The organism is Arthrobacter sp. 05N425 (genome assembly GCF_056397125.1).
In genome coordinates, this window is record NZ_JBFTMU010000002.1 from 391,359 (window position 1) to 448,160 (window position 56,802).

The window sequence follows — 56,802 nt, forward strand, 5'->3', positions numbered from 1 at the left end:
GCGCACCAGTCGGTCGCGCCGTCGCTCGCGCACAAGGCCGTCGGCTATGGCATGGCCGGCGAACGCGTGGACGGCAACGACATTGTTGCGCTCCTGGCCGTACTCGGCCGGGCCGTGAAACTGGCCCGCGACGGTTCCGGCCCGCTCCTGGTGGAAGCGCACACCTACCGGATGCAGGCCCACACCAACGCCGACGACGCCACCCGTTACCGTCAGGACAGCGAAGTGGCCGAATGGGTCGCCAAGGATCCGCTGAGCCGGATGAAAACCTACCTGACGGAGCGCGGACTGCTCGACGACGACGGCGCCGCCCGGATCGCGGAAAAGGCCGAAACCGTAGCCGCGCAGCTGCGCGAGGGCCTGGGCGAGGATGTCCCCGTAGATCCCCAGGACCTCTTCAAGTACGTCTTCTCCGCCCCGACCCCGCAGCTGAAGGAACAGTCCGCCATGCTCGCCGACGAACTGGCACGCGACGCCGCCTCCGCCACGACTTCCGAGGAGTCCGCACAATGAGCCCCACCGTCACCACCTCCTCCGAGGCGAACAACAACGTCAGTTCCGCCACGGCCCGGGCCGCAGCCAAGGCCGCCGTAGAAGCCGAAAAGACCGGCCCGCAGACCATCACCCTGGCCAAGGCGCTGAACACCGCCATGGCCGACGCCATGCACGCCGATGCCTCGGTCCTGGTCTTCGGCGAGGACGTCGGCATGCTCGGCGGCGTCTTCCGCATCACCGACGGGCTCACCAAGACCTTCGGGCAGAGCCGCTGCTTCGACACCCCGCTGGCCGAATCCGGCATTGTCGGCATGGCCGTGGGCATGGCCATGAACGGCATGCGCCCGGTCATCGAGATGCAGTTCGACGCCTTCGCCTACCCGGCGTTCGAACAGATCGTCAGCCACGTCGCCAAGATGCACAACCGCACCAAAGGCACCGTGAAGCTGCCGATCGTCATCCGCGTCCCGTACGCCGGCGGCATCGGGGGAGTGGAGCACCACTGCGACTCCTCCGAGGCCTACTACGCCCACACCGCTGGCCTCAAGGTCTTCACCCCGGCCACCGTGGCCGACGGCTACCGGATGCTCCGCGAAGCCATCGACTCGGACGACCCGGTGATGTTCATGGAGCCCAAGAAGCTGTATTGGTCCAAGGACCAGGTGGACCTGGACGCGCTGCGGGCCGAGCACGCCGCGAACGCCGAACGCGGGACCTCCTCCGAGGGCCGCGCCGCCGTCGCCCGTCCCGGCACCGACGCCACACTGATCGCCTACGGCCCGTCCGTCCCGACGGCGCTCGCCGCCGCGGCCGCCGCCGCCGAGGAGGGCCGCTCACTTGAGGTGATCGACGTCCGCTCGATCGTGCCGTTCGACGACGAGACCGTCTGCGCCTCGGTCCGCAAAACCGGCCGCGCCGTTGTCATCGCCGAAGCCCACGGCTTCGCCTCCGTGGCTTCCGAGATCGTGGCCCGGGTCCAGGAACGCTGCTTCCACCACCTGGCCGCGCCGATCCGCCGCGTCACCGGCTTCGACGTGCCGTACCCGGCGCCGAAACTCGAGCACTACTACCTGCCCGGCGTGGACCGCATCCTCGACGCCGTTGACGACCTCCAGTGGGAAGACTGACCATGACCGAACCGAAAGTATTCCTCCTGCCGGACCTCGGCGAAGGCCTCACCGAAGCCGAGCTCGTCAGCTGGCTCGTAGCCGTGGGTGACGAGATCCGCGTCGACCAGCCGATCGCCGAGGTGGAGACGGCCAAGTCCATGGTCGAGGTCCCCTCGCCGTACGCCGGCACCGTCGCCGTGCTGCACGGCGAGCCCGGCCAGACGCTCGACGTCGGCAAGCCGCTGATTTCTGTGACTCCTGTTGGTGTCTCCGTGTCCGGCGGTGGGGCCCCCGGTACGGGTGCCCGGGAGGCCGGCGCGGATGATGCCGCCAGTGGCGCCGCCACAGGCAATGCCGCCCCCGCCCCTTCGCTACCGCGAGGAGGAGAAAGCCGGGTCCGGGAATGTGCTGATTGGGTATGGGACTCCGGGCGGGCACGGGGTTGCTCGGCGGACGCGGGCACCTAAGCGGGCCGTATTGGCCGAGCCTGTGGCTCAGGTGTCTGCGGCGGAGAAGGCTGCGGACGATCTCTTGCTGATGCGGACGCGGGTTCCGGGGAAGCTGGGGGCCGTCATTTCTCCGCTGGTCCGGCGGATGGCGCGGGACCATGGGGTTGATTTAGGGGAGCTGCAGGGTTCCGGGACGAGCGGGCTGATCATGCGCCGCGACGTCGAGGCCCTGATCAAGCCGGCTCCGGCAGCTGGGCGACCCGCGGCGCAGCCGGCGGAAACGGCGCTGCCCGCCGCCGGTGGCACCGATGCGCGGACCGGGCTGGGCATTTCCGGGCGCACCCCGGTCCGGGGCGTGCGCAAGGCCGTGGCCGCGAACATGAGCCGCAGCCGTTCCGAGATTCCCGAAGCCACCGTGTGGGTGGACGTGGACGCCACGGCGCTCGTGGAGCTTCGTGCCGCGTTGAAGAAGACGGATCCGCACCACGCCCCGGGGCTGCTGGCGTTCATTGCCCGGTTCGTCACCGCCGGGCTCAAGAAGTTCCCGGAGCTGAACACCCGGATCGTCACCACCGAGGACACCACGGGCGGGGCCAGCCAGGAAATCGTGGCCTTCGACGGCGTCAACCTGGGGTTTGCGGCGCAGACGGACCGGGGTCTGATGGTCCCCTCCGTGCGGAACGCGGACAAACTCAGCGCCCGGGAACTGGATGCGGAGATCCGGCGGCTCACCGCCGTCGTCCGCGACGGTAAAGCCACGCCGGCGGAGCTGGGCAGCGGCACTTTCACGCTGAACAACTACGGCGTCTTCGGCGTGGACGGTTCCGCGGCAATCATCAACCACCCCGAGGTGGGCATCCTCGGCGTCGGACGCATCATCGACAAGCCGTGGGTGGTCAACGGGGAGCTTGCCGTCCGCAAGGTCACCGAGCTGACGCTCACCTTCGACCACCGCGTGTGCGACGGCGGAACCGCCGGCGGTTTCCTGCGCTACGTCGCCGATGCGATCGAGAACCCGGGGGCCGTGCTGGCCGATCTCTGAGACTGCCGGCTAGTGCACGGTGCCGCGGCCCGGGACCTGGCCCGGCGGCACTTTGGACAGCAACGTCCGCGCTGCCATCTGGGCCATCTTCCGGGTCGCCGGCGACAAGTAGGCGCCCTCCCGCTGGATGAGGGCGATCGTGTCGAACAAGGGCTCGGCGAAAGGGACGGCATGGACGTTTTTCGGAAAACCGGGTCCTCTGACAATCGCCTGGGGGACAAAAGAGTCAGCCGCCCCTGCGGCGACCAGGCCCAGGGCGGTGTCGACATGTTCCACCTCGATGGCCGGATCGATTTTCAGCCCCTTGAGATGGGCGCGTTCCAGAATCTGCCGGCGGGTGGGGTCACGCCAGCCGGCGAAGGCGTCATAGAGGACCAGTTTCGACTCAGCGAGCTCCTCAATGGTGACCGGGCCGCGTGAAGGATGCCGGGTGGCCGACACGAAGAAGACTTCGTCCCGGAAGAGCGGCCGAACCTGAAGGCCCGTTTCCGCCACCGGCAGCACGATCAGCCCGGCCTCTATTTCTCCCGACGCCACGGACTCGGCCACGGTCACCGAGTTCAACCCGACGAGGCGCACCCTGACCTTGGGGTACCGGCGGTGGAAGCGCTGCACCAGGTCGGCGAGGTCGTAGTGGGCTCCGTACCGCAGCACTCCAAAAGTGCAGACGCCTCCCTCCAGCGCCGACATGGACCTCAGCGCCTCGACTCCGTTGTCGAACGAGGTGACCGATTGCAGTGCGTGGACCCGCAGTTCCACAGCCGCTGTGGTAGGAATGAGCCGCCGGCCGCCGCGGGTGAACAGGCTGTGCTGCAGCTCATGTTCGAGCCGGCTGATGAGTTCGGAGACGGAGGCCTGGCTTGTTTCCAGCTTTCGTGCCGCAGCGGTGAAGGAACCGAGTTCGTAGGCCGCTAAGAAGGCCCGGAGTTGCGCGAGTGTCATGGCTAACCCTGGCTCTCAGTAAGACATTCGGCAGGTTTGCGGACAATGGTGCGGGGTGGACCGCTCGGGTGGCGCGGGCAAAATCAGCTGGCTTAAGCATAGGGCCACCCTGTATGAGGCACATGTTTGGGTCCCGTTGTGCGATGGCACACGCGTCAGTAGCTTTAGGCCATGCACATCACCCAGCGTGACAAGGCTCACATTCCGGGAAACTTCACCACCCTCAAGGCGCCCGCCATCGAGGACGTGCCAGCGCAAAGGCTTCCCGAAGTGGTGGCAACGGTATCCGCGATGCTCGGCGAGATCGAGGCCCGCGGAATGGACGCGGTCACCGAGTACGCCCGGGACCTGGACGGGTGGCAGGGCACGAACCTGGAGATCAGCCAAAACGAGCTGGCAAAGACCGGTGAGTCGCTCTCCCCGGAGCTTCGGGAGGCCCTGCTGGCCAGCGCCGAACGGACCAGGCTGTTCGCGGTAGAGCAACGCGAACACCTCACCGATTTTGAAGTCGAGCTCATCCCGGGAGTCTTTACCGGACAAAAGTACGTGCCGGTGGCGCGCGTCGGCGCCTACCTCCCGGCAGGACGGTTTCCGATCCTTGCCAGCGCCTTCATGACGGTGGGGGTCGCCAAGGCCGCCGGCGTTCCCAACGTCCTGGCCTGCACGCCGCCAACCGCCCAGGGCGGGGGCAACCCCGCAGTGCTGTACGCCGCGTACCTGGCCGGCGTGGACAGGGCGTTTGCCCTCGGCGGGGTGCAGGCCCTGGCCGCCATGGCCTTTGGGCTCCTGGGGGAGCAACCGGTCGACATTCTGGTCGGCGCCGGCAACGCGTACGTGACCGAGGCCAAGCGGCAGCTGTTCGGACGTGTCGGCATCGACCTGCTGGCGGGTCCGTCCGAGGTCGCCGTGATCGCCGACGAATCTGCCGATGCGGAGCTCGTGGCCGCTGATCTCCTCGGCCAGGCCGAACACGGCCCGCAGTCGCCGGCTTCCCTCGTAACCACCTCCCACGAGCTGGGAGAAGAGGTCATCAGGCACATCAGCAAGCAGCTGCGGACGCTGGCCACACGGGACATTGCAGGGCCGGCCTGGCGGGACTACGGCACCGTGTATGTGGCCGAGGACCGGGAAACGGCAGTGCGGATCATGGACCTGCTGGCACCGGAACATCTGGAAATCCAGACCTCGGACGACGTCTACTACCACCAGAACCTGCAGAACTACGGCTCCATCTTCCTGGGCCCGTGGTCCACGGTGGCCTACTCGGACAAGGGCTCCTCCGGCACGAACCATGTGCTTCCGACCGGAGGCGGCGCCCGGTCCTCCGCCGGGCTCTCCGTGTCCCGGTTCCTCAAACCCCTTACCTTCCAGCGGGTCGAAAAAAGTGCAACCCCGCGGCTGGCCAACTACGTCACCACGATCTCCGACACCGAGGGAATGGCAGCCCATAAGGCCACTGCCACTCTGCGGCTCGACCGCTTCAACCGGTAGAAATCCATCACTAGCAAAAGGCGCCTCATGATGAATACAAAAATCCTCCGCAAGCGTTTCGCTGCATTGGTGCCCATGGGCGTTGCTGTGGCCCTCGCCATGACCGCCTGTGGCTCCGGAGGCGGCGGGGGCGGGGCCAGCGGCGGCGGTGAGCAGAAGACCATCACCATCGCCACGTCCAACGACGCCCCCTTCTCCTTCACAGACCAAGCCTCCGGCGAGCTCAAGGGCATTGACGGGGAAATGATCAACGCCATCGCCCAGGCCAAGGGCTGGAAGATCAAAGTCTTCACCTCCGAATACGCGACCCTGATCGCCGCACTCAACGCCAAAAAAGCCGACGTGATCGTGGACGCCATGTATATCACCGACGACCGCAAGAAGCAGATCAACTTCACCGACCCCTGGTACACAGAAGGTGAAGCGATGGTGGTCCCGGCAGACTCAACGCTGGCCTCACGCGACGACGTGAAGGGCAAGGTTCTTGGCGCCCAGACGGGCACCGTGTTCAAGGACCTCGTTGACAGCCTTGGCGGCAGCCAGGTCAAGCTGTTCGACTCGCAGGCTTCACTGCTTGCGGCCGTGGAAAATAAGCAGGTTGATGCGGTCTTCACCGACAGCGCCGTGATCGGCTACAGCCTGGTCCAGAAGCCGAACCCCAAGCTGAAGCTCGTCTCACCCTATAAGCCGTTCTACCCGGGCATCATCGGGGCCGGCGTCCGCAAAGAGGATTCGCAGCTGCTGCAGGACCTGAACTCCGGGMTGGCTGACCTCAAGAAGACCCCCAAGTACCTGGAGATCCTCAAGAAATACGGGCTGACCGAAGCCAACGCCGTCAAATAAGTTCCAGCTTCATGCGGGGCCGGCGGGCGTGCGATCCGCAACCGCGGAGCACGCCGGCCCCGCCCGACCCTAACCTAGGGATTTTCAGTGGACTTTATTACCAACACCATGGCCGTGTTCCCGGCACTCCTGCAGGCCGTTCCCGTCGTCGTGCAACTGGCGCTTGGCGCCATGGCGCTGGCCCTCGTGCTGGGCCTCCTGATTGCCCTGGCCCGGATCTCCTCGATCAAAATCCTCCGCGGCATCGCCACGGTGTACCTGGAAGTGATCCGGGGGACTCCGCTGCTGGTGCAGCTTGTCTACATCTTCTTCGTCCTTCCCAGCATCGGCGTGAGCATCGAACCTGTCCCGGCCGGCATCCTGGGCCTGGGCCTCAACTACGCGGCCTACCTGTCCGAGGTCTTCCGCTCCGCGATCCTCTCCGTGGAGCATGGCCAGACCGAAGCCGCGCTGTCCCTGGGCTACACGCCCTCCAAGACGCTGTGGAAGGTGGTTATTCCGCAGTCCTTCGTGGTCTCCATGGGGCCGATTGGCAACTACTTCATAGCGATGATCAAGGACACCGCACTGACGTCGGTGATCGCCGTGACGGAGATCCTGAAGACCGCCAACATCCTCAACAGCCAGACATTCCAGACCACGGCCATCTATACCGCCGCGGCCCTTCTTTATCTGATCATCAGCCTCCCACTCTCACGCGTCGTGGTGGTGCTTGAACGAAAGGCACGGGCCAATGGCTGACGAGACCATCATCGACGTCCGCGACGTCCACAAGACGTTCGTTTCCGAGACGAAACCGACCTTGTGGAGAAGGCTTTCCGGCAAACCGCACGTGCAGAAACGGGTGGAAGTCCTCAAAGGCGTGGACCTCGTGGTGCACCGCGGCGAAACCATCGCCATATTGGGCTCCAGCGGATCCGGCAAAAGCACCCTGCTGCGCTGCATCAACAAGCTTGAAACCATCGACGCGGGACGCATCTACGTCAACGGCCACCTGATCGGCTACGAGGAGCGCGGTGGCGAACTCATCGCCGAGAAGGCGTCCATCACCGCGCAGAAGCGAACGGACATCGGCTTCGTATTCCAGCACTTCAACCTGTTCCTGAACAAGACGGCGCTGGGGAATGTCATGGCGCCGTTACGCGACGTCAAGAAGCTTTCAGCGGCGGAAGCGAGGAAAGTGGCTGTCCCCAACCTCGAAATGGTGGGCCTGGGCGACAAGATGGACAACTACCCCAGCAAGCTCTCCGGAGGCCAGAAGCAGCGGGTGGCCATTGCCCGGGCCCTGGCCATGGAGCCGAGCGTCATGCTGTTCGACGAGCCGACCTCCGCCCTGGATCCGGAGCTGGTGGGCGAGGTTCTGTCCGTGATCAAGAAAATCGCCCAGCAGGGCACAACCATGGTGATCGTCACCCACGAGATGCAGTTCGCCCGGGACATAGCAGACCGGATCGTTGTCATGGATCAGGGAGTCATCGTGGAAGAGGGGCCGCCCAGCCGGATTTTTACCGCGCCGCAGCATCCGAAAACACGGGCGCTCCTCAGCCGCTCGGGCATCCTGCCGGCCTAGACAGCTGGATCCCAGGGGGCAAGTTGCCGGACGCGGACGGGTGCCGCTTCCGGGCTTTCCGTTTGCCCCGCGGGTAGAATCGAGGCCAGAACATCGCACCAACCATGCCGGCGCACCGCCGGAATACGGAGATTTCATGTCACGATGGCTCGAGGTCGGTCAGGACAACTACGTACTGACCACCCAAGGATCCCTGCTCAACACCGGCCTGGTTGTGGGCACCGAACGAGCCATGGTGATCGACACCGGCGGCGGGCCCCGGCAGGGCCGGGAGATCCTCGATGCCGTGCGCGAAAAGACGCAGCTGCCGCTGGTGGTCGTCAACACGCATGCCCACTACGACCACTTCTTCGGCAACGCCATTTTCGCTGACGACGGCGTGACCGAGTTCTGGGGGCACGAAAACTGCGCGGCGGACATCGAAGAGAACGGCGACGCCCAGCGGCACTTCGTCGCGGCGGCGGAACCGGAAATGGCTGCCGGCGAGGGCAGCTCGGTGGAGCTGGTGGTGCCGAACGCGATCGTCAAGGACCAGCCCGTCCTGGTGGACTTGGGCGGCCAGACGGCAACACTGTTCTACCTGGGACGCGGGCACACCGACGGCGACCTGCTCGTGGGGACGGGCACCACGCTGTTCGCCGGTGACCTGGTGGAACAGGGCGCACACCCGTCCTTCGAGGATTCCTTCCCGGAGGAGTGGGCCGATGCCCTGCGGCACCTGTCCGCGTTGCGGCACCGCTACGAATTCCTGATCCCGGGCCACGGCGAACCGTGCAGCGACCAGTTCGTCAAAACCATGGCCAACACCATGAGCACCGCCGTGCGGCAGGCCACCCAGGCCACCCGCGAGACGCCGAACGACGCCACCAAAGCCGTACCGATCCTTCCGTACGGACCGGAGCAGTCCCGGTGGTTCATCCGGCGTCTGCAGGAGACCCGCGCCCACCACTGAGGCGGGCCCCAAGACGGGCCACGGATCCGGCCGAAGCTAAGCGTGCTGGCGACTGCGCCTAGACTGGCTCTTTGAAAGAAGTCACAACAAGCGCCGCAGCGTGCTCCGCTGTGAGTCCTGGGGGAGAAACCAAAAGATGCCCGAATCGGTGGAAGACAACTCAGCTGCCACTGCTGAAAACTCAGGACAGCCTGAACTTCGCCGTCGCCGCGACCTGCGTCGTGCCGATGGTGAGAATCCAGCTGTCCGGACAGGAACCATGCCGGTCGTCAACCCCCGCAGCATCCCCGCGGAGCCCTCGGAAGCCCCTGCCCGTCCGGCCCCGCCGCGCAGCAGCTCCTGGGCCCAGGCCGCCGAGGCCGCCGATGAACGCTTTGGAAACCCTGCTACCGGAGCCACTCCGGTGATCAGCCAGGTCCCGGCGGCGCCGCGGCCGCCCGTCGCCCCGCCGACGTCGGCGGCGCCGGCAGTGCCGCAGGAGCCGGAAGAGTTGGCCGTCCCCGTCCCCGACGCCGCAGCCGCCTCCGTGCCGCCGCAGCCCACCCGCGCCACCCGCTCGGCCAGCCGTGCCGCCGCCCTGGCCGACGCGCCGATGCCGGACTTCATCAGCTCGCCAGGCCTCTTTGTCCGCGAACAGAAGCCCCGTCCGGTCGGCGGCTTCCGCGGCGCCCTCTACAACCTCACGGGCGGCAGCCTGAACCTCGGACCGAGTGCCCGGCAACGCGAGGAGGACGAGCTCGCGCGCCGGATTTCCCGCCAGCTCCAGGGCAGCTACAACACCGCCGTGCTGAGCCTCAAGGGCGGTATCGGCAAGACCTCCACCACGGTGGGCGTCGGACTGACCCTGGCCGAATACCGCGGCGATCCGCCCTGCGCGATCGACGCCAACCCGGACTCGGGCGACCTCGTGGAGCGCGCCCTCGGCGAGGGGATCTACCAGCAGCAGGCCCCGCGGACCATCAGCGACCTGCTCCGCAACGTCGAATCCATCGACTCGCTGACGGCCCTGGCCCGCTACATGCACCATGCCGGCCGCCTGCACCTGATCGCCGGGGAACAGGATCCGGAGGTGTCCGATTCGCTCACCGCGGAGGAGTACCTGCGGATCCGCAAGCTCATCTCCGGCTACTACTCCGTGGCCCTGACCGACTGCGGCACCGGCGTCACGCACAACGCGATGAGCGGGATCCTGCAGTCCGCGGACAACCTGATCATCGCCGCTGGCTACGCCGTCAGCGGCGCCAAGCGCGCACGTAGCACCCTGCACTGGCTCGCCAGCCACGGCTACGAGGACCTTGCACGGAACGCCGTCGTGGTCATCACGGACAAGGACGAAGTCTCCTCGCGCGTGGACAAGGACGCCATCGAGGACCACCTCTCCGGCATCTGCCGCCAGCTGATCGCCGTCCCGCACGACCGCGGCGTGGCCGACGGCGACCTCGTCACGCTCGATTCCCTCCGGCCCGAGACCCGCCGGGCATACCGGGAGATTGCCGCCGCGATCGTCGACGGCTACGTTTAGCCGCTACATTTAGGCCATGAGCAAGTACGCCGGGAACGACGCCGCCATCCAGCTGCAGGACCTCATTGTGGGCACCGAGAACGTCGAGGACTTCCTCGACCGCCTCGCGGAATTTTCCGCGTCCACCCTGAGCCACTCGGTCGGGGCGGACATCGAATGCGGCGTGACGCTGCAGCGGCGGAAGAAAACCATGACCGTGGCCGGCAGCAGCAGCAACGCCGTCATGCTCGACCGGATCGAGCAAAGCCTGGGCGACGGCCCCTGCATCGAGGCGCTGCGGACCCGGGGCATCGTGCTCCTGGCCAATGTGGACACGGACCCGCGCTGGCCCGAATACCAGCAGCAGCTCGCCGCCCACGGCTGCCGCAGCACCCTCGGCGTACCCCTGGAAATCGGCGAGGACTCGGCGGCCGCGCTGAACTTCTTCGCGTCCTCGACCGGAGTCTTCACCGCGGCAATCGTGGCCGAGGCCTCGGGGTTCGCGGACCTCGCCGGCCGGGCGCTGCGCCTGGCCGTCCGGATCGGCACCGCCCAGGCCCGAGCCGAGGACCTGCAGGCAGCCATGGAACACCGCACCTCCATCGACCTGGCCTGCGGCGTCGTGATGGCGCAGAACCGCTGCTCGCAGGACGAGGCGATGGCCATCCTTACCCGGGTTTCCAGCAACCGGAACCAGAAGCTGCGCGACGTCGCGGCGGATGTGCTGAAGAACGTCACGGGCGGCGAAATCCACACCCACTTCGACAGCTGAACCTCCGTCCGGCTGAACCTCCGGCCGGCTGGGCACAGCCGGACCTAGGATGGAAGGGATGACCACGACACGCCCCGCCGACTTCAGCCTCCGCAGCATCGCCGTCCCCGCCTTCGGCCCGGCACTGCTGTTCAGCATCGGCGAAGGCGCGATCCTGCCCGTGGTGGCCTTGTCTGCCCGGGACCTGGGCGCCTCGGTCGCGGTCGCGGCCCTGGTCGTCACGCTCATTGGACTCGGTTCGTGGTTCTTTAACCTGCCGGCGTCACTGATCACCCTGAAGTTCGGCGAGCGCTGGGCGATCGTCGGGGCGGCAGCCGCGAGCGCCGTCGCCCTCGCCGCCGCCGCTGTTTCCCCGCTGGTGCCGGCCGGGATCTGGCTGCTGGCCGCGGCGATGGTGGTGGTCGGCATGGCCGCCAGCGTCTTCAGCCTGGCCCGGCAGAAATACCTGACCGAAGCCGTTCCGGTCATCCTCCGCGCCCGGGCCCTTTCGACCCTCGGCGGGGTCAACCGGATCGGCATCTTCATTGGCCCCTTCATCGGCGCCGCGGTGATGCAGTTCGGCGGCATCACCGCCGCCTACTGGGCCGGCGTCGTGGCAATGGCCGCCGCGGCATGCCTGTCCGTCACCATCCCGGACCTCGTTGTGGCGGCCGGGCCGACGGCCGGCACCCCGGCCCCGCAACCCACGCTGCGCAGCGTCGCGGCCTCCCACGCCGGTGTGTTCCTGAGCGTCGGCGTCGGGGTCCTGCTGCTCAGCGCGTTGCGCGCGTCCCGCCAAGTGGTCATCCCGCTGTGGGCCGAACACCTGGGCATGGACGCCACCCAGGCCTCGCTGATTTATGGCATCTCCGGGGCCATCGACATGCTGGTCTTCTACCCTGCCGGAAAGCTGATGGACCGCAAGGGCCGCCAATGGGTGGCGGTGCCCTCCACGCTCATCATGGGCACGGCCATGCTGCTGATCCCACTCAGCACCGGATTCGTGGGCCTGCTGCTCGCCGCACTCCTGATCGGTTTCGGCAACGGCATCAGCTCCGGGCTGAACATGACGCTCGGAGCCGACTTTTCGCCGGACAACGGCCGCGGGCAGTTCTTGGGTATCTGGCGGTTCATGGCCGACGCCGGCGCCACCGGCGGGCCGGTGCTGCTCTCCGGCGTCACGGCCGCGGCGTCGCTGGGCGCCGGCGTGGGCGCCACCGGCGTGCTCGGCTTCGCCGCGGCCGCCGTCTTCGCCATCACCATTCCGCGGCTCAAACACCGCCGCAACTACTGAGGTGTCAGGTACTCGCCGGGGACGCCGGCAGGGGGCCGGCGCCGCCTGCGCGCCGGAACGCGGCGGCAAAGAGCGGCAGGCTGCGCTCGATCATTTCCTCGCTCGCGGTGAGCGAGATCCGGAAGAACCCCGGCGTCTCGAACAGCGTGCCGGGCAGCACAAAAACCCCGTCCTCCGCGAGCGCGTCGGCGAATGCGTCGTCGTCGCCCCCGCCGGGGGTGCGCACGAAAAGGTAGAACGTGCCTTCGGGCGGCCGGAGCCGGTAGCCCATCGCGGTGAGCGCGTCCACAAACACGTCCCGCTTGCGCTGGAGCCGGCCGATGTCGATTGAAAACTGCTCAAGCCGCGGCAGGACGTACTGCATGACGGCGTTCGGAAAGACCCAGCCGCCGGCCATCTGCAAGGCCGCGATGGCCCCGCGCAACGCGGCGCTGTCCGGCATGGCGGGGGACACCGCGAGGTAGCCGATCCGCTGCCCCGGGGCCAGATGGGTCTTGCCGTAGGTGTAGGCCAGCAGGGTGTGGGGATAGTATTCGGCCGGGCTGTGGAAGCGGGCTCCGTCGAAGATGATGCGGTTGTAAGCCTCGTCCGACACGAGGTAGATGCGGTGCCCGATGCGGGACGACTCGGCCTCCAGCAGCTCAGCCAGCTGCGCCAGGAGGGACGGCGGATAGATCCGTCCGGTGGGGTTGTTCGGGGAGTTCACGATCACCGCGCGGGTGCGCTCCGTGACGGCCGAGCGGATGGCCGCCAGGTCCAGGTCCAGGCTGTCCGCGTCGATCGGGACCTTCACCGGCACCAGCCCGGCCTCCACGGCGAGGGGTTCGTAGAAGAACCACGGCGGCAGGCTGAAGATCACCTCGTCACCGGGATCGCCGACGGCTTTCAGGGCCACGCTGATGGCGGAGAACCCGCCGGTGGTAAGGAAGATGTCTTCCGTTCCGAAGTCCACCCCCACATGCGTCCGCAGCGAGTCGGCCGCGGCGGCCCGGGCCGCGGTTTCGTTGGTTTTGTAGGCAAACCACTTCTCATTGCGCGGGGTGATGACCTCCCGGAGCGCGTCCACGTAGCTTTCATCGGGCATCTCGTGGGGGTTGCCGAAGGTGAAGTCGCAGACCCCCGGGTCGTCCTGGCGCCGGGCGTACACGGAGCCTGTGAGGTAGGCGTTGATCCGCAGTTGGGAGGGTACAGAGGCCAGCCGTGTGGCCCGCCGGGATGCCGGTGATGCATCACTGTAGCTCATGGCGCGTCCCCTTGGTCTGGGCAGGATGAAGGCAAGCAAAACCGAAAGGAGTCAGGGCGCTGCTGAGCCCGTGGAGACTCCGGAGGTGATCATTCTGGGCCTGCCCCGGACGGTTGTAAAGGGAACGACGGCGGCAGCACCGGGCCTGCCGGCCGGTACGGCCCCCGGCGTGGGGCGGGCGCTCAGGCGCCGGAGGCCGCGCGTCGGCGTCGTGCGGCGTGGCCAAACAGCCACACACCGGCGACCGTGGCGAGGTAGCCGGTGATGACGATCAGCGAGGTGCCGGCCCAGAAGTAGTTCGTTGTGCTGCCCTCCTGCCCCGGTCCCGGGGCGATCTTCAGCAGCGAGTACGTGGCCACCGCTGCGGAGGTGAGCCCCGCCAGCACCGGGACGGCAACCCACAGCCGGGCGGAGGCCCAGTGACCGTTGTAGCCGTCCCACACGTTCCACCTGGGACCCTTGCGCATGATCAGCCAGCCAGCCGGCAGCATGAACACCCCGACCACCAGGAAAGCGGCCACCACGTCGGCGGGCCGGTGCCACTGGTTGATGAGCGTGGAGACCCCGGTGGCGACGGCGAAGCTGCCGCCCAGGAAGCCGGCCAGCGGCCGCCAGCGCGGCGAGACCATCAGGAACACCGCGGCCGCGGCTGAGGCGGCCAGGGTGGTGTGTCCGGACGGAAGGGAATTGAATTCCAGTGTTTCGATCCCGCGGAACGGCCGCACCGGGACCAGGTCCTTCAGGACCTGGGTGGCGACGTTGGCGCCCGCAGCGGCGGCGATGGCGATGCCCGCGGCCGCCCAGCGGCGGCGTGCCACGGTCACGAAGATGACCACCACGGACGCGATCAGCGCCGAAAGCGCGGGCAGCCAGTCCAGGAGTTTGTTGCTCGCCTTCCCGGCCGCGCCGTGGATTTCCACGGCCTCCACCAGCGCGGATTCGTCGATGAACTGGCCGGTGGTGGTGCGCACGAAGAAGTAGTAGGTGGCGGCGAGGGCAGCCACGCAGCCAAGGGTGCCCAGCAGGAAGAGGAATCCGGTGGCCCTGCCCGGTCCGCGGGGCGCCGGGCCGGGCGCGGGATTCACGTCCGGTGCACCCGCTGACATGGGTTGAATGCTGCGTGTCTGCCGAAAACTCACCCCTACAGGTTCCCACAGAACGCTGCGAGGCTTCTGAGGGGAAGCTGGCGGTGTCGGGGAGGATTGACCGGCGCCGCGAACGGTACGAGAGTCATGCCATGAACAACCAGGAGCGCCGCGGACCCACCGCCGCGGTGGTTGCGGCACGCCACCCGGACGCTGCTTTTCCCCGCTTCCATCCGCGGCCGGCGCAGGGCTGGGTCGGCGGTCCCGCCGGCCTGTGTTTCCTCGACGGCCGGTACCACGTGTTCTTCCAGTTCAACCCGGACTCGGCGCTGCCCCGCCTGGTCTGCTGGGGGCACCTGAGTTCCCCGGACCTGCTCCGCTGGGAGGAACACCCGGTCGCGCTCCGGCCCCGGCTCCCGGGAACGGACGACTGGCGGCAGGACGGGCAGAACGCGGCGCGGGTGCCGCCGGATCCCCACGTCACCGCGGTGCGCGGTCCGTCCTTCTTCACCTTCCAGGGCCGGCGCTTTGCCCTGCGGGGGGCGGGCCTGGCCTCGGGGCACGCGGCCGTGCTGCTCTACCGCCCCGACGAGCTGCACGACTGGCGGTATGAGGGCATCTGGTTCACCACCGAGGACACCCTGGCCGCCAAGCACCTGCCGGCCGAAATCTGGGAGTGCCCGCAGCTGGTCCGCGTGCCGGACTCCTCCGGAGCCGAGACCTGGCTCCTGATGGCTTCGCTCCGGCCCGCCCCGGACGAACGCCACCATGCCGGCGGCGTGGGCTACCTGCTGGGATCGCTCGCCGAGGACACCGCCAGCGGATTGCCGGTCTTCACCCCGGCGCGGGGCGGCAAGGCGGACCTGGGGCCGGACTTCTACGCCCCGCAGATTCTGGCCCTGCCGGACCGTGCCCTGCTGTGGGGCTGGTCCGACGAGGTGTCGGGCCCGGACGGCCGCACGGGCCGCGGCCAGCCGGCCGCGGACGCCGCGGGCTGGGCCGGCCTGCTGACCTTCCCCCGGCAACTGGCGGTGCACGGRGACGCACTCGCCGTCGAACCGGCACCGGAGCTGCGCGGCTACCGGGGCCGCCAGCGCGCCAAGGGTGCCGCGGGAACCCTGCGACTGCCCGGCCAGACGGAAACCGCGGTCACCGGCGGGGAGGGCCGGATCCGGCTGGTCCTGGCCTCGACCGAGCAGGTCCGGGCAGTCTTCGCGGACACCGTGGCCGGCGGGGACGAACTGCGGATCTTCGTGGACGGATCGATCGTAGAGGTCTACCGTCACGGCTCGGTTCCGGCGACGGTGCGCGCCTACCCGGCGCCGGGTGAGGAATGGCGCCTGGAACTGCCGCACGGGGCGGCTGCCGATGTCTGGGACCTCGAGCAGCCCGGAACCGTCCGGCGCGAGGGCGGCAGCTGGAGCCGCGGGTAGAGTACAGCCATGCCCATCACTGCCGACCGCCCCACCCCTTCCGGCCTGAATCCCGGCGGCGTGGAGGAGCTCCTGGACCTGGCCCGGGTGGTGACCCTGCCGATGCGGGTGAAATTCCGGGGCATCATGGAGCGCGAGGCCCTGCTGCTCCCGGGCCCGCTCGGCTGGGGGGAGTTCTGCCCGTTCCCCGAGTACGGCGACGCCGAGGCCTCCCGCTGGCTTTACGCCGCCGTCGAGGCCGGCTGGCAGGGCTTCCCGGAACCCCTGCGGGACAGCATCCCGGTCAACGCCACCGTTCCCGCGGTCGCTGCCGACCGGGTGCCGGACATCCTGGCCCGCTTCGGCCGGGTGGACGCCGTCAAGGTCAAGGTCGCCGAGACCGGCCAGACGCTCGACGAAGACGCCGCCCGGGTGGCCGCCGTCCGCGCCGCGCTGCCGGACGCCGCGATCCGGGTCGACGCGAACGGGGGCTGGGACGTCCCCGCGGCCGTCGAGGCACTGACCCGGCTGGCCGCCGTCGGACTGGAATATGCCGAGCAGCCGGTGCCGGACATCGCCGGCCTCGCGGAGGTGCGCCGCCGGCTCAGGGCCGCCGGCGTTCCGGTGCTGATCGCCGCGGACGAGAGCGTGCGCAAGGAGGAAGACCCGCTCAAGGTGGCCCGCGCCGGCGCCGCGGACCTGGTTGTGGTGAAGGTGGCACCCCTGGGGGGAGTGCGGCGTGCCCTCGACATCGTGGCACGGGCCGGCCTGCCCGCCGTCGTCAGCTCCGCCCTGGACACCTCCGTGGGGATCCGCGCCGGGCTGGCGCTCGCCGCCGCCCTGCCTGAACTGCCCTACGCCTGCGGGCTGGGGACCGTGTCGCTGCTCGCCGCCGATGTCACCCGTGACTCCCTGGTCCCCGACGACGGCGCCATCCGCCTCCGCGACGTCGCCGTCGACCCGGGCCTGCTGTCGGAATACGCCGCAGCGCCGGAGCGGAGGGACTGGTGGCTGGACCGGCTCCGGCGCGTCTACGCCCTCCTGGCAGCAACGACTGCTCCGTAACGGCCCTTATCGGCGCCGAAAAGGGCGTTTACGACGCAACCGGCGGGCTTCGCGGGAACCGAGAGCGTTCACCCGATTTTCACCTTGGGGACTGCTCCGCGTTGTCCGGCGCTGGCAGGGTGGGGGGACGCATCCCTCTGCCCTGGAAGGTCCCACCCATGTCTGTCTCCTCCGGACGCAAGTTCTCCCTGCTGCCCATGCTGGGCCACACCAAGGGCAAGCGCAGCCCCGTGACCTGTGCACTCAAGTGCGACAACGCCTGCTCCGGCGAGGTCTGCAACAGCAGCTCGAACGGCTACTTCCGCGACATTGCCTCCGCCACGATGTCCCGCCGCGCCGCCCTCGGCTTCGGCGCCGCCGGCGCGCTCGCCGTCGTCTTCGGCAACGCCGTGACCTCTGCGGAACCGGCCGCCGCCGGTGGCCCCGGCCTGGCCGCGGCCGCCAAGTCCGGCTTCGGCAAGTCCAAGCTGCAGTTCACCGCCATTGCCCCGGTGGACGCCGCCGTCGACGCGTTCACGGTGCCGGCAGGCTTCAGCTGGCAGCCGATCATCCGCTGGGGCGACCCGCTCTTTAACGACTCGCCCGCCTTCGACGTGGACCGCCAGAGCGCCGCCGCGCAGGTCCGCCAGTTCGGCTACAACAACGACTACACGGACATCCTGCCGCTCGACGCCAAGGGCCGCCGTGCCGTGCTTTTCACCAACCACGAGTACACCAACGAGAGCATCATGCTCCCGGCCGGCTTCGACGCCGCCGAGACCCGGGCCATCGGGCGCGCCGCCCACGGCCTCACCGTCGTCGAACTGGAGCGCAAGAACAAGAACCAGCCGTGGCGCTACGTCCAGGGCGCCCCGCTGAACCGCCGTTTCCTGAGTGACACCAGCTACGAACTCACCGGCCCCGCTGCCGGCACCGCGCTCGTCACCACCGTTGCCGACCCGGGCGGGCGGACCATCAAGGGCACCCTGGGCAACTGCTCCGGCGGCACCACTCCGTGGGGCACCATCCTCTCCGGCGAGGAGAACTTCAACGGCTACTTCGTCTCCGCCGGAACGTCCGCCGCGGACAAGCGCTACGGCCTGACCAGCAAGCCCACGGCCCGCCAGTGGGAGCTCGATGACCCCCGCTTTGATACCCGCAACCCCGGCTACGCCAACGAAAGCAACCGCTTCGGCTGGATCGTGGAGGTGGACCCGCAGGACCCGACGTCGACGCCGAAGAAGCACTCCGCGATGGGCCGCTTCAAGCACGAAGGCGCCAACGTGATCGTGGCCGCCTCCGGGCACGTCGTCGCCTACATGGGCGACGACGAGCGCTTCGACTACCTCTACAAGTTCGTCTCCAGGGACAAGTACCGTCCCGGGACGACCGCGGCCGACCGCCGGCACAACATGGCCCTGCTCTCCGAGGGCGACCTCTTCGTCGCCAAATTCAGCGGCGACTCCCCGGCGGCCGAGATCGACGGCTCCGGCAAGCTGCCCGCGGACGGCGCCTTCGACGGTGCCGGGGAATGGCTCCCGCTGGTGGTGGGCGGCAAGTCCACGGTGTCCGGGATGTCGGTCGAGGAAGTCCTGGTCTACACCCGCCTCGCCGCGGACAAGGTCGGCCCCACCAAGATGGACCGCTGCGAGGACGTCCAGCCGAGCCTGCATACCGGCAAGGTCTACGTCGCGTGCACCAACAACACGGACCGCGGCAAGACCGGCAAGGAGGGCGCCACCGAGGTCAACCCGCGCACCTTGAACCGTGACGGCCACATCGTGGAAATCACCGAGACCGGCGACCAGACGTCCACGAAGTTCAACTGGAACCTGCTGATGGTCTGCGGCGATCCGGCCAAGAACACGTCCGCGTACTTCGCCGGCTTCCCGGCCAGCCAGGTCTCGCCGATCTCCTGCCCGGACAACCTGGCCTTCGACTCGGTCGGCAACCTGTGGATTTCCACCGACGGCGCGCCCTCGACCACCGGCTACGCCGACGGTCTCTTCAAGGTCACCCTGGCCGGTGCGGAGCGCGGCCGCGTGGAGCAGTTCCTTGCCGTGCCGCGCGACGCCGAGACCTGCGGACCCATCATCCACGATGAGGAACGGCACGTCTTCGTCGCCGTGCAGCACCCGGGCGAGGACGGCAGCTTTGAGGCGCAGAACTCCCGCTTCCCGGACTACGTCGCCGCCGGTGCGACGCCGAAGCCCGGCCAGGCCCGGATCCCGCGTCCCTCAGTCGTCCAGGTCTTCCGGGCCGACGACTAGCCCCTCAAAGTAACGCGGGGTCACTTCGCGCCCATTCCGGGGGGCCTGATGGGCGCGAAGTGACCCCGCGTTGCTTCTGCGGGAGCGTCCGGGCATGGCGGGAACTGATAATTTGAACAGTGTGAATAATCCGGCCGAAATGGTTGTCCCCAGAGTCCAGGCAGCTATTGCCCACGCGTTCGGCGAGGAGTTCCGCCAGACGGACCCGGTGATCCGGCCCTCGCAGTTCGCGGACATCCAGATCAACGCCGCCATGGCCCTTGCCAAGAAAGTCGGCCTGCCGCCCCGCGACGCCGCGGCGAGGATCGTGGAGGCCCTGGACCTCGACGGCGTCTGCAGCCTGGTGGAGATCTCCGGGCCAGGCTTCATCAACCTCACCTTCGACGGCACCTGGATCGAGGAGCTGCTCAACGCTCCGGCCCCCACCGGCGGGGGTGCGCAGCCCGCGCCACTGCACCGCGTCGTCGTCGACTATTCCTCCCCGAACGTGGCCAAGGAAATGCACGTCGGGCACCTGCGCACCACCGTGGTGGGGGACAGCATCGTGCGCGTGCTCGAGGCGCTGGGGCACACCGTGATCCGGCAGAACCATATCGGCGACTGGGGCACCCCCTTCGGCATGCTGATCGAGCACTGGCTCGAGGTGGGCGAGGACTCGCCCGAGGCCGCCCTGCTGGTCGATGACCCGAGCGCCTTCTACCAGGCCGCGCGGGCGAAGTTCGACGCCTCCGCCACGGACCCGGACGGCTTCGCCACCCGCGCCCGGCTCCGCGTGGTGGCACTGCAAGGCGGGGACCCTGAGACGTTCGCGGTCTGGCAACGGCTCGTGGCCCAGTCGAAGCGCTACTTCAACGCGATCTACGCGATGCTCGGCATCAGCCTCACCGACGACCACATTGCCGGCGAAAGCTCCTACGACGCGCACCTGGCACAGCTGTGCCAGGAACTCGAGGAGCGCGGCATCGCCCGGATCAGCGAGGGCGCGCTCTGCACCTTCCCGGCCGGCTTCACCGGGCGGGACGGCGATCCGCTGCCGCTCATCATCCGCAAGTCCGACGGCGGCTACGGCTATGGCACCACCGACCTCGCCACGATCCGGTACCGGGTCCGCGAACTGGAGGCGGACCGGGTGCTGTACGTCGTGGGCGCGCCGCAGAACGTCCACCTGCGGATGGTTATGGCCACCGCGCGCGACGCCGGCTGGCTGCCGGACACGGTCGAAGCCACCCACGTCCAGATCGGCAACGTGCTCGGCGAGGACGGCAAAATCCTCAAGTCCCGCGCCGGCAACCCGGTCAAGCTGATGGCGCTGCTGCAGGAGGCCGTGGACCGGGCCCGCGCCGTCATCGACGCCAGCCGGCCCGAGCTCAGCGACGCCGAACGGGCGGTCACGGCGCGGCAGGTGGGCATCGGCGCCGTCAAGTACGCCGACCTCTCCACCGGGCACGACACCGAGTACGTTTTTGACTTCGACCGGATGCTCGCGCTGACCGGAAACACCGGCCCGTACGTCCAGTACGCGGCCGCCCGGATCCGCTCGATCCTGCGCAAGGCCGGGGCCCTGGACCAGCACCTCGACGGCGCCGCCGCCGCGTCCGCAGCGCCCGCGGCGGCGATCGCCGTCGTCGAACCCGCCGAACGCGCCCTGGCCCTGCACCTGCTCGAATACGACGCGACGCTGCAGAAAGTCGGCGAACTGCTCGAACCGCACCGGCTGTGCGCCTACCTCTTCGAGCTCGCGCAGCTTTTCACCTCTTTCTACGACCAATGCCCCGTGCTCAAGGCCGACGAAACGGTCCGGGAATCGCGGCTGGCCCTGTGCGGACTGGTCCTGCGGCGGCTCTCCAGCGGCCTGGAGCTGCTGGGCATCGAGACGCCGGAGAACATGTGAGCCCGGCCGGGGAACCGGCCGTGCCTGCGGGCGGCGGGCTGGGGGCGGTCGAGGCCGCACGGGTGGCCGTCGCGGCCCTGATCGGCTCGGGGGTGCGCTACGTCGTGGTGGCCCCGGGGTCCCGGTCGGCGCCGATGGCCTATGCCCTGGCAGAGGCCGATGCCGCCGGCCGGGTGGAGCTGCTGGTCCGGATCGACGAACGCGACGCAGGCTTCACCGCGTTGGGCCTGGCCCTGTCCACCGGCGCCCCCGCGGCCGTGCTGACCACCTCCGGCACGGCGGTCGGGAACCTGCTGCCGGCCGTGATGGAGGCCAACCACGCCGCCGTGCCCCTGGTGGTCCTTTCCGCCGACCGGCCCGAGGAACTCCGCGGCACCGGGGCCAACCAGACCACCGTCCAGCCGGACCTCTTCGGCGAGCATGTGCGCTTCGCCGCCGACGTGCCCGCGGGCGACAATCCGCTCCGCGCCGTCGAGACCGCGCTGAGCGCCGCCACCGGAGCCTTCGAGGACATCCCGCCCGGGCCGGTGCAGCTGAACCTGGCGTTCCGTGACCCGCTGGTCCCGGCCGCCGGCGACGGCCTGGGGGAAGCGTCCGGCCGCAGGATCCACCAGGCCGCGCGGCATCCGCTCGCCCTGGATTTCCCGGCCGCGTCCGCGGCGCTGCCCGAGCGGCGCACCGTGGTCCTGGCCGGGCACGACGCCGGCCCGGTCGCCGAGGCGTTCGCCCGCGCCCATGGCCTGCCGCTGCTCGCCGAGCCCTCCTCCAACGCCAGGTTTGGTCCGAACGCGGTGGGCCCCTACCGGCTGCTGCTGGAGCACTTCGGCCCGGAGTCCGCCCAGCCGATCGAACGGGTTGTACTGTTCGGGCGCCCCACGCTGTCCCGGCCGGTGTCGGCCCTGCTCGCCCGCGCCGACGTCCCGTCCGCCCTCTACCAGCCCGTTCCGGTGGCCTGGTACGAGCCCGGCCGCCGCACCGAACTGCCGCTGGAGACCCTCGCCGACCTGGCCGACTTCGCCGGCCGGGGCCCGGCGTCCTGGCTCGATGCCTGGCTGCTGGCCGGCGCCGCCGCCCAGCACACCCTGGACCTGGTGCTCACCGGTCCCGCCGCCACCGGCCCGGCGGTCGGCGCCCTGGTCTGGGAACACGTCCGCGGGCAGCTCGTGCTGGGCTCCTCCAACGGGATCCGCGACGTCGACCTCGCAGGCGCCCCGCCCCAGGAGCCCCAGGCCACGGTGTTCGCCAACCGGGGCCTGGCCGGGATTGACGGCACCCTCGCCACAGCCACCGGCATCGCCGTCGGCGGCCGGCAGGAAACCACCGTGCTGCTGGGCGATGTGACCTTCCTGCACGACGCCGGCGGGCTGCTGCTGGGCGCGGGGGAGACCGTGCCGGCGCTGCGGATCGTGGTCCTGAACGACGCCGGCGGGGCCATCTTCGGGCTCCTGGAGCACGGCGCCGTCGAACGGACCGGGCGCTACGGCACCGCCGTCGAGCGCCTTTTTGGCACCCCGCACACGGTTGACCTTGCCGCCCTCGCCGCCGCGTACGGGGTCGCGCACCGCGCGGTCAGTACGACGGCGGACCTTGCGGCGGCACTCGGGGAGCCCGTGGTGGGCCGCAGCATCATCGAAGTGCGGACGGACCGCCACGGCCTCCGCGAGCTGCACGGGCGCATCCGCACTGCCGTCTCCGCCGCCGTGGCCGGGGTCCTGGGCCGGTAGCACCCGGTTTTCGCTACGACTCGCCGTCGGCCCGGCGCGGCGCCCCGAGCCTGGCGACGCGCACCGAGCATGGCGACGCGCGAAATACCTTGCGAGGCCCGAATACCAGCAGCGCCAGTTGCTTTGCGCAGCGCGGAACGAGAAGCGCGTCGTGTTGTCCACATGCTGGCGCCGCGGGATGGTGCGGCCGCCGCAGGACTGGGACCGTCGATCCATGAATGAATTGCCCAGGCTGATCCTCACCCGCGATCACATCCAGCGGGGAATGGCTCCCAAGGAGTTGGCTAGCCGCTGCCGGTCGGGTGCGTTGGTCCGGGTGCGCCAGGGCGTCTACGTTGATGGGGGTGCCTGGCGGGCGTTGAGTCCCTGGGACCAATACCGGGTCCGGGTCAGTGCGGCCGCGGAGACGTTTATTGCGCCGACGATCTTTGCCCGGCATTCCGCCGCTTCAGTATGGAGGATTCCGACTATTGGACTCCGGCACCCCGTTCACGCCTTAACCCTGCAGAACGACGGCGGCCGCTCCCGGGCCGGCGTGCTGCGGCACTATGCGCCGCCGGCCGGATTGGAGTACGTCGAACGGGACGGGCTATTGGTGACCGGAAGGGTGCGCACAGTGCTGGACATTGCCGCCTTTACACCGTTTGCCGAGGCAGTGGTGCCGCTTGACCACGTGCTTAGGCCTGAGGTCGAGCAGCGCCTGCCAGCCTTGACGAAGGAGCAGCTTTCGGCCGGAATCGAGGGAAATTACTCGGCCGCGGCACGGCGGCGGATCCTGACGGCACTGGATTTTGCGGATCCGAGATCCGGATCCGCAGGCGAATCATATAGCCGGGCGCTCATGCGGATAGCCGGGTTCCAGGCGCCGGAACTCCAGTATGCGATTCGCGATGGTGCGGGCCTCGTGGGCTACGCGGACTACTTCTGGGGCGGAGTCCGGGTTGCCGGCGAGTTCGACGGCGTCGAGAAGTACGTCAAGCCCGAGTTTCTGTTGGGCCGGACCCCGTCGCAGGCCGTCGTCGCCGAGAAAGACAGGGAGAACCGGATCCGGGCACAGGGAAACGGCGTGGTCCGGTGGGTCTGGTCGGACCTGATGGAGCCAGCCCGGCTGGAACGAAAGCTGGCAGCCGCCGGCGTGCCCCGCCGTCGTGCGCGCTCCGCATGCTGAAGGTGATGCGCAAACCATTCCACGACGCGCAAAAGCCCCTGCGCTACCGAATTCCGGTAGCGCAGGGGCTTTTGCGCGTCGCCCAGCGGATTCCGCCGCTTTACTCCGCGATGTCGATGTGCGTCGGGTCGAGCACGCGCCGGAGGAATTCCTTGGTGCGCGGCTGGGTGGGGGCACTGACGACCTGCTCGGCTGCGCCTTCCTCCACCACAACGCCGCCGTCCATGAAGACCACCCGGTCGGCGACTTCGCGGGCGAAGCCCATCTCGTGGGTCACCACCAGCATGGTCATGCCTTCCTTGGCCAGGTTCCGCATGACGGCGAGCACATCGCCCACGGTCTCCGGGTCCAGGGCCGAGGTGGGCTCGTCGAACAGCATCAGTTCGGGGTCCATGCTCAGCGCCCGTGCAATGGCCACCCGCTGCTGCTGGCCGCCGGAAAGCTGGTCCGGGAACCTGTCCGCGAGGTGGTCCAGGCCCACGCGGGCCAGGTTCTTCCGGGCCACGTCGGAGGCGTCGGCCTGGCTGCGCTTGAGCACCTTGGTCTGCGCGATCGTGCAGTTCTGCAGCGCGCTCAGGTGCGGGAAGAGGTTGAACTGCTGGAACACCATGCCGACCTTGCGGCGCATCTTGTCGATGTCCACGTCCGGGTCGGTCGACTCGAATCCGCCGACGTGGATGGTGCCCACGTTGGGCTTCTCCAGCAGGTTGACACAGCGCAGCAGGGTGGACTTGCCGGAGCCCGAAGGCCCGATCAGGCACACGACTTCGCCGGGAGCGACCTCGAGGTCGATGCCCTTCAGGACCTCGTTGGCGCCGTACGACTTGCGGAGGTCCTTGATGGAGACCCCGGCGGCCTGGATCTGCTTCGCGGCAGCCGATGACGTTGATTCAGTCATGGTCCTAGCCCTTCGTCTTGGCGGTGCGGGATTCAAAGCGGCGGGCCAGAATTCCGAGCGGAACGGTGATGATCAGGTAGCAGGCGCCGGCGATCACCAGCGGGGTCAGGCCGGCGTTGGGCTGCGTGATGCCGTCGCGGCCGAACTTGGTGAGTTCGTACTGCGACGCTGCCAGGCCCAGGAGGTAGACCAGGGAGGAGTCCTTGGTGAGCAGGATGACCTCGTTGGTCAGCGGCGGCAGGACGATCTTGAACGCCTGCGGGATGACAATCGAAACCATGGCGCGCCAGTGGGGCATGCCCAGCGAGCGGGCGGCCTCGAGCTGCCCCTTCGGCACGGCCTGCAGCCCGGCCCGCAGGGTTTCGGCGATGTACGCCGCGGCGACCATGCCCAGTGCGAGCATCACGGTGACGTAGATGTCGAAGCGGACGCCGAACGCCGTCGGAATGCCGAAGCCGAAGGCAATGAAGACCAGCAGGGCCGGGACGCCGCGGAAGAACTCGATGTACAGCGTGGCGATCCAGCGCCAAACGGCCACCGAGGAGAGCTTCATCAGCGCCAGCAGCAGGCCGCCGGAGAGACCCACCACAAAGCTCAAGGCGGTGTAGATCAGCGTGTTCTTCAGCGCCAGGGTGATGATCTCCGGGAACTGCTTGACCGCGGAATCCCAGTTGAAGAACGCCTTGCCGATGGAGGCCCAGTCGGCGAAGAGGATGAACAGGACGACGGCGAGTGCCAGCAGTCCGTACTGAACGGACCGGCTGACGCGGGCCCGTTGGCGAACAGTCATTGCCATGTGATTGCCTTTTACATGTTGCGGGGCGGTTCCGGGCCAGGAGTCGGCCGGAGCCAACGACTGATCCGGAACCGCCCTGCTGTGGTCGGTCCGGGCGGGTGGGTTACTTGGCGGCTTCGCCGAACCAGGTGGTCTTGAGCTTGGTCATGGTGCCGTCGTCGGCAAGGCGCTTGAGCGTCTTGTCCACGGACTCGGTCATGGCCTTGTTGTCCTTCTTGATCGCGACGCCCAGCTTCTCGCCGGTCTTGTAGGTCTCTGCGAAGACCAGGCTGTTGTCGCCCTTGGCGGCGAAGCCCAGAACGGACTGGTTGTTGATGGCAGCGTCCACGCCGCCGGTCTTGATCGCCTGGATCAGCAGGCCGGTGTTCTCGTACTGGATCGTCTCCAGACCCTTGGACTTGGCGTATTCTTCGCCGGTGGTGCCCTGCTGGACGCCGACTTTCTTACCCTTGAGGTCGGCCAGGGTCTTGAGCCCGGACGCCTTCGTCACGAGCAGCGAGAGGTCGTCGTCGAGGTACGGGGTGGAGAAGTCCATGACGGTCTTGCGAGCATCGGTGATGGAGATGCCCGAGATGGCGACGTCGCACTGGTTGGTGTTCAAGGCCTGGCCCGACTGGATGCCCTCGAAGGCCACGGTCAGGACGTTCGGCTCGACCTTGAGATCCTTGGCGATCTCGGATGCCAGATCCATGTCGAAGCCGACGTTCTTGCCGTCCTTGACGAACTCGAACGGCTCGTAGGGGATGTCCGAGCAGACCGTGAGCTTGCCGGATTCAATCAGCTTGACGCCGGAATCGGTGGTCGTCGAGCCGCCGGAAGAGCTGCAGCCGGTCAGGGCAAGGGCGCCGACGGCCACGAGGGCAGCCGCCTTGGCCGCGGAGCCGGCCAGGAAGGAACGGGAGATCAGCATTTCTTTACCTTTTGTTGCAGGGGCATGCGAGTCCAAAACGACTTGTAGTCTATCGCCGAATAAGAGATGTGCATCACAGGAAACTTAGTTTCACTATTGGATAACTAATTGCCGCCAAATATCAAGGGGCCGCACCCGGCGGTTGTCTGTGATTACGGATTCCCGCGCGGGCCGGGGCGCGCGGGCCGGGGCGGCCCCGCCGAGGCGGCCCAAGCGGGCCAAGCGGCCCGTCGGGGCCCAGGGCCAGCTGCTGATGGCTAGCTGCTGATGCCGAGGGATTCCAGCATCGGCCGGAACTTGGCCCACGTCTCTGCCAGTTCGGCCTCGGGGACGGAGCCCTCGACGACGCCGCAGCCGGCATAGAGCCGGACGGTGTCCGGCCCCTCGATGACCGCGCCGCGCAGCGCGATGCCCCACTCGCCGTTGCCGGCGGCGTCGAGCCAGCCGACTGGGCCGGCGTACGGGCCGCGGTCCAGGTGCTCAAGTTTGCGGATGAGGGCTCCGGCCACGGTGGTGGGGGTGCCGCAGACCGCGGCCGTGGGGTGCAGGGCGTTGATCAGGGCCAGGCAGGTGGGCACATGGCCTTCCACCTCGGTCAGTTCGGCCTTCACGTCCGAGGCCAGATGCCAGACGTTCGGCAGTTCCAGGATGAACGGCTCGCTGTGCGCATTCATGGCCTCGGAGAAGGGCGCCAGCTGCGTGGTGAGCGACTGGATGGCAATGTCGTGCTCATGCCGCTGCTTCTCGGACCCGGCCAGCACGCGCTCGGCAAACTCCATCGGCGAGCCGGCCATCCCCTCGGCGTCGCGCCGGTCCAGGGTCCCGGCCAGGACGCGCGCCTGAGCCGTGCGGCCCTCGACCTGGATCAGCATTTCGGGGGTGGATCCCACCAGCCCGTCCACGCCATAGGTCCAGCATTCGCGGTACCGGACCGCGAGCTGGCGCAGGATCTCGGCGGCGTCCACGCCGTCGGGCAGGGTGGCCACAATGTCCCTCGCCAGGACCAGCTTCTCCAGCGCCCCGGTGCGGATTTCGGCGACGCCCTCGGCAACGGCGGCCATCCAGTCGGCCTCGGTGAGGGACCCGGTGCTGAGCTTGGCTTCCCGCGACGGCGTCTGCCCCGGCGCCGCTGCGCCGTCCACGTCGAGCCAGCGCCGCAGGGCGGCGCGGGCGCCCGCCTCGGTGAGCTCGCCGTCGTCGAACGTGAGCTGGGTGAGCCAGGCTTTCCCGTCGCGCAGGCCCACCACGATTTCGGGGACGATCAGCCGGGAGGCGTGTTCGGAAACTTTGGAGAAGGCGAAGGAGCCGAAGGCGACCGGGCCGGTGCCGGGGCAGCCGACGGCGTCGGTGATGTCCGCCTCGAGGACCAGGTGCCGCCACCAGATGTCCGCCTCGAGGAACCGCTCGGGGCCGGTGGCGCTGAACCGGGCCACCTCGCCGAAGCCGACCAGGCCGGCCTCGCGTCGCGTCCAGCAGAGTACGTCGTCACGGACCAGAAACGACGGCAGCCCCCCGGGGAACGAATCGGCATCGAGGGGGACTGTCAGGGTCCTGATAATTCTGGTATGGAACGCGCTCGTCATGATGAGATAACACTACTCCCGCCTCGCGCCGCGCCCCGGCCCGGCCCGTGGTTAGGGGGTGCGTCGAAGATTTGAGACAATAACGGGGTGAACCGAGCATCCTTGGATAAGCGTCCGGACGAAGTAGCCACGATGTTTGACGACGTCGCCCCCAAATACGACGTCGTCAATGACGTCCTGTCCATGGGACAGACGCGCCGTTGGCGCAGGGTCGTCGTTGAAGCCATGGATGTGAAGCCCGGCCAGCGCGTGCTGGACCTGGCCGCCGGAACCGGCACGTCCAGCGAGCCGTACGCCGACGCCGGCATCGACGTGATCGCCTGCGATTTCTCCCTCGGCATGCTCAAGGTCGGCAAGCGCCGCCGCCCGGACATCGATTTCATCGCCGGTGACGCCACCCGCCTGCCGTTCGCGGACAACACCTTCGACGCCAGCACCATCTCCTTTGGCCTGCGCAACGTCAACGAGCCCAAGAAGGCCCTTGCCGAGATGCTCCGGGTCACCAAGCCCGGCGGCCGCCTGGTCATCGCCGAGTTCTCCCAGCCGGTGGTGCCGCTCTGGCGCACCATGTACACCGAGTACCTGATGCGCGCGCTGCCCGCGATCGCCGTCAAGGTCTCCTCCAACCCGGACGCCTACGTCTACCTTGCCGAATCCATCCGCGCCTGGCCGGACCAAGACCACCTCGCCGCCTGGTTGCAGGAAGCCGGCTGGGAGTCCGTCACGTACCGCAACCTCAGCGGCGGCATCGTCGCCGTCCACCGCGCCCAGAAGCCCGCGGGCCCGGCTGCCGGACCCGCTGCGGGCGCCTCCGCGCTTGCCAACCACACCGGCCCCGTGGCCAAGCTGCGCCGCAACATCACCCGGCCCGAACGTTAGCCGACAGCTGCCGTGAAAGTACTGATCGTCGGCGCTGGTCCGGCAGGATCCACCGCCGCGTTCTACCTTGCCCAGGCCGGCCTCGACGTCACGGTGCTGGAGAAGACAAGCTTTCCGCGGGAAAAGGTCTGCGGCGACGGGCTGACCCCGCGCGCGGTCCGGGAGATCCAGAAGCTTGGCCTGCCGCACCCCGAAAGCGAGGGCTGGCGGCGGAACAAGGGCCTGCGGCTCATTGCCGGCGGCCGCACCATCGAACTTCCCTGGCCCGAGGTCTCCGACTTCCCGCAGTACGGCCTGATCCGCACCCGCCTCGGCTTCGACGAGGAGCTGGCCCGGCACGCGCAGTCGGCCGGCGCCGTCGTGCTGGAACGCCACAGCGTCACCGAGGCGCTGCGCTCCGAGGACGGCCGGGTCACCGGCGTCCGCGCCGCGCTGCTTGACGACGCTGGCCGCAAGACCGGCGAAACGCGGGACTTTAATGCGGACGTCGTCCTCGCCGCGGACGGGAACTCGACCCGCACCGCCGTCTCGCTCGGCATCCACAAGCGCGATGACCGCCCCCTGGGTGTGGCCGTCCGCACCTACTTTACGAGCCCGCGGCACGACGACGACTGGATGGAAGGCTGGCTGGAGCTTCCGGGCCGCGACGGCAAGCTGCTGCCCGGCTACGGCTGGGTATTCGGCGTCGGCGACGGCACCTCCAACGTGGGCCTGGGCATCCTGAACTCGTCCAAGGAATTCGGCAAGCTGGACTACAAGCAGGTGCTGCGCGAGTGGACCGCCGCGATGCCCGCGGACTGGGGTTTCACGCCGGAGAACCAGGTGGGCGAGATCCGCGGCGCCGCGCTGCCGATGGGCTTCAACCGCACCCCGCACTATTCGCCGGGCCTGCTGCTGCTGGGCGACGCCGGCGGCATGGTCTCCCCGTTCAACGGCGAGGGCATCTCCTACGCCATGGAATCGGCCCGTTTCGCGGCCGAGTTCATCATCGACACCGCGGCGCGCTCCGCCTCGGCGGCCTGGAACGGGGCCGACGCCGACGCCCACCTCGCCGGCTACGCCGACTTCGTAAGGGATCAGTGGGGTTCGCACTTCACCCTGGGCCGGGCCTTTGCTGCCGTGATCGGCAGGCCGGCCGTGATGAAACTGGCGCTCCGGACGGGCATGCCCCTTCCGGTGCTGATGAAGTTCGTCGTCCGGCTGCTGGCCAACCTGACCGACCCCTCGGCCAAGGGGATCGAGGACCGGATGATCCGGGTCCTGGAAGCCCTGGTCCCGGCCACCTCCAATACCCGGCCCGTTCCAGACTCAAATCCGCGGATTCCGCAACAAAAAGTTAGGGTTAACCCGTGACCAACTCTGCAGACCAAAGCTGGACGCACGCCGGACACGGCCTGCCGGGCTCCGAACCCAGCCTCAACACCACCGCCATCGCCACCGGACTGCAGCTGCCGGCCGGTTTTGCGGCCATCGCCGGGGACCCGGAACTCGGCCCGGCCATCACCACGAACCTCGCGCGCGTGGAGAAGAAACTGCGCGAGGCCATCGCCAACTCGGATCCGCTGGCTGACGCAACGTCGCGCCACCTCGTGGAAGCCGGCGGCAAACGCATCCGGCCGCTGCTGACCCTGCTCTGCGCCCACCTGGGTGATGCCTCGCTGCCGGCCGTGGTGCAGGCCGCCGTCGTCGTCGAACTGACGCACCTGGCCACCCTGTACCACGACGACGTGATGGACTCCGCCCCGTTCCGCCGCGGCGCCCCCACCGCGCACGAGGTCTGGGGCAACTCCGTTGCCGTGCTGACCGGCGACCTCATCTTCGCCCGGGCCTCCATCCTGGTCTCCGAGCTCGGTTCGCGGGCGCTCGGCATCCAGGCCCGCACCTTCGAGCGGCTCTGCCTGGGCCAGTTGCACGAGACCGTGGGGCCGCGCCCGGACGAGGACCCGGTGGCGCACTACCTCTCGGTGATCGCGGACAAGACCGGTTCGCTGGTGGCGGCCTCCGGCCAGCTCGGTGCGATCTTCTCGGGAGCGGATGAATCCTACGAGGCGCTGCTGGTGGAGTACGGCGAAAAGGTCGGCGTCGCCTTCCAGCTCGCCGACGACGTCATCGACGTCACCGGCGTCAAGGTCAAGTCCGGCAAGTCCCCGGGCACCGACCTGCGCGAGGGCGTGCCGACGCTGCCTGTCCTGCTGCTGCGCAAGGCCGCGGCCGACGGCGACCAGTCCGCCGTGGAGCTGCTGCAGCTCATCGATGGCGACCTCAGCTCCGACGAGGCCCTCGCCGCCGCCGTCGCCGGGCTGCGCGAACACCCCGTCACCGCCGAGTCCTGGGTTGTGGCGCGGGCCTGGGCCGACGAGGCCATTGCCGCCCTCGCGCCGCTGCCCGCGGGCGTGGTCAAGGATTCGCTGACCAGCTTCGCGCACGCCGTGGTGGACCGCAGCAGCTAGCGGTATCCCGCCTGAGTCTTAAACCGGAATGGCCCCGGTTCCTCACAACGTTACGAGTCGTCCGTTGTGCGGAACCGGGGCCATTTCTCCGTTCGCATCAGATTCACCGGAGGCATTTGGTGAACCCATGAACAACCTTATGACAGTCGTGTCATGTTGTCTAGTGATTCTGTAAATTGCCTGTCACGGATTTGCTGGGCGGCCGGGGCGGGGGACTCTCCCCGGTTTTGGGCGCCGCGGACGTCGGATTACCGGCAAGTCGCGACGACCCGCCGTCGGGCGTCTCCGAAGTTGGGGAGAAGCAGCCCGCCAGTTTGTCCACATAGCAGCCGGGCAGCCTCCCCGCTGTGGGTGTGGGCAGGTCTGCTGGACGCATGGATGTCACGACCTACCTGAAATTTGCCGGCTCGGTAGCACGGACCGGAACGCTGCTTCAGGCTGGGTTCTCGGAACGGAGTATCCGCAACTTGCTTACCTCCGGGGAAATACTCCGGTTGCGCCATGGTGTCGTTGCGTTGCCGGGTGCGGCGCCAGACCTGGTGGCCGCAGTCTTGGCTAATGGCTTGCTGTCCTGTGTCTCGGCGGCGGGACATCACAGGATCTGGAGACTCCACGAACCGGCGCAGCTGCACCTTTTCTGCCGCCATGGTTCGGCCTTCGGGGTGGTTGTCCACCGGGGCAGTGTGGTCCCGCCGGAGTTCCCGCGGCCCGTGGCTGGGCTGACGGATACTCTGCTGCACGCCCTGCGATGTCGGCCGCCCATGGAATCCGTGGTCATGGTGGAAAGCGCCCTCCTGCAGGGTCGAACCACTCTCGAATATCTCAGAGGGCATCTTCCCGGCAACCGCAACGGTTCGGCCCGGGCGGCGCTGGAATTGGTGGACGGTTCGGCAGGATCCGCGATCGAAGTTGTAGCCAGGCTCCTGTTCCGGAGCGAAGGGAACTTCACGCAGACCCAGGTCGATCTCCCGGGGATCGGGATCGTGGACTTCCTGCTGGAAGGGTTCCTCATTGTGGAGATCGACGGCGGCACGCATTTGGAACCGGCGCAGGTCAAGAAAGACCGTCGGCGCAACAACGCCAGCACCCTTACCGGGTACGCGGTGTTGAGGTATGGCTACCGGGACGTCGTTTTCAACCCGGAGAAGATCGTCGCGGAAGTGTGGCAGGTGCTGCGCGGCAGGGTCGTCCACTAAATCTCCCCATGTTTGGTCAGCAAGGGCCGCAATGGACCGGCGGTTCTGCGCAACACGCCGGCCGGCCGGCTCAAACCTGGGGAAACTCGGCGCCCCGGGGCGTGGGCAGCCGGGAGGGGGCTCTAGTCCTCGTCCTCTTCGTTGAAGGCCCACTCGAACATGTCGAAGACAAACTCGGAGAAGGTGCCTTCCTCGCTCTTCCACTGGCCGCGGGCGTTGTTGCGGCGGTACACGATCGGGTCCGGGACGCTAAGATCGCCCACACGGAAGCCCCAGGTGAATTGTTCTTCCTCATCCTCGAGGAACATCAGGAAGCCCTCGTCGTCGACCTCAAGTTCCTCGGGGTCCCAGAAGTAGTGGTAGGCCTCCATCAGGTCCTCGCAGCCGCCGAGGGCCAGGTAGAACTCCCGGAGGACCAGCGGGACCTGGAACTGGTGCTCGGCCAGGGCCGCATCCAGCTCGTCTGCCGGCAGCCCGTCCTCTTCCTGCCATTCGTCTTCGAGATACTTCGGAACAAGCGCGCGGAACTTCTCGAGGAACATGTCAGTCATGCTCTTATCCTAGCTAATCCCGGGGTCCACTTTCGGCCGCGTCCAGGCCCAGGCGGTGCCAGCCGCGGACCGCCAGCGGCACGTACCAGTGGCGCCGCCAGGCGGTTACGCGGAAGGCGAAAACCACGGCCGCCACCGCACTCGCCGTCACCGCGGTGAACACCCCGGAGACGGACAACGCCACCGTCAGCGCGGCCCCCGCAAACGCCGGCAGGGCGTAGATGTCCTTGGGGTCGAAGAGCTGCGGCACTTCGTTGGCGGTGATGTCCCGCAGCAAGCCTCCGCCAACCGCCGTCGTGACCCCCAGGAGCACCGCCGCCACCGGGTGCATGCCCGCGGCGAGGGCCTTCAGGCTTCCGGTGATGCAGAACAGGGCCAGCCCGCCGGCGTCGAACAGGACCAGCAGCGAGGTGAAGCGCTGGACACTGGAGAACAGGAAATACACCAACACCGTGGCCAGCAGCGGGGGAGCGAGGTACGCGGGGTTGGTAAAGGCCGCCGGCGGCCCCGCGTTGATGATGATGTCGCGGATGACGCCGCCGCCCAGGCTCACCACGGAGGCCAGCAGCAGGGACCCGACAATGTCGAACTGCTTCCGCGCCGCGAGCAGCGAACCGGAGACCGCGAAGAAGAAAACGCCGGCCAGGTCCAGCCAGACCATAACGAGGCTAAAGGAGAAGGTCATGGGGCGTCCCGGTCGGTTGCAGGGGGCGGATGGGGCGGCTCCAAGGTTACGCTAACGGCTATGAATAGCCCCATCATGATCGCCTGCGCCCACGGCACCTCCAGCACCCAGGGGGCCGCGGAGGTCAATGCCCTGCGGGCCGGGATCGCCGCGCTGCGCCCCGGGCTCGACGTCCGCGAAGCCTACGTCGATGTTCAGGACCCCGAGCTGCCGGCCGTGGTGGCGGGGCTCCCGGCGGGGGAAGCCGCCGTCGTCGTGCCGCTGCTGCTGAGCGTGGGGTACCACGTCAAGGTGGACATCGCCCGGGCCGTGAAGAGCCGGCCGGGCACCCTCGCCGCGGCGCCGCTGGGCCCCGACCCGCGGCTCGCGGCGCTACTGGACCAGCGGCTGCGCGAGGCCGGAGTGACCGACAACGACGCCGTGATCCTCGCTGCCGCGGGATCTTCCGACGCCACCGCCGCGGAAAACGTCGAGGAACTCGCGGGCCAACTGCGCTCGCTCCGTTCCAACCGGATCGTGGCCGCATACGGCGCCTCGGCGACGCCGTCGGTGCCGGACGCCGTCGCCATGCTCCGCGAGGAGGCGGCGGGAGGCGCCGGCGCGGGGCTGTCCGCCGGAGCGGTGGACCTGGGCGGCCGCGTGGTCATCGCCTCCTACCTGCTCGCCCCGGGGTTCTTCCACGACCAGCTCGCCAAGGCCGGTGCCGACCTGATCACCGCACCGCTGCTGCCCTCCCCGGTGCTCGCCGAGATTGCTCTGGCGCGTTGTGACGCGGCGGTCGCCGGCAGCGCTTCATGACGAAATGTTGCCCTAGGTGACCCCGCGTTTCTGACCCTTTGTGACGCCATTGCGGCCACCCCTACAGTCGATCCATGACTGATACAGCTCTAGCCGGAGCGTCCCCGGACCAGGCTGACGCAGGCCGCGCCAGACGACCCGCCCGCCCCGCGGCCAAGCCGCACGGGCAGTGGAAAGTGGACGGCACCGCCCCACTGAATGCCAACGAAACCTGGAAACAGGAAGACAACGGCCTCAACGTCCGCGAGCGTATCGAGTCCGTCTACGCCAAGCACGGCTTCGACTCGATCGACGGCACCGACCTGCACGGGCGCTTCCGCTGGTGGGGCCTCTACACCCAGCGCAAACCCGGGATCGACGGCGGCAAGACCGCCACGCTCGAGCCGCACGAGCTCGAGGACAAGTACTTCATGCTCCGCGTCAGGATCGACGGCGGCGCCCTCAGCACCGAACAGCTGCGCGTTATCGGCCAGATCTCCGTGGACTTCGCCCGCGGCTCGGCCGACCTCACCGACCGGCAGAACATCCAGCTGCACTGGATCCGGGTCGAGGACGTGCCGGAAATCTGGCGCCGCCTCGAATCCGTGGGTCTGTCCACCACGGAGGCCTGCGGTGACGTGCCCCGCGTCATCCTTGGCTCCCCGGTCGCCGGCATCGCCAAGGACGAGATCATCGACCCGACGCCGCTGATCCACGAGCTCGCCGAACGGTTCATTGGCGACCCGGAGCTCGCCAACCTGCCGCGCAAATTCAAAACCGCCATCACCGGCCACCCCAGCCAGGACGTCGTCCATGAGATCAACGACGTCGCCCTGGTGGGACTGGTCCACCCCGAGCTCGGTGCCGGCTACGACCTCTGGGTGGGCGGCGCCCTCTCCACCAATCCGATGCTGGGCAAGCGGCTCGGCGCCTTCGTCCGGCCGGACCAGGCCGCCGACGTCTGGCTCGGAGTCACCAGCATCTTCCGCGACTACGGGTACCGGCGGATGCGCACCAAGGCCCGGCTGAAGTTCCTGCTGGCCGACTGGGGGACGGAGAAGTTCCGCCGGGTCCTCGAAGACGAATACCTCGGCTACAAACTCTCCGACGGTCCCGCGGCGCCTAAGCCCGCCACCCCCGGCGACCACGTCGGTGTGCACGAGCAGAAGGACGGCAAGTTCTTCATCGGTGCCACCCCGGTGGCCGGCCGGCTCGCCGGCAGCCAGCTTGTGAGACTCGCCGACACCCTGGAGGCCCGCGGCTCGCAGCGGCTGCGCACCACGCCGCACCAGAAGCTCGTGGTCCTCGACGTGCCCAAGGACGAGGTGGAACCGCTCGTGGCCGAACTAGACGCCCTCGGCCTCTCCGCCCGGCCGTCGGTGTTCCGCCGTGGCACCATCGCCTGCACCGGCATCGAGTTCTGCAAGCTCGCCATCGTGGAAACCAAGGTCACCGCCGCCACCGCCGTGGCCGAGCTGGAACACCGCCTCGCCGACCTGGTTGAGACTAAGCAGCTTCCGCAGGCCCTGTCGCTCCACATCAACGGCTGCCCCAACTCCTGCGCCCGGATCCAGACCGCGGACATCGGCCTCAAGGGCATGATGCTTCCCACGCCCGACGGCGACCCCACCCCGGGTTTCCAGGTCCACCTGGGCGGCGGGCTGGCTTCGGACAGCCGCGAGGAAGCGGGTCTGGGACGCACGGTGCGCGGTCTCAAGGTCACAGCCGAAGAGCTGCCCGACTATGTGGAACGTGTGGTCCGCAAATTCGTGGCCGACCACGTCGAGGGCCAGACCTTCGCCGAGTGGGCCTTCGCCGCCGATGAAGGTGATCTGCAATGACGGCCGCCCTCCGTTCCCGCGACGAGCTCAAGGCCCTCGCCAAGACCGGCGCCGCCGAGCTCGGCTGGGACGCCCCGGCCGGCGAGGTCATCGCCTGGGTGGCCCGCAACTTCGAGCTGCCAGCTGTCGCCGTCGCCTGCTCCATGGCGGACGCGGTCCTCCCGGCGCTGGTCGCGGACCAGCTCCCCGGCGTCGACGTACTGTTCCTCGAAACCGGCTACCACTTCCCGGAAACCCACGCCACCCGCGACGAAGTGGCCGCGAGCCTGCGCGTCAACGTCGTCGACGTGCTGCCGGAGACCACCGTGGAGCAGCAGGACCGGCTCCTGGGCAAGGACCTCTTCGCCCGCGACCCCGCCCAGTGCTGCGCCCTGCGCAAGGTGGCGCCGCTGCGCCGCACCCTCGCCGGCTACGAGCTCTGGTTCACCGGAGTCCGCCGCGACGAGGCCCCCACCCGCACCAACACCCCGCTGGTCACCTGGGACGAAGCCAACGGCCTGGTCAAGGTCAACCCGGTGGCGGCCTGGAGCTTCGACCAGCTGGTGCAGTACTCCGATGACAATCTCCTGCCCGTCAACCCGCTGCTTACCCAGGGCTACCCGTCCATTGGCTGCCGGCCCTGCACCCGCAAGGTGGCGCCCGGCGAGGACCCCCGCGCCGGACGCTGGGCAGGAACCGACAAGACAGAATGCGGACTACACGTATGAGCACTCAAATCACCAACGAGGACCTGGAGCTGTCCGGGACGGACCATGACGCTACTGAGACGCCGATTGCCGCCCCGGGAGTGGCATCGGGCCTGTCGGAGCCGCGCGCTGGGCTGATCGAAGATCAGCCGCGCGGCGCAGGGGCGGGGGCGGCAATCGGCGTCGCAGCGCCGGCCCGCCTCTCGTCCCTGGACACGCTCGAGTCCGAGGCCATTCACATCATCCGCGAGGTGGTTGCCGAGTTTGAGAAGCCGGCGCTGCTTTTCTCCGGCGGCAAGGATTCTGTGGTGATGCTGCACCTGGCTACGAAGGCGTTTTGGCCCGGGAAGGTGCCGTTCCCGGTGCTGCATGTGGACACCGGGCATAACTTCCCGGAGGTGATCGCGTTCCGTGACCGGACGGTGGAACGGCTGGGCCTCAGGCTCGTCGTCGGCAGTGTCCAGGAGTTCATCGACTCGGGCGAGCTGGCCGAACGCGCGGACGGAACCCGCAACCCGCTGCAGACCGTGCCGCTGCTGGACGCGATCCAGCGCAACAAGTTCGACGCCGTCTTCGGCGGCGGCCGCCGGGACGAGGACAAGGCCCGGGCCAAGGAACGGATCCTGAGCCTGCGCGACGAGTTCGGCCAGTGGGACCCCCGCAACCAGCGCCCCGAGCTGTGGAACCTCTATAACGGCCGGCACACCGTGGGCCAGCACGTCCGCGCGTTCCCGATCAGCAACTGGACCGAACTGGATGTGTGGCGCTACATCGAGCGCGAGAACATCGAGCTGCCGGGCCTGTACTATGCCCACCAGCGCGAGGTCTTCGCCCGCGACGGCATGTGGCGCGCGGTCGGTGAGGTCTCCCGGCCGCGCGAGAATGAGCAAGTCATCACCAAGACGGTCCGCTACCGGACCGTCGGCGACATGTCCTGCACCGGCGCCGTGGAATCCGCGGCCGCCACCGTTCGCGACGTCGTCATTGAAGTCGCAGCCTCCACCATCACCGAACGTGGGGCCACCCGGGCCGATGACCGGATCTCCGAGGCCGCCATGGAAGACCGCAAGAAGGACGGCTATTTCTAATGAGCACCACCGCAACTGTGCCTGAATCCGCCGCAGCAAGCCTCGGGCTCTCATCCGCTTCACTGTTCAGGTTCGCGACTGCCGGCTCGGTCGACGACGGCAAGTCCACCCTGGTGGGCCGGCTGCTGCACGACTCGAAGGCGATCCTTTCCGACCAGCTCGACGCCGTTGCCCGCACCTCCGCGGACCGTGGCTTCGGCGGGGCCGGCGCAGCCGGTGTTCAAGCGATTGACCTCGCGCTCCTGACCGACGGCCTGCGTGCCGAACGGGAACAGGGCATCACCATCGACGTCGCCTACCGCTATTTCGCCACAGACCGGCGCAGCTTTATCCTCGCGGACTGCCCCGGGCACGTGCAGTACACCAAGAACACCGTCACGGGCGCGTCCACCGCGGACGCCGTCGTCGTGCTCATCGACGCCCGCAAGGGTGTCCTGGAGCAGACCCGGCGGCATCTGTCAGTGCTGCAACTGCTGCGTGTGGCCCACGTGGTCGTGGCCGTGAACAAGATCGACCTGGTGGATTTCAGCGAGGACGTGTTCCGCGGGATCGAGGCCGACGTGCAGATGGTCGGCCGCGAACTGGGGCTCGGCGCCGATGGCATCACCGACCTCCTGGTCATCCCCGTTTCCGCGCTCGACGGCGACAACGTCGTCGACCGCTCGGACCGCACCCCCTGGTACCGGGGCCCGGCGCTGCTGGAGGTCCTCGAGACGCTGCCCGCCGCCGACGAACTCGAAAGCCACCTGGAGAGCTTCCGTTTCCCGGTCCAGCTGGTCATTCGGCCGCAGGGTGCACTGGCGCCCGACGCCGTCGCCGGCGGACTCGACGTCGAGAATTACCGTGACTACCGGGCCTACGCCGGACAAATCACCGAAGGCTCGGTACAGGTGGGGGATCAGGTCAGTGTCCTGACCCCGGGCCAGGCGCCGCGCACCACCACCGTCACCGGGATCGACTTTGCGGGCCGCGGACTTACCGAGGCCGTGGCACCGCAGTCCGTAGCGCTCCGGCTCGCGGACGAGTTCGACGTCGCCCGCGGCGACACGATCGCGGCCGCGGGGCCCGCCGGGGGCGAAATACCGGGCTCCTCCGCCGACCTGTACGCGGCGCTGTGCTGGCTCTCGCCCAAGCCGCTCCGCGAGGGCGCGAAGGTCTTGGTGAAGCACGGCACCCGCACGGTCCAGGCCTTGGTCCGCAACGTGACGGGCAAGCTGGACCTCGCCAACTTCCAGCTTGAGCCCACCAGCACGCTCGAGCTCAATGACATCGGCCACGCCCAGCTCCGGCTCGCAGCGCCGCTGCCGCTGGAAAACTATCTGCACCACCGGCGGACCGGGGCCTTCCTGGTGATCGACCCGCAGGACGGCAACACGCTTGCCGCCGGCCTCGTCAAGGACCACCCGGGCGACCACGAGGACGAGCGCTACTCGATCTGAGGCGCGCACCGGTCCGGGACGCCGTCCTGCTGTCCTAGGCTTTGCGATAGCTCAAACCGGCGCCCTTGGATACCCTGCTGAGTAGAGGCGCTGCGCGTTGATCCGAGGGGGAGCGGTTGGAAGACCATGATTCCGTTGTTGCCAGGTCCCTGGAGCAATACAGTGTTCTGCTGCCCCGGCTGAATGCGGCTTCGGACGCGATCGGGGATGCCATCCGCGCCCGGCTCCGCGACGATGGTCTCAACCACCACACCGTGCAGGCCCGGGTCAAGGACCCAGGCTCGGTCAAGGAAAAGCTGGACCGCCTCACCGCCGACGGCAGATTCAAATACGAGCGCGGGCTCGAGCAGCTCGATGACCTCATCGGTGTCCGGATCATCATGTTCCTGGAACCCGACATCGCGGACGTTGCCACGGCGCTGAAGGGGCAATTCGACTGCCGCGAGGACGACGACAAGACCAGCTCCCAGCGGCGGAACGGCCAGATCGGTTACGCCGGCCGGCACCTCATCCTCGAAGTCCCTGCCGGCAACGTGCCGGTGGGCTGCCACACGTTCATCGGGGAGCGCTTCGAAGTCCAGATCCGGACGGTGCTGCAGCACGCCTGGGCGGCCTTCGAGCATGACATCCGGTACAAGGGACTCGCGGAGGCCAACGCGGAAGTGGACCGGGCGTTCACCATGGCGTCGACCCTGATCGAACTCGCCGACGCCCAGTTCTCGGCAATCAACGACATCGTCAAACGCCGCCAGGCCGAAAGCACGGCCGAGTTCGCCGCGAATCCCGCCACCGAGCTCACCGGGGACATCCTCCACGACATGCTTGCGCGGCTGCTCCCCGAACACCCCCGAAGCCAGGCCCGGCAGTACGGCTGGCTGGGGGACGTGCTGGCGGCCAACGGGGTGCGGACCGTGGCCGACGCCGAGAAGCTGTTCGGTGCCGCCGACTGGTCCGGCGTGGCGAAGCGGATGGACTATAAATTCCCCGCCGGCCACGTCCGGATTGCCGACGACTTCCTGCTCAAGACGTGGGGAACGGACTACATTGCGCGGACCAAGTCCCTGGGCGGCGACCCCAAACGGGAGGCGAAGCTGACGTACCGGCTGGAGCGTATGCAGGACTGAGCCTGCCGCACCCGAAACAATCAGGTGCCCGGCGGCCGGTACTTGATCTGCTCGGCCTTGGCCAGTGCTTCCATTGTTTCGTCGACCGTCAGGAGCACGGTCGTCTCGAAGGAGCTAAGTGCGCCGCCTCCGCTGATTGCGAGTGCAACGGCGGCCATGGATACGTTGTCCGGCGCCTCCCACAGGTTGTAGCCGTCGTGGGAGCCAAAGGCATACCAGAAGCCGTGGAGCTTCCCGCCCACCGATTCGATGTAGGCCTGGGCGGCCTTCCTGCGGTCCTCCGGTTTGCTGATCAGTCTCGCCCACGTCTCGGGTGTGTAGCTGAACTTCGACAGATAGAGGGGCATCGTCTCGTCCTTTCCTGCGTGTCCCGGTTCAGTAAGAATGGCAGTCGGCTGCGTGGCCAGCAATGGCCGCGGGGCCCGTCAAAGCCGGCCAAGTCGCCGAAACGGTCGTCCCTTGCCACCCGGCCCCCGGCGGACCATCATCGTCGTGGGAGGGCAGAGCGTTGGAAGCCATCAACAGCCGTCTCTTCAGCTGGGCATCGATCCTGGACGACGAGACCCGCAGGCAGGCCCTCGCCACGGCCCAGTTGCCCATCATCTACCCGCACCTGGCGCTGATGCCGGACGCCCACCTGGGCAAGGGGGCCACTGTGGGCTCCGTCATCCCCACCGTGGGCGCGATCATCCCGGCCGCCGTGGGCGTGGACATCGGTTGCGGCATGATCGCCGTCCGCACCCAGTACGCGCACAAGGAGCTGCCCCGGGACCTGCAGCGGCTGCGCGAGGCAATCGAGCGCGCCATTCCCTTGTCCGCCGGCCACTTCAACCGCAGGATCTCTGCCACCGCCGGACCCCGGCTCGCCGAGTTGCGGCGGCTGGCGGCGAAAGCGGGCTTTGACCCGGCCAAGTACGCGGCGAACTGGGAGCTGCAGCTTGGCTCGCTGGGCTCGGGCAACCACTTCATCGAGGTGTGCGTGGATGAGAACGCCGCGGTGTGGCTGTTCCTGCATTCGGGCTCCCGCGGGGTGGGCAACAAGATCGCGCAGCGGCACATCGCCGAAGCCCGGAGCATGGCCCTGCGCCGGCACATCGCCCTGCCGGACCGGGACCTGGCCTACCTCGAGGAAGGCACCCCCGAATTCCTCCGGTACCTCCGGGAACTGCGTTGGGCGCAGCACTTCGCCTTGCTGAACCGTGAGGAAATGATGGACCGGGTGGTCCAGCAATTCGAGTCCTGGGTCGGCGGCCCGGTCCGGGAACTCGAACGGATCAACTGCCACCACAACTTCACCGCGCAGGAAACGCATTACGGTAAGTCCGTCTGGGTCTCGCGCAAGGGCGCGATCAGGGCCCAGGCCGGGGATCCCGGGCTGATTCCCGGGTCCATGGGCACGGCGTCCTACATCGTCGTCGGGCGGGGGAACCAGGCGTCGCTGAACTCCGCACCGCACGGCGCCGGCCGGGAGTATTCCCGCACCGCCGCGCGGAAAGCGTTTTCGCTCGCGCAGCTGAAGACCGCCATGCAGGGCATCGAATTCCGGCCCCGCGAGGCCTTCATCGACGAGATCCCGGCCGCATACAAGCCCATCGACCTGGTGATGCGCGACTCTGCTGACCTGGTCAGCGTGCGGCACAAGCTCCGGCAGCTCGTGAACATCAAAGGCGACTGAGCCCCCGGCCGGGTGCGAATGCAGGGTCCGCATATGACGCTGCATGAACTTGCGTGACCCCGGGTTTCCGCACCATTGAACCCGGTTCGTGACCCTCCCTAGGGTGAGTCCATGACTACTCCGGAACGGTTCAACAGCCCCTCCCTCAGGGCACTCCAGGGGCGATGTCGCCGGCGCTGACCACCCGCCCGGCCCACCCGCACCCCACGAACAGGATCCTCCCATGTCATCCACGCCCAAGAACCCCACCCCCGGCACCACCCGGATCGTCGCCGGCGAACCGGCCAAGCCGAAACGCAGGCGCACCGTCGAAATCGGCGTCGCCGTCGGCCTCGCCCTGCTGATCGGCGCCGGCGCAGCCGTCGCCTCGACGGTGTCCCGCACCAACGACGCCGGTGCAGCACCGGCCGCCGGCACCGCCCCGGCGGCGGAACTGCGGCTCGGCTACTTCGGCAACATCACCCACGGCCCGGCCCTGATTGGCGTCACCAAGGGGTTCATCGCCAAGGAACTGGGCCAAACCAAACTCAGCACACAGGTCTTCAACGCCGGCCCCGCCGCGATCGAAGCGCTCAACGCCGGCGCGATCGACGCGACCTACATCGGCCCCAACCCGGCGATCAACTCCTACGTGAAGAGCAAAGGCGAATCCATCAGCATCATCGCCGGCGCCACGGCCGGCGGTGCGCAACTGGTGGTCAAACCCGGCATCAACTCGGCCGCCGACCTCAAAGGCAAGACGCTCGCCTCGCCGCAGCTCGGCGGCACCCAGGACGTGGCCCTGCGCGCCTGGCTCGGCCATCAGGGGTTCAAGACCTCCACAGACGGCAGCGGCGACGTCACGATCAACCCAACCGAGAACGCCCAGACCCTCAAACTCTTCCAGGACGGCAAGCTCGACGGCGCCTGGCTGCCGGAGCCGTGGGCGTCACGCCTGGTGCTCCAGGCCGGCGCGACGGTCCTGGTCGATGAGAAGGACCTGTGGGAGAAGGGCGAGTTCGTCACCACCGTCCTGATCGTCAACAAGACGTTCGCGGCCGAGCACCCGGCCACCGTGCAGGCGCTCCTCAAGGGCCATGTTGAATCCGTCGACTGGCTGAACGCGGCTCCCGCCGCCGAGAAAGCCACCGTCCTCAACGACGCACTCAAGGCAGCCGCCGGCAAGGCGCTGCCGGCCGACGTCATCGACCGGTCCCTGAAAAACATCGTCTTCACCACCGACCCGCTCGCCGGGACCTACAAGAAACTGCTCCAGGACGGCGTCGACGCCGGAACCACCAAGCAGGCCGACATCAACGGCATCTTCGACCTCACGTCGCTCAACAGTGTCCTGGGCGAGACTGCGGCCGGCAAAAAGATCTCCGCCGGAGGGCTAGGCAAGGACTAGCTCCCTAGCCTCCAGCCACCCGCCACAACAGTAAGGAGCCGACCATGCCAGTCGTACTGGAAAACCTGGGCAAGCGCTTCGGCGACGGCGCCCCGGTACTGGACGACGTCAATGCCGCCATCGGGCAGGGCGAATTCGTCGCCCTGCTCGGTGCGTCCGGCTGCGGCAAGTCCACCCTGCTCAACATCATGGCGGGACTGGAAGCCCCGACGTCGGGCGCGCTCGAAGTGCCCAGCGACGGCGCGGCGTTCATGTTCCAGGACGCGGCACTCTTCCCGTGGCTGACCGCCCGGGAAAACATCGAGCTGGCCCTGAAGCTGCGAGGCATCGGGAAAGCCGAGCGCAGGATCCGGGCGGGGGAGCTGCTGGACCTGGTGCACCTGGGCGGCGCCGGCGACAAACGGCCCCACGAACTCTCCGGCGGGATGCGCCAGCGGGTGTCCCTGGCCCGTTCCCTGGCCCAAGACCGGCAATTGCTCCTCATGGACGAGCCCTTTGCGGCCCTGGACGCGATAACCCGCGACCTGCTCCACGACGAACTGGAACGGATCTGGAAGGAAACCGGCCGCACCATCGTCTTTGTCACGCACAACGTCCGGGAAGCCGTCCGCCTGGGCCAGCGCGTGCTGCTGCTCTCCTCCCGGCCTGGCCGCGTGGTGCGCGAATGGCAGGTCAGCGAGGAACACCGCACCGACGCCGGCCTGGCCGGCCAGCTCACCGGCGAAATCACCGCCCGGCTGCGAGAGGAAATCCGTCGCCATGCCAAATAGCCAACTTCCCGTGGCGGAARCTCCGGCCGAGACCCGCAAGGTCACCGCCGCCCTGACCCGTTCCTCCAGCGGAAAGGAAGACCTGCGCGAGCTCGAAGCAGGCCTCGATTCCCTGCAGTCCGACGCCCTCCGCAGGGCCCGTATCGACTGGGGCCGGATCCTGCTGCCGGTGGCTGCGCTCGCGGTGCTGGTGATCCTCTGGCAGTTGTACGTATCCCTCGGTTTCAAGCGGCGCGACGTCGTGCCCGGGCCGCTGGATGTCATCGGCCAGGTCGGCACCCTCTGGAGCGAAGGCAAGCTGCAGGAGGCTGTCTGGACCTCGCTGCAGCGCGGCGTGCTGGGCTTCCTGATCAGCGTGGTCATTGCCACGCCGGTGGGGCTCGTGCTGGCGCAGGTGGCACCCTTGCGGCGCGCCTTCGGGCCGCTGATCTCGGGCCTGCAAGTCCTGCCGTCTGTGGCCTGGGTGCCGGCCGCCATTCTTTGGTTTGGGATCACTGATGCCACCGTGTACTTCGTGGTGTTCATGGGTGCCATCCCGTCGATCATCAACGGGCTGGTCTCGGGCGTCGACCAGATTCCACCGCAGTACCGCAGCGTCGGAAAAGTACTGGGCGCTTCCCGACTCCAGTTGGCCCTGCAGATCATCCTGCCGGCGGCCCTGCCGGGCTACCTCGGCGGCCTCAAACAGGGATGGGCGTTCTCCTGGCGCTCGCTCATGGCCGCGGAAATCATCGCCGTTGGCGGCACCATCGGCTTCGGCCTCGGCTCGATGCTGGACCAGGGCCGCGTCCTCTCCGACATGACCATCGTCATGTCCGCCATCCTGCTGATCCTCGGCGTCGGGATCCTGATCGAACTGCTGGTGTTCGCCCCGATCGAGAAGCGCCTGCTCCGCCGCCGCGGCCTCCTCGCCGGTAGCACCCGTTAGGTCTCTGGCGCCCCAGACTGAACAAGAAAGCCCGACGGCGATTATCGCCGTCGGGCTTTCTGGTTTCCGTTTGTCAGCCGCGCGTCAACGTGCCGCAGCCGCTGACTTCGAAGCCACTAGTTCCGGCGGGGACGGTGACGATCGTTCTGGCCGCACCGTAGTAATTGTCGATGATATCGCTCAACGTACCCCGGAAACCGCGGAGCGTGGCCCAGTAGCAGGACTTCCCTGCCCCGTAGCCGTAGTAGGTGCCCGGCAGGATATCGATGCCGACGCGGTAGGTGCCGTCGGTAGTGATCCGGCTGGACCTGGCGCCGGTGGACGGGACGGTCGTCCAGGAGCCGCAGCCGTCCGAGCTGAATCCAACATCTCCTGGAACGATCTGGACGTAAGTCCGCGCCGATCCATAGTTGTTGGCCTTGATCTGGCTGAGTTTTCCGGAGAAGCCGCTGAGCCTCTCCCAGTAGCATCCACTGCCCGTCCCCGTAGCTTTGTACAGGCCTGGCCTGATGTTGACTCCGACACGGTACGTGCCGTCGCCGCGAAGCACGGTGACAGCCCAGACGGGAAGCTTTACGGCCGCACTAGAGGCTGCCCGGGTTTCGTAATATGGCCTGGCAGCCCAGACCTTCACGGAAATGGACCGGCCGTTGTCCGCTGCAGCCACCCTGTAGGTGCGGTACCTGGCGCCGGGGATCGAAGCTCCATTGCGGTACCACTGGTATGCGAAGGACGTCGGGGCCGGAGCGAAGCTACCCGGCGCCGCTGTAAGCGTGCCGCCCAGCCCACGCCCGCCACTGATTCTCGGAGCGGACCTTACGGTCAGGAGCGCCTTGCCAACCACCACGGATTTGGTGACGACGGTGCGGGCGGCGTAGCCAGGCTTCGTGACGGTCACCTTCACAGCGACCCGAGCGCCGACGTGGCCGCCGCCGAGACGCAGGGCCGACCCCGTGGCTCCCCTGAGAGCGACGCCGTTCCGGTACCACTGGTATCGGATCGTCGAACCGGCAGTCCAACCCTGAGAAACTCTCACCGTCTGGCCATAGCGGTGGGTTCCGGTTACCGTCAGCGACCGGGTGGCCACGATGGTCCCTGCAGCAATCGCGCGGGCGGCGGAGTAGCGGTCCAGCGTTGTGTAGCCGGGCTTGGCTGCACGCACCCTGACCTTGAGCGTCTTCCTGTAGTCGAGTGCAGTTGTGGCGTAGGTGCGGCTGACTGCGCCAACGATGGCTCCCGTTCCGCGATACCACTGATAGGACAGCGTGGCCCCGGTCGGCGCCCACGTGCCGGCATTGGCGCTCTGCAACTGGCCCACTTTCGCTACACCGCTGACCGTCGGAACCGGCGCCGCCACAAAGCTTCCCTTGCCGGCGGTGACTTGGGCGGAAGTGAGTTCCACTGAGGTGAAGCCCGGTGCGGAGAGCATCACCTTGGCCCACAGCTTCTGTGCGACATCGGCGGCCGCGGCGGTGTAGCTCGGCCCCGTCGCACCAGTGATGGGGTCAAGTCCGCGGTACCACTGGTAGCCGATTGCTGCACCTTGGACGGCGGCGTCGCTCCACGTCGGTGCGCTCAGCGACAGCGCTTGCCCGACGACGGGTTTGCCGGCTACGGCGTTGTTCCAGCTGACCCCCGCGAAAGTTCCCGGACGAACCGTTACCGGCGTCGCCGCCAGCTCGGTGCCGGGTCCCTGGGCCTCCAGTGAGGCCAGCACCGTCAGTTGGACCGATTTGCCTGCCATGGACGGGTCAAGGTGCAGCACGTCAGCTTCACCAACCGCGTGGTCGGCGGCTTGAACTGTGACACCTTCGACGATCCAGCTGTACTTGATCCAGCCGGCGCCGTTCCACTGGCCGCCTGTCGAGGTGAGTGTGCCTCCCGCGACAGGGTCACCCTCGATAACCGGCGGGCTGACGTTTTCCGGAGCGGCGGGCGTTACTTCCGCCGGCGGTGTTTCGACGGGTGATATTTCCGCCGGCGGTGTTTCGGCAGGCGTGTCCGCAGGTGCCGGTGCGGGTGTCGGCTGTTCGGCGATGATGTCAGTTTCCATCGGCAGCGCCTGCGCTGCCGGAGCCATCAGAAGACCGGCAAGCAGTGCGATGCTCCCGGCTGTGGCTACTGCCCTGGTCGTTCGGCCAGGGCGCGTCCGAGTACGGACGTTTTCGCGCAGAGACAACTAAGTCCCCTTCCCCCATTTCGGGACCGGCTAGCCCGGTCGGAGCAATTGTATTGGGGAGTGGCGACAATGAGCGGATGCACCCGCAGAGGGCAGCCACTGCCTGCCCTGGACCGCTACATCGCTCTAACGCCGCCACCCCCTTGCTCCGCCCCGACCGCGTGCCTACACTCACGGCTATAGGCCGGGCTGCCGGCCAAACCATCCCAATTCCAAGGAGGTAGCCGTGGCACCGAAATTTGGAGTGCTGGCACTGGTCGAAGCGAAAGCGGGGAAGGAACAGGAAGTCTGGGACTTCCTCAACGGCGGCAGGGAGATCGTGCTCACCGAGCCGGGCACAAGGACCTGGTACGCGTTCCGGGTCAACGAGAACACCTTCGGCATTTTCGACACTTTTGACACCGAGGAGGACCGGCAGGCCCACCTCAACGGGGCCATTCCTGCTGCCCTCGGCCAACACGGCCCGGTGCTGCTGGCCAAGGATCCTGACATCAAACTGGTCGAAGTCATTGCGGTGAAGTAGGGACGAGGGCTCTTTCGGAACTCGGCGCCTCACCCAAACATCGGCCGGCCCCCGCCAGCCGGAGGGGCCCCAGGTTACGCCCCGTTACCCTGCGTGAACGGGTGTTTCCGCACCGTTGTTCCGCTCTCGGACGCCGCCCTATCGTCGATGCATGGCAATTCAGGACATTTACCCCACCGCGCTGCGCCTGCTCGGCCGGCCCGTGCTGGTCGTAGGCGGCGGACCCGTCGCCGCACGCCGCGCCAGGGGACTGCTCGACGCCGGCGCCCGAGTCACCGTCGTGGCGCCGCTTGCCTGCCCGGCCCTAAACGACCTGGCCGACGCCGGGCTCCTCAGCTGGCAGCCCCGCCCTTACCGCAGTTCCGACGTCGACGGCGTCTGGTTCGTCCAGACCGCCACCGGTGACGCCGGCGTGGACGCGCAGGTCGCCGCCGACGCCGAGGCGCAGCGGATCTGGTGCGTCAACGCCTCCGACCACGAGGCCTCCGCCGCCTGGACGCCGGCCGTCGCCGTCGTGGATGACGTCAAGATCGCCGTCAACGCCGGGGGAGACCCGCGCCGGGCGATGGCCCTGCGCGACGCCGTCGCCACCGCCCTGGCGGCCGGAGACCTGCCGCTGCGCCGACACCGCGCTTCGGGCACGGGCCCAGGCGCCGGGGACGGCACGGTGGCGCTCGTGGGCGGCGGGCCGGGCGATACCGGACTCATCACCGTCCGCGGCCGGCGGCTCCTGGGCCAGGCCGACGTCGTCGTCGCCGACCGGCTCGGCCCGCGTGAGCTCCTGGCCGAACTGGCTCCCGACGTCCGCGTGATCGAGGTCGGCAAGACCCCCGGCCACCACCCGGTCCCGCAGTCCGAAATCAACCGGATCCTCGTCGACGAAGCCCTCGCCGGCCACCGGGTGGTCCGGCTCAAGGGCGGCGACCCCTACGTCCTCGGCCGCGGCGGCGAGGAAGCGGAATTCTGCCGGCAGCACGGCGTCGAGGTTGAAGTGGTGCCCGGCGTCACCTCGGCGATCTCCGTCCCCGCCGCCGCCGGGATCCCGGTCACCCACCGGGGCCTCGCCAAGGGCTTCAGCGTAGTCACCGGCCATGAGGAGCTTTCCGAGGTGCCCGTCCGCTCCGACCACACCGTGATTCTGCTCATGGGCGTGGGACAACTGCGCGATTCCGCGGCCTCGCTGGAACGCGCCGGTTTGCCAGCCGGGACGCCTGTTGGCATCGTAGAGAATGGATACCTGCCCAACCAGCGGGTGACCATCGGAACGCTCGAAACCATCGCGGACCAGGCGGAGGCAGCAGGCGTCGCGAATCCTGCCGTGATCGTGATCGGCGACGTGGTCCGCGTCAGCCCGTTCGCGCCGTCGCACTTTAAGACCGCGGACTACAGCACCACCTCCCCGAACGCCCCGCGCGTCGCCGCCCGCTAGTTTCACCCGCAGCACCCGGATCGAACCAAAGGAACACAGCCGTGTCAACGAACACCCCTGTAGGAACCGCCGCCCGCCCGCTGCGCGTCGCCGTCGTCGGCTCCGGCCCCGCCGGCGTCTACGCCGCGGACATCCTGACCAAAAGCGAGGCCGTCAAGAGCGGCGAGCTCACCGTCAGCATCGACCTCTTCGACCGCTACCCGGCGCCCTACGGGCTCATCCGCTACGGTGTGGCGCCGGACCACCCGCGGATCAAGGGGATCGTGAACGCCCTGCACAAGGTGCTGGACCGCGGCGATATCCGATTCTTCGGCAACGTGGACTACGGCACGGACCTCACGCTCGAGGACCTCCGGACCCACTACGACGCCGTCATCTTCGCCACCGGCGCCATCAAGGACGCGGACCTGAACATCCCGGGCATCGAGCTTGAGGGATCCTACGGCGGGGCCGACTTCGTCTCCTGGTACGACGGGCACCCGGACGTGTCCCGCGACTGGCCGCTGGAGGCCAAGGAAATCGCCGTGATCGGCAACGGCAACGTGGCCCTGGACGTCGCCCGGATGCTCTCCAAGCACGCCGATGACCTGCTGGTCTCCGAGATCCCGGACAACGTCTACCGAGCGCTGAAGGACTCCCCGGTCACCGACGTCCACGTCTTCGGCCGCCGCGGCCCGGCGCAGGTGAAGTTCACCCCGCTGGAATTGCGCGAACTCTCCCACTCTAAGGACGTCGATATTGTCCTCTACCCGGAGGACTTCGAGTTCGACGCCGAATCTGACCGCCAGATCCAAAGCAACAACCAGACCAAGACCATGGTGGGCACGCTCACCAACTGGATCGCCGAGCAGCCGGAGGATCTCTCCGAGCTCACCGCGTCCCGCTGCCTGCACTTGCACTTCCTGCACAGCCCGGTCGAGATCTTCGACGACGCCGCCGCCCCCGGCCGCGTCGCCGGCATCAAGTTTGAGCGCACCGAACTGGACGGCACGGGCAACGCCCGCGGCACCGGCGAGTTCATCGACTACCCGGTCCAGGCCGTCTACCGCGCCATCGGCTACTTCGGTTCGGCCCTGCCCGAGGTCGAGTTCGACCACAGCAAGGGCGTTGTCCCGAACGACGGCGGCCGCGTGCTGGACGCCTCCGGAGCCCACGTGCCCGGCATCTACGCGACCGGCTGGATCAAGCGCGGCCCGGTGGGCCTGATCGGGCACACCAAGGGTGACGCCCTGGAAACCGTGACCTACCTGCTGGAGGACCGCGGCAGCCTGCCGCCGGCGGCGGCACCCGCGCCGGAGGCGATCGTCGGACTGCTGGAAGACCGGGGCGTGCAGTACACCAGCTGGGAGGGCTGGCTGGCCCTGGACGCGCACGAGCGGTCCCTCGGCGAAAAGGCAAGCGCCGGCGCGGGCAGCGTCCAGCGCGAACGCATCAAGGTGGTCCCGCGCGAGGACATGGTGGAGATCTCCCGCGGCGGAGTCGCTGCGGAGGTCTGAGCGGCCGCCTCACAACTGCAACGCGGGGTCACATCGCGCCCAAAATCCCCTCCGGGACGGGCGCGAAGTGACCCCGCGTTGGTTGTTAACGGCGCATTCCCGGCGGGTAGTCAGTAGGCTTACCGTCATGGACACTGCCAGGCACCCAGGATCCGGCCGATGAGGCTCCGTCACAGCAACGCGTCCGGCCGCGGCTACCGCCGGGTTCCCGCCGGGAGCGGGTTCAGCTACAAGGACCTGGACGGGTCGACCCTGCCGGCCGGCCCGGTGCGGGAGCGGCTGGAAAGCATCGGGATCCCGCCGGCCTGGACCGACGTCTGGATCGCGCCGTATGAGAACGGGCATATCCAGGCCACCGGGGTCGACGCCGTCGGCCGGCGCCAGTACATCTACCACCCAAGCTGGCGGGAGCGGAAGGACCGGCTGAAGTTCGACCGTTCGCTCCAACTCGCGGAAACCCTGCCGTCCGCGCGCCGCCTGGTGACCTTGGACCTGCGCTCCGAAGGACTCACGCGGGAGCGCGTGCTCGCGGCCGCCTTCAGGATGCTGGATAGCGGATCGCTGCGCGTGGGCTCCGAGCGGTACACCAACGAGAACGGCAGCCACGGACTGGCCACCCTGCTCTGCGCCCACGTGAACGTGCGCAAAGACGAACTCCGGCTCAGCTTCCCGGCCAAGAGCGGCAAGACCTGGGAGTCCCGGATCGACGACGCCGACCTCGCCGCCGTCGTGCGCTCGCTCAAGCGCCGCGGCGGCAACGCCCGGCTGTTGGCCTACAAGAACGGCCGCAGCTGGCATCCGGTCACCAGCGCCGAGATCAACGAGTACGTCAAGGAACGAACCGGCGCGGACTTCACCGCGAAGGACTTCCGCACCCTGCGCGGCACCGTCGCGGCGGCCGTGAGCCTGGCGAAGAGCGGCCCGCAGGCCAAGGTCTCGGCCCGGAAGCGCGCCGTGAGCCGCGCCATGGTCGACGCCGCGGCGGTGCTGGGCAACACGCCGTCGATCGCCCGAAAGAGCTACGTCGATCCGCGCCTGCTGGACCACTTCGCGGCGGGGGAGACCATCGATCCGAAGCGGCTGGATTCGGCCGAATCGGAGATCCGGGCGCTGCTGTACCAGGAGGGTGCGGTCGTCCCGCTGCGCTGACCGGTGTGACGCTCAGGACCCGGCGCGTCAGAACTCGGCGTTGATGAATCCGATGATTATCGCCGTCCACCAGCACGCCTGCGAGATAACCAGGCAGACCAGCAGGTGGGTCCGCTGACCGGCGCTTAGGCCCCGGAACGGGGTTTCCGGAGGAAGATGAACCAGCCGCCGCATCAGCGGGATCAGCATGATGCCGTTCAGACTGAGAACCAGCACGGCGGCCAGTTTGACGTCTGTCATCGGGTTGGTCAGGTGCGGGTTCAGGAACACGCCGGTGGCCAGCAGGCCGGCGAGACCGGCCCAGATCAGCGGCGTGGCAGCGCCGTCGAGCCGGATGGTTTCAGCCAGTTTGCGGCGGCCGACAAGCCACAGGAAGCCGTGCCAGTCGACCAGGATGATGGCGCCGAAAGACACCACCAGGGACAGGACGTGCAGGACGACGGCCAGGTCGTGGGCGTAGCCGCCCACCCGGACCGCCGTGGACATCGTGACCGAAAGCAGCCACGCCACTGCCGCCGCCGCGGACAGGACGATCACCAGGCGCCGGGTGGACCGCTCGGACTCACGGTGGCGCCGGATGGTGCGCCTGCTGACTGGGACGTAGCTCATGGCCATACCTCGAAGAACCGACCACCGGGGGCGTGCGCGGCACTTGTCGGAAGAGAAGGGAACGCCGTGCCGGGTAGCTAAAACGATATCCCCGGCTCCGCTCGGCAACAAGGGAGGAAACCTGCGCTACATCCGGCCGAACCGGGCGCGGATCAGGGCGAAAACCCCGTAGGCCATAAACCCTGCGCCAATGGCCAGCAGCAAGTATGGCCCGAACGGGTGGTGCTGCAGCGCCTTGAGGCTTCCGTCCAGCCCGGTGGACGAGCCAGGGTCATTGGTGGCCGCGGCCATCACGAACAGCAGACCGGTCAGGACCAGCGCCAGGCCTTTGGCCACGTGGCCGGCCACGCCCAGGCCGCTGATGAGGTGGCCGCGGTGCGTGCCTTCGAAGTGGCGCAGCTCCTCCTTGAACTTCTTGCCCAGGCCCTTGACCACGAAGAAAACGCCGATCCCACCCACGGTCAGTCCCAGTCCGATCAGCAGTGGTGCGCCCAGCGGCCGGTTCATCAGGGCTTCGCTGAAGGCCGCGGTGGAATCCCCCGAGTCGCTGCGGAAACCCAGGGCGAAGCTGGCAAAGGTGAAGCCGACGCTGCCGTAGGCGATGGCCAGGAAGCCCGAGGAGACCAGCTTGCCCAGCCGTTCACCGCGGGGCAGGTGCCTGGCCCGCAGGGTCGCCTCGCTCAGCTGCCACAGGGCGAGTCCGGCGCAGCCGGTGAAGCAGAGCCACAACACCGCCGGACCCCAGGGGTTGGCGGCGAGCTGCTCGATCGCTCCGGTGGGCTCGGCCTGGCCCGGCGCCCCCAGGACCAGCGCGACGGCGATCACGCCGATGACAATGTGGAGCAACGCCATCACGGCGAACCCCCACCGCGCGACGACGTCGAGCACCCTGCTGTTTGAGGCGGCCTCTGCGGCATCGGCGGCTTCGCCGATGCCAGCCGCGTGGCGCGGCACGGCCTGCCCTTGCGGGAGCTCCCTGCTGATTTCTTCCATTGCTTCGAGCTTACGCGTAACGGATCGGCTGCCTGGAAGCTCCGTCCGGCGGTCGGCGGCCCGAAACCGGGACTACCAACTTGTTGGTAAGTGTGCTTACTATGTCCGGGGTGCGGCGTCGCATGTGGCCGCACCATTCCGGATTCGAATTCACACGATAGGAAGCTCACCATGGCAGGTAATCTTGTTGCCCGATCCATCCACGACCTGACCGCCGGCGCGTGGTTTGGCGGTTCGCTGATGGGCGCCATCGGGCTGAACGGCGCGACGGCGGAGGCCAAGGATCCCGCCGAGCGCACCCGTCTGTCCAGCCTGGGCTGGAAGAAGTGGGCCCCGTACCAGACGGCCGCATTCGGCGCGCACTTCCTTTCCGGCCTCGCCATCATGTGGGAGAACAAGGGCCGGATGACCAAGCAGGACGGCGTGACCCGGCTGAGCATCTACAAGTCGATCGTCACCCTGGCCGGTGCAGCCGTGACCCTGTACGCCGGACTGCAGGGCGCGAAGGTGGACAAGCTCGCCGCCGAGGGTGCCGAGGGCGCCACCGAGCCCAAGCCGGGCGCCTCGGAGGAACTTCGCTCTGCCCAGCAGCAGCTGAAGATCCTGCAGTGGGCCATCCCGGTCTTCGCAGGGTGGGTGATCGTCCTGGGCGCCAAGCACGGCGAAATGCAGCGGCCGAAGAACGTCTTCAAGGGCCTCTCCCGCTAGCCGCGCTGGTTCCACTCCGACGCGGGGTCAGAACGTTCCCACGGCAATTGCCGGATGGGCGCGGTCTGACCCCGCGTTGTTGGAGGCGGGGGCTGGTGCGTCAGCGCGGCTGCCGGGCGCTGAGCCGCTGCACGGCCAGCGCCAGCCAGAGCTGGACCCGGTCCGCGGTCTGCGCCGGGTCGTAGCCGGTCAATTCGGTGATTTGCGCCAGCCGGTAGCGGACCGTGTTGCGGTGCAGGGTGAGCTCCTCGGCGACGGCGGCGACCGAACCGTTGTTGCTCAGGTAACTCTCCAGTGTGGTCATCAGTTCGGCGCCGTGCGCGGCGTCGAAGTTCCGGAGCGGGTTCAGTGACTCGTTCGCCATGTCCGCCAGCGGAACGTCCTCGCTGGCCAGCAGCAGCGAGGTCAGGCTCAGCCGCTCCGGCTCGTTGACCGGCAGTCCGTGGCTGGCGGCGTCGCGGGCCTCGAAGTAGCTCCAGCGCAGGCCGTTCGGCTTCGTGTACGCCCCGCCGATGCCGATCGTGGCGTGGATGCCCGCCTCGGCGAGGTGGTCGCTGAGGCTCCGGGCCAGGGCGCCGGCGCCGCTGCCGTCGTCGTGCACCAGCACCACCAGGTCCTTGCCGACGACGGCGGTCACCGCCGCCGCCAGCGGCTGAGGCAGCGAGGAGCTGCCCAGCTGCTTGGCGTGGGCGGCCGATTCCGCCAGCAGGACCACGTTCTTGCGGGTGCTGTTGACGCCGATGCCGGCGAGCCGGCGGGTGGCTTCGGTGGCATCGAGGGTCCCGTGGATCACGTCCTCAAGCACTTGCCCGGCCAGGGCGCGCTGCGACTGGCGTTGCTTGACCATGTTGTTGAGCTCGACGCTGATCAGGTTCTGCGCATAGCCGATGATTCCGGAGTCTTCGAACGGGTGCCTGACCCACAGCGTGCAGGCGTCGCGGCGGCCGGTCGGGATCGGGTACGAGGCCCAGCCGTCCGACGTGGGGGAGGGGTTGCCGGCGGCGCTGTTGTAGAGCTGCGCGGTGAACTGGGTCAGGACGATCTCGGTGCGCAGCATGGAGCCGAGGTGCCTGAGCAGCTCGGCGAGGCCGCCGCCGGTCAGCAGGGCGCGGGCCAAGACCTGGTGCCCCGCGATCAGGCGCTCCAGCTTGGCGTAGTGGTCCGCGGACTGGGCGTCGGCCACGAGCTTGCCGATGGCGATGAAGGGTGTCTCGTAGGGCACTTCCACCACCGGAAGGCCCCAGCGGTTGGCCTCGGCGATCAGGGCCGGCGGCACCGCGTCGTGTGTCAGCCCGATCCCGAAACCGATGCCCACGGCGCCGGCGCGTTGGACCTGGCGGACGAAGCGGCGCTGCTCCGGGGCGGTCCTGAGCCGCATCCCGGTGGTGAGGACCAGTTCCCCGCCGTTGAGGAAGCGCTGCGGGTCTTCCTGCTCCGTCACCGCGACCCAGTGGATGTCCTGGTGCCAGGTGGTCTCCGCGAGGCCCGATTTCGTCAGCTTGAGGGACGGAACCCCCAGCAGGGCCGCGAGTGAAATTGCCATGGAATCAGGATAGCCGGGGGCTGGTCAACCGCACTAAAGTCGCGCTGCTTCGGTGTGCAGCTGCCTATTCCCTGCCTTGCGTGCCTGGCATAGGCTCGGAGCAGTCGCAGATCCCCTCATACCTGCCTTTCCGAGGCCAGCACGAAAGAGGTTGTACACCGTGGTTCAAACCTTGCAGAACTTCATCAACGGCGAGTTCGTCACCCCCGCCGGGACCGCCCTGCTGGACATTGT

50 protein-coding genes and 2 pseudogenes (2 of these 52 running past the window's edge) are annotated in these 56,802 nt (G+C 68.3%); 38 read left to right on the forward strand and 14 right to left on the reverse strand.

The genetic code is table 11. From position 1 onward, the window contains the following. The 3 genes and pseudogenes from pdhA to AC1DGE_RS05125 form a co-directional block, all read left to right on the forward strand. A protein-coding gene (gene pdhA, locus AC1DGE_RS05115) for a pyruvate dehydrogenase (acetyl-transferring) E1 component subunit alpha (protein WP_441416884.1) crosses the window boundary here: on the forward strand, window positions 1-513 show its 3' end. The gene continues 747 nt to the left of window position 1, outside the view; only the last 513 of its 1,260 coding nucleotides appear in the window; the start codon falls outside the window, past its left edge; the stop codon is at window positions 511-513. Further along, window positions 510-1,622 carry an alpha-ketoacid dehydrogenase subunit beta gene (locus tag AC1DGE_RS05120; RefSeq protein WP_476892034.1) on the forward strand — a complete coding sequence of 371 codons (1,113 nt, stop codon included), beginning with the start codon at window positions 510-512 and terminating at the stop codon, window positions 1,620-1,622. Before pdhA ends, AC1DGE_RS05120 begins: the two co-directional genes overlap by 4 nt. 2 nt (window positions 1,623-1,624) lie before the next feature. After that, a pseudogene (locus AC1DGE_RS05125) lies at window positions 1,625-3,095 on the forward strand (dihydrolipoamide acetyltransferase family protein). A gap of 9 nt (window positions 3,096-3,104) precedes the next feature. On the opposite strand, the gene AC1DGE_RS05130 reads toward AC1DGE_RS05125, so the two are convergent. Then, entirely contained in the window at window positions 3,105-4,037 is a 933-nt protein-coding gene (locus tag AC1DGE_RS05130; RefSeq protein WP_441416887.1) for a LysR family transcriptional regulator, read from the reverse strand. Window positions 4,038-4,208: 171 nt separating this feature from the next. Here AC1DGE_RS05130 and hisD point away from each other — a divergent pair, with 171 nt between their 5' ends. The 8 genes from hisD to AC1DGE_RS05170 all read left to right on the forward strand — a co-directional run bounded on the left by hisD (window position 4,209) and on the right by AC1DGE_RS05170 (window position 12,439). Next, window positions 4,209-5,528: a histidinol dehydrogenase gene (gene hisD, locus AC1DGE_RS05135; protein WP_441416888.1), complete on the forward strand. Its 1,320-nt coding sequence runs from the start codon at window positions 4,209-4,211 to the stop codon at window positions 5,526-5,528. Window positions 5,529-5,555: 27 nt separating this feature from the next. Beyond that, window positions 5,556-6,371, forward strand: a complete 816-nt coding sequence (locus tag AC1DGE_RS05140; RefSeq protein WP_476917021.1) for an ABC transporter substrate-binding protein — start codon at window positions 5,556-5,558, stop codon at window positions 6,369-6,371. An 87-nt stretch (window positions 6,372-6,458) separates the two neighbouring features. Next, a complete protein-coding gene (locus AC1DGE_RS05145) occupies window positions 6,459-7,112 on the forward strand; it encodes an amino acid ABC transporter permease (protein ID WP_476892036.1) in 654 nt (217 codons plus the stop codon). Beyond that, window positions 7,105-7,941 (forward strand): amino acid ABC transporter ATP-binding protein, encoded by an 837-nt coding sequence (locus AC1DGE_RS05150; RefSeq protein ID WP_441416891.1) that lies wholly within the window; start codon window positions 7,105-7,107, stop codon window positions 7,939-7,941. The genes AC1DGE_RS05145 and AC1DGE_RS05150 overlap by 8 nt, the downstream gene beginning before the upstream one ends. A 136-nt stretch (window positions 7,942-8,077) precedes the next feature. After that, window positions 8,078-8,893: an MBL fold metallo-hydrolase gene (locus AC1DGE_RS05155; protein ID WP_441416892.1), complete on the forward strand. Its 816-nt coding sequence runs from the start codon at window positions 8,078-8,080 to the stop codon at window positions 8,891-8,893. Window positions 8,894-9,152: 259 nt separating this feature from the next. Further along, window positions 9,153-10,415: a MinD/ParA family ATP-binding protein gene (locus AC1DGE_RS05160; protein ID WP_476892037.1), complete on the forward strand. Its 1,263-nt coding sequence runs from the start codon at window positions 9,153-9,155 to the stop codon at window positions 10,413-10,415. 16 nt (window positions 10,416-10,431) lie between these two features. Beyond that, window positions 10,432-11,166, forward strand: coding sequence for a GAF and ANTAR domain-containing protein (locus AC1DGE_RS05165; protein WP_441416894.1), 735 nt, complete (start codon window positions 10,432-10,434; stop codon window positions 11,164-11,166). A 58-nt stretch (window positions 11,167-11,224) separates the two neighbouring features. Continuing rightward, window positions 11,225-12,439, forward strand: coding sequence for an MFS transporter (locus AC1DGE_RS05170; protein WP_441416895.1), 1,215 nt, complete (start codon window positions 11,225-11,227; stop codon window positions 12,437-12,439). Window positions 12,440-12,443: 4 nt separating this feature from the next. Here AC1DGE_RS05170 and AC1DGE_RS05175 read toward each other — a convergent pair whose 3' ends face one another. Continuing rightward, the gene (locus AC1DGE_RS05175; protein ID WP_476908410.1) at window positions 12,444-13,682 is read right to left on the reverse strand and encodes an aminotransferase class I/II-fold pyridoxal phosphate-dependent enzyme; all 1,239 of its coding nucleotides are present in this window, start codon (window positions 13,680-13,682) and stop codon (window positions 12,444-12,446) included. Window positions 13,683-13,864: 182 nt separating this feature from the next. Beyond that, window positions 13,865-14,788 carry a phosphatase PAP2 family protein gene (locus AC1DGE_RS05180; RefSeq protein WP_476892039.1) on the reverse strand — a complete coding sequence of 308 codons (924 nt, stop codon included), beginning with the start codon at window positions 14,786-14,788 and terminating at the stop codon, window positions 13,865-13,867. Window positions 14,789-14,919: 131 nt separating this feature from the next. On the opposite strand from AC1DGE_RS05180, the gene AC1DGE_RS05185 reads away from it, so the two are divergent. The 6 genes from AC1DGE_RS05185 (at window position 14,920) to AC1DGE_RS05210 (ending at window position 24,276) form a co-directional block, all read left to right on the forward strand. Next, window positions 14,920-16,200, forward strand: a complete 1,281-nt coding sequence (locus AC1DGE_RS05185) for a glycoside hydrolase family 32 protein (RefSeq protein ID WP_476892040.1) — start codon at window positions 14,920-14,922, stop codon at window positions 16,198-16,200. A gap of 9 nt (window positions 16,201-16,209) precedes the next feature. Continuing rightward, on the forward strand, window positions 16,210-17,244 hold the full coding sequence (locus AC1DGE_RS05190; protein ID WP_476892041.1) for an o-succinylbenzoate synthase: 1,035 nt from the start codon (window positions 16,210-16,212) through the stop codon (window positions 17,242-17,244). 158 nt (window positions 17,245-17,402) lie between these two features. Then, the gene (locus tag AC1DGE_RS05195; RefSeq protein WP_476892042.1) at window positions 17,403-19,493 is read left to right on the forward strand and encodes a PhoX family protein; all 2,091 of its coding nucleotides are present in this window, start codon (window positions 17,403-17,405) and stop codon (window positions 19,491-19,493) included. 139 nt (window positions 19,494-19,632) lie between these two features. After that, window positions 19,633-21,384: an arginine--tRNA ligase gene (gene argS / locus AC1DGE_RS05200; RefSeq protein ID WP_476892043.1), complete on the forward strand. Its 1,752-nt coding sequence runs from the start codon at window positions 19,633-19,635 to the stop codon at window positions 21,382-21,384. Between the two features lie 20 nt (window positions 21,385-21,404). Continuing rightward, window positions 21,405-23,108 (forward strand): 2-succinyl-5-enolpyruvyl-6-hydroxy-3-cyclohexene-1-carboxylic-acid synthase, encoded by a 1,704-nt coding sequence (gene menD / locus AC1DGE_RS05205; RefSeq protein ID WP_476892044.1) that lies wholly within the window; start codon window positions 21,405-21,407, stop codon window positions 23,106-23,108. A gap of 214 nt (window positions 23,109-23,322) precedes the next feature. Then, window positions 23,323-24,276 (forward strand): hypothetical protein, encoded by a 954-nt coding sequence (locus AC1DGE_RS05210; protein ID WP_476908833.1) that lies wholly within the window; start codon window positions 23,323-23,325, stop codon window positions 24,274-24,276. Between the two features lie 100 nt (window positions 24,277-24,376). Here AC1DGE_RS05210 and AC1DGE_RS05215 read toward each other — a convergent pair whose 3' ends face one another. From AC1DGE_RS05215 to AC1DGE_RS05230, 4 genes are all read right to left on the reverse strand, one after another. Continuing rightward, window positions 24,377-25,174, reverse strand: a complete 798-nt coding sequence (locus tag AC1DGE_RS05215; protein ID WP_175321393.1) for an amino acid ABC transporter ATP-binding protein — start codon at window positions 25,172-25,174, stop codon at window positions 24,377-24,379. A 4-nt stretch (window positions 25,175-25,178) separates the two neighbouring features. Then, window positions 25,179-25,970: an amino acid ABC transporter permease gene (locus AC1DGE_RS05220; RefSeq protein ID WP_056737689.1), complete on the reverse strand. Its 792-nt coding sequence runs from the start codon at window positions 25,968-25,970 to the stop codon at window positions 25,179-25,181. 103 nt (window positions 25,971-26,073) lie between these two features. After that, window positions 26,074-26,880 (reverse strand): ABC transporter substrate-binding protein, encoded by an 807-nt coding sequence (locus AC1DGE_RS05225; RefSeq protein ID WP_441416905.1) that lies wholly within the window; start codon window positions 26,878-26,880, stop codon window positions 26,074-26,076. A gap of 257 nt (window positions 26,881-27,137) precedes the next feature. Beyond that, entirely contained in the window at window positions 27,138-28,463 is a 1,326-nt protein-coding gene (locus AC1DGE_RS05230) for an isochorismate synthase (RefSeq protein ID WP_441416906.1), read from the reverse strand. A gap of 87 nt (window positions 28,464-28,550) precedes the next feature. On the opposite strand from AC1DGE_RS05230, the gene AC1DGE_RS05235 reads away from it, so the two are divergent. The 5 genes and pseudogenes from AC1DGE_RS05235 (at window position 28,551) to AC1DGE_RS05255 (ending at window position 32,988) form a co-directional block, all read left to right on the forward strand. Beyond that, entirely contained in the window at window positions 28,551-29,342 is a 792-nt protein-coding gene (locus tag AC1DGE_RS05235) for a demethylmenaquinone methyltransferase (RefSeq protein WP_476908411.1), read from the forward strand. 12 nt (window positions 29,343-29,354) lie between these two features. Then, complete coding sequence (locus tag AC1DGE_RS05240) at window positions 29,355-30,695, forward strand: geranylgeranyl reductase family protein (RefSeq protein WP_476908412.1); 1,341 nt, start codon at window positions 29,355-29,357, stop codon at window positions 30,693-30,695. Further along, window positions 30,692-31,792: a polyprenyl synthetase family protein gene (locus AC1DGE_RS05245; protein ID WP_441416909.1), complete on the forward strand. Its 1,101-nt coding sequence runs from the start codon at window positions 30,692-30,694 to the stop codon at window positions 31,790-31,792. The genes AC1DGE_RS05240 and AC1DGE_RS05245 overlap by 4 nt, the downstream gene beginning before the upstream one ends. 374 nt (window positions 31,793-32,166) lie before the next feature. After that, window positions 32,167-32,301: pseudogene (locus AC1DGE_RS05250) on the forward strand (type IV toxin-antitoxin system AbiEi family antitoxin domain-containing protein); the annotation flags it as partial. Between the two features lie 252 nt (window positions 32,302-32,553). Then, complete coding sequence (locus tag AC1DGE_RS05255) at window positions 32,554-32,988, forward strand: endonuclease domain-containing protein (protein ID WP_476917059.1); 435 nt, start codon at window positions 32,554-32,556, stop codon at window positions 32,986-32,988. Window positions 32,989-33,110: 122 nt separating this feature from the next. Here AC1DGE_RS05255 and AC1DGE_RS05260 read toward each other — a convergent pair whose 3' ends face one another. Together AC1DGE_RS05260 and AC1DGE_RS05265 are read right to left on the reverse strand one after the other, a co-directional pair. Then, complete coding sequence (locus tag AC1DGE_RS05260) at window positions 33,111-33,539, reverse strand: hypothetical protein (protein WP_175321387.1); 429 nt, start codon at window positions 33,537-33,539, stop codon at window positions 33,111-33,113. Window positions 33,540-33,552: 13 nt separating this feature from the next. After that, window positions 33,553-34,224: a trimeric intracellular cation channel family protein gene (locus AC1DGE_RS05265; protein ID WP_441416910.1), complete on the reverse strand. Its 672-nt coding sequence runs from the start codon at window positions 34,222-34,224 to the stop codon at window positions 33,553-33,555. Between the two features lie 60 nt (window positions 34,225-34,284). Between AC1DGE_RS05265 and AC1DGE_RS05270 the strand changes: the two genes are divergently transcribed. The 6 genes from AC1DGE_RS05270 (at window position 34,285) to AC1DGE_RS05295 (ending at window position 41,179) form a co-directional block, all read left to right on the forward strand. After that, window positions 34,285-35,022, forward strand: coding sequence for a sirohydrochlorin chelatase (locus AC1DGE_RS05270; RefSeq protein ID WP_476917022.1), 738 nt, complete (start codon window positions 34,285-34,287; stop codon window positions 35,020-35,022). Between the two features lie 74 nt (window positions 35,023-35,096). Continuing rightward, a complete protein-coding gene (locus AC1DGE_RS05275) occupies window positions 35,097-36,842 on the forward strand; it encodes a nitrite/sulfite reductase (RefSeq protein WP_476917023.1) in 1,746 nt (581 codons plus the stop codon). After that, a complete protein-coding gene (locus AC1DGE_RS05280) occupies window positions 36,839-37,549 on the forward strand; it encodes a phosphoadenylyl-sulfate reductase (RefSeq protein ID WP_441416913.1) in 711 nt (236 codons plus the stop codon). The genes AC1DGE_RS05275 and AC1DGE_RS05280 overlap by 4 nt, the downstream gene beginning before the upstream one ends. Continuing rightward, complete coding sequence (gene cysD / locus AC1DGE_RS05285) at window positions 37,546-38,616, forward strand: sulfate adenylyltransferase subunit CysD (RefSeq protein ID WP_441416914.1); 1,071 nt, start codon at window positions 37,546-37,548, stop codon at window positions 38,614-38,616. Before AC1DGE_RS05280 ends, cysD begins: the two co-directional genes overlap by 4 nt. After that, the gene (locus AC1DGE_RS05290) at window positions 38,616-40,055 is read left to right on the forward strand and encodes a sulfate adenylyltransferase subunit 1 (protein WP_441416915.1); all 1,440 of its coding nucleotides are present in this window, start codon (window positions 38,616-38,618) and stop codon (window positions 40,053-40,055) included. Before cysD ends, AC1DGE_RS05290 begins: the two co-directional genes overlap by 1 nt. A 116-nt stretch (window positions 40,056-40,171) precedes the next feature. After that, window positions 40,172-41,179 carry a GTP pyrophosphokinase gene (locus tag AC1DGE_RS05295; protein ID WP_476917024.1) on the forward strand — a complete coding sequence of 336 codons (1,008 nt, stop codon included), beginning with the start codon at window positions 40,172-40,174 and terminating at the stop codon, window positions 41,177-41,179. Between the two features lie 20 nt (window positions 41,180-41,199). Here the strand turns inward: AC1DGE_RS05295 and AC1DGE_RS05300 are convergent, their stop codons facing one another. After that, complete coding sequence (locus tag AC1DGE_RS05300) at window positions 41,200-41,526, reverse strand: GYD domain-containing protein (RefSeq protein ID WP_441416917.1); 327 nt, start codon at window positions 41,524-41,526, stop codon at window positions 41,200-41,202. 161 nt (window positions 41,527-41,687) lie between these two features. Between AC1DGE_RS05300 and AC1DGE_RS05305 the strand changes: the two genes are divergently transcribed. The 4 genes from AC1DGE_RS05305 (at window position 41,688) to AC1DGE_RS05320 (ending at window position 45,939) form a co-directional block, all read left to right on the forward strand. Then, window positions 41,688-42,854: an RtcB family protein gene (locus tag AC1DGE_RS05305; RefSeq protein WP_476892055.1), complete on the forward strand. Its 1,167-nt coding sequence runs from the start codon at window positions 41,688-41,690 to the stop codon at window positions 42,852-42,854. Between the two features lie 223 nt (window positions 42,855-43,077). After that, window positions 43,078-44,241, forward strand: coding sequence for an ABC transporter substrate-binding protein (locus AC1DGE_RS05310; RefSeq protein ID WP_476917025.1), 1,164 nt, complete (start codon window positions 43,078-43,080; stop codon window positions 44,239-44,241). 44 nt (window positions 44,242-44,285) lie between these two features. Continuing rightward, entirely contained in the window at window positions 44,286-45,011 is a 726-nt protein-coding gene (locus AC1DGE_RS05315; RefSeq protein ID WP_476917026.1) for an ABC transporter ATP-binding protein, read from the forward strand. After that, a complete protein-coding gene (locus AC1DGE_RS05320; protein ID WP_476917027.1) occupies window positions 45,001-45,939 on the forward strand; it encodes an ABC transporter permease in 939 nt (312 codons plus the stop codon). The genes AC1DGE_RS05315 and AC1DGE_RS05320 overlap by 11 nt, the downstream gene beginning before the upstream one ends. 73 nt (window positions 45,940-46,012) lie before the next feature. Here the strand turns inward: AC1DGE_RS05320 and AC1DGE_RS05325 are convergent, their stop codons facing one another. After that, window positions 46,013-47,992: a hypothetical protein gene (locus AC1DGE_RS05325; RefSeq protein ID WP_476917028.1), complete on the reverse strand. Its 1,980-nt coding sequence runs from the start codon at window positions 47,990-47,992 to the stop codon at window positions 46,013-46,015. A 352-nt stretch (window positions 47,993-48,344) separates the two neighbouring features. On the opposite strand from AC1DGE_RS05325, the gene AC1DGE_RS05330 reads away from it, so the two are divergent. From AC1DGE_RS05330 to AC1DGE_RS05345, 4 genes are all read left to right on the forward strand, one after another. Continuing rightward, window positions 48,345-48,641, forward strand: coding sequence for a putative quinol monooxygenase (locus tag AC1DGE_RS05330; protein ID WP_476917029.1), 297 nt, complete (start codon window positions 48,345-48,347; stop codon window positions 48,639-48,641). A 151-nt stretch (window positions 48,642-48,792) separates the two neighbouring features. Continuing rightward, entirely contained in the window at window positions 48,793-50,070 is a 1,278-nt protein-coding gene (gene cobA / locus AC1DGE_RS05335) for a uroporphyrinogen-III C-methyltransferase (protein WP_476917030.1), read from the forward strand. Window positions 50,071-50,111: 41 nt separating this feature from the next. Continuing rightward, complete coding sequence (locus AC1DGE_RS05340) at window positions 50,112-51,566, forward strand: FAD-dependent oxidoreductase (RefSeq protein ID WP_476892061.1); 1,455 nt, start codon at window positions 50,112-50,114, stop codon at window positions 51,564-51,566. A 159-nt stretch (window positions 51,567-51,725) separates the two neighbouring features. Further along, window positions 51,726-52,715, forward strand: coding sequence for a DNA topoisomerase IB (locus tag AC1DGE_RS05345; RefSeq protein WP_441416925.1), 990 nt, complete (start codon window positions 51,726-51,728; stop codon window positions 52,713-52,715). Between the two features lie 27 nt (window positions 52,716-52,742). Here AC1DGE_RS05345 and AC1DGE_RS05350 read toward each other — a convergent pair whose 3' ends face one another. Both AC1DGE_RS05350 and AC1DGE_RS05355 read right to left on the reverse strand, forming a co-directional pair. Then, window positions 52,743-53,324, reverse strand: a complete 582-nt coding sequence (locus AC1DGE_RS05350) for a hypothetical protein (RefSeq protein WP_441416926.1) — start codon at window positions 53,322-53,324, stop codon at window positions 52,743-52,745. A 126-nt stretch (window positions 53,325-53,450) separates the two neighbouring features. After that, complete coding sequence (locus tag AC1DGE_RS05355) at window positions 53,451-54,317, reverse strand: DUF1206 domain-containing protein (RefSeq protein ID WP_441416927.1); 867 nt, start codon at window positions 54,315-54,317, stop codon at window positions 53,451-53,453. A gap of 171 nt (window positions 54,318-54,488) precedes the next feature. Between AC1DGE_RS05355 and AC1DGE_RS05360 the strand changes: the two genes are divergently transcribed. After that, window positions 54,489-55,025: a hypothetical protein gene (locus tag AC1DGE_RS05360; protein ID WP_441416928.1), complete on the forward strand. Its 537-nt coding sequence runs from the start codon at window positions 54,489-54,491 to the stop codon at window positions 55,023-55,025. 100 nt (window positions 55,026-55,125) lie between these two features. On the opposite strand, the gene AC1DGE_RS05365 is transcribed toward AC1DGE_RS05360, so the two are convergent. Continuing rightward, on the reverse strand, window positions 55,126-56,568 hold the full coding sequence (locus AC1DGE_RS05365) for a PucR family transcriptional regulator (RefSeq protein WP_476892062.1): 1,443 nt from the start codon (window positions 56,566-56,568) through the stop codon (window positions 55,126-55,128). 160 nt (window positions 56,569-56,728) lie between these two features. Here AC1DGE_RS05365 and AC1DGE_RS05370 point away from each other — a divergent pair, with 160 nt between their 5' ends. Then, window positions 56,729-56,802, forward strand: the start of a protein-coding gene (locus AC1DGE_RS05370; RefSeq protein ID WP_476892063.1) for a gamma-aminobutyraldehyde dehydrogenase. The gene runs 1,357 nt beyond the window's last position; 74 of the gene's 1,431 nt are visible here — the first part of the coding sequence; the start codon lies at window positions 56,729-56,731; the stop codon falls past the right edge of the window.

What these genes read in the sequence shown, in the direction of transcription:
- AC1DGE_RS05120 (WP_476892034.1), top strand. Translation starts at nt 510, where the DNA reads ATGAGCCCCACCGTCACCACCTCCTCCGAGGCGAACAACAACGTCAGT.
- AC1DGE_RS05130 (WP_441416887.1), bottom strand. Translation starts at nt 4,037, where the DNA reads ATGACACTCGCGCAACTCCGGGCCTTCTTAGCGGCCTACGAACTCGGT.
- hisD (WP_441416888.1), top strand. Translation starts at nt 4,209, where the DNA reads ATGCACATCACCCAGCGTGACAAGGCTCACATTCCGGGAAACTTCACC.
- AC1DGE_RS05150 (WP_441416891.1), top strand. Translation starts at nt 7,105, where the DNA reads ATGGCTGACGAGACCATCATCGACGTCCGCGACGTCCACAAGACGTTC.
- AC1DGE_RS05155 (WP_441416892.1), top strand. Translation starts at nt 8,078, where the DNA reads ATGTCACGATGGCTCGAGGTCGGTCAGGACAACTACGTACTGACCACC.
- AC1DGE_RS05160 (WP_476892037.1), top strand. Translation starts at nt 9,153, where the DNA reads ATGCCGGTCGTCAACCCCCGCAGCATCCCCGCGGAGCCCTCGGAAGCC.
- AC1DGE_RS05165 (WP_441416894.1), top strand. Translation starts at nt 10,432, where the DNA reads ATGAGCAAGTACGCCGGGAACGACGCCGCCATCCAGCTGCAGGACCTC.
- AC1DGE_RS05170 (WP_441416895.1), top strand. Translation starts at nt 11,225, where the DNA reads ATGACCACGACACGCCCCGCCGACTTCAGCCTCCGCAGCATCGCCGTC.
- AC1DGE_RS05175 (WP_476908410.1), bottom strand. Translation starts at nt 13,682, where the DNA reads ATGAGCTACAGTGATGCATCACCGGCATCCCGGCGGGCCACACGGCTG.
- AC1DGE_RS05180 (WP_476892039.1), bottom strand. Translation starts at nt 14,788, where the DNA reads ATGTCAGCGGGTGCACCGGACGTGAATCCCGCGCCCGGCCCGGCGCCC.
- AC1DGE_RS05190 (WP_476892041.1), top strand. Translation starts at nt 16,210, where the DNA reads ATGCCCATCACTGCCGACCGCCCCACCCCTTCCGGCCTGAATCCCGGC.
- AC1DGE_RS05195 (WP_476892042.1), top strand. Translation starts at nt 17,403, where the DNA reads ATGTCTGTCTCCTCCGGACGCAAGTTCTCCCTGCTGCCCATGCTGGGC.
- argS (WP_476892043.1), top strand. Translation starts at nt 19,633, where the DNA reads ATGGTTGTCCCCAGAGTCCAGGCAGCTATTGCCCACGCGTTCGGCGAG.
- AC1DGE_RS05210 (WP_476908833.1), top strand. Translation starts at nt 23,323, where the DNA reads ATGAATGAATTGCCCAGGCTGATCCTCACCCGCGATCACATCCAGCGG.
- AC1DGE_RS05215 (WP_175321393.1), bottom strand. Translation starts at nt 25,174, where the DNA reads ATGACTGAATCAACGTCATCGGCTGCCGCGAAGCAGATCCAGGCCGCC.
- AC1DGE_RS05220 (WP_056737689.1), bottom strand. Translation starts at nt 25,970, where the DNA reads ATGGCAATGACTGTTCGCCAACGGGCCCGCGTCAGCCGGTCCGTTCAG.
- AC1DGE_RS05225 (WP_441416905.1), bottom strand. Translation starts at nt 26,880, where the DNA reads ATGCTGATCTCCCGTTCCTTCCTGGCCGGCTCCGCGGCCAAGGCGGCT.
- AC1DGE_RS05230 (WP_441416906.1), bottom strand. Translation starts at nt 28,463, where the DNA reads ATGACGAGCGCGTTCCATACCAGAATTATCAGGACCCTGACAGTCCCC.
- AC1DGE_RS05255 (WP_476917059.1), top strand. Translation starts at nt 32,554, where the DNA reads ATGGAATCCGTGGTCATGGTGGAAAGCGCCCTCCTGCAGGGTCGAACC.
- AC1DGE_RS05260 (WP_175321387.1), bottom strand. Translation starts at nt 33,539, where the DNA reads ATGACTGACATGTTCCTCGAGAAGTTCCGCGCGCTTGTTCCGAAGTAT.
- AC1DGE_RS05265 (WP_441416910.1), bottom strand. Translation starts at nt 34,224, where the DNA reads ATGACCTTCTCCTTTAGCCTCGTTATGGTCTGGCTGGACCTGGCCGGC.
- AC1DGE_RS05270 (WP_476917022.1), top strand. Translation starts at nt 34,285, where the DNA reads ATGAATAGCCCCATCATGATCGCCTGCGCCCACGGCACCTCCAGCACC.
- AC1DGE_RS05275 (WP_476917023.1), top strand. Translation starts at nt 35,097, where the DNA reads ATGACTGATACAGCTCTAGCCGGAGCGTCCCCGGACCAGGCTGACGCA.
- AC1DGE_RS05280 (WP_441416913.1), top strand. Translation starts at nt 36,839, where the DNA reads ATGACGGCCGCCCTCCGTTCCCGCGACGAGCTCAAGGCCCTCGCCAAG.
- cysD (WP_441416914.1), top strand. Translation starts at nt 37,546, where the DNA reads ATGAGCACTCAAATCACCAACGAGGACCTGGAGCTGTCCGGGACGGAC.
- AC1DGE_RS05290 (WP_441416915.1), top strand. Translation starts at nt 38,616, where the DNA reads ATGAGCACCACCGCAACTGTGCCTGAATCCGCCGCAGCAAGCCTCGGG.
- AC1DGE_RS05300 (WP_441416917.1), bottom strand. Translation starts at nt 41,526, where the DNA reads ATGCCCCTCTATCTGTCGAAGTTCAGCTACACACCCGAGACGTGGGCG.
- AC1DGE_RS05310 (WP_476917025.1), top strand. Translation starts at nt 43,078, where the DNA reads ATGTCATCCACGCCCAAGAACCCCACCCCCGGCACCACCCGGATCGTC.
- AC1DGE_RS05315 (WP_476917026.1), top strand. Translation starts at nt 44,286, where the DNA reads ATGCCAGTCGTACTGGAAAACCTGGGCAAGCGCTTCGGCGACGGCGCC.
- AC1DGE_RS05325 (WP_476917028.1), bottom strand. Translation starts at nt 47,992, where the DNA reads ATGGAAACTGACATCATCGCCGAACAGCCGACACCCGCACCGGCACCT.
- cobA (WP_476917030.1), top strand. Translation starts at nt 48,793, where the DNA reads ATGGCAATTCAGGACATTTACCCCACCGCGCTGCGCCTGCTCGGCCGG.
- AC1DGE_RS05345 (WP_441416925.1), top strand. Translation starts at nt 51,726, where the DNA reads ATGAGGCTCCGTCACAGCAACGCGTCCGGCCGCGGCTACCGCCGGGTT.
- AC1DGE_RS05350 (WP_441416926.1), bottom strand. Translation starts at nt 53,324, where the DNA reads ATGAGCTACGTCCCAGTCAGCAGGCGCACCATCCGGCGCCACCGTGAG.
- AC1DGE_RS05355 (WP_441416927.1), bottom strand. Translation starts at nt 54,317, where the DNA reads ATGGAAGAAATCAGCAGGGAGCTCCCGCAAGGGCAGGCCGTGCCGCGC.
- AC1DGE_RS05360 (WP_441416928.1), top strand. Translation starts at nt 54,489, where the DNA reads ATGGCAGGTAATCTTGTTGCCCGATCCATCCACGACCTGACCGCCGGC.
- AC1DGE_RS05365 (WP_476892062.1), bottom strand. Translation starts at nt 56,568, where the DNA reads ATGGCAATTTCACTCGCGGCCCTGCTGGGGGTTCCGTCCCTCAAGCTG.